Raw genomic sequence first — 56,678 nt, forward strand, 5'->3', positions numbered from 1 at the left:
GCTCAGCTCAAGACTCTTGGGACCAAGCTGCAGGCCGGTTCGTCCGAGATCGACAAGCAGAGGTCGCTGCTGACCAAGGTGCTCGAGGGCACCGACTGGAAGGGCCCGGACGCCGACAAGTTCCGCAGCGAATGGAACGGCCAGCACGTTGCCGCCCTGGCCAAGGTTTCCCAGGCGCTGCAGGAGGCCGGCAAGCAGGCCAGCCGCAACGCCACCGAGCAGGAAAGCGCTTCGCGCTAAGCCACGGTTCTTTCCCGCAGGGCCCGGACGCAGCAGCGTCCGGGCCCTGCCGGCTTAAGCCCTCCTTTTGGGCAGCCCCGCGCCCGGTAATCCGGACCGGACAATGTCGGCGATGTAAGGCAGGATAGGTCTGTGAGCACAGGGAACACTGCAGCAGAAGCCGACACTCAAACGCCCTCCGAGGCCGTGCGCGAAGAATACGAGGTCCTCGTCGAGGACGTCCGCAAGCACCGCTTCGCGTACTACCAGGAGGACGCGCCGATCATCTCCGACGCCGAGTTCGACGAACTCTACCGGCGGCTGGAGACGATCGAGGCCATGCATCCCGAGCTCGTGGCCAACGACTCCCCGACCCAGGAGGTGGGCGGCGAAGTATCCGCCGCCTTTGCCGCCGTCGAACATCTGCAGCGCATGTACAGCCTGGAGGACGTTTTCTCCCTCGAGGAACTGGAGGCGTGGGTCGCCAAGGCCGAAGCCAACATCACCAAACTCGGCAACGGCACACCCGCCTGGCTTACCGAACTCAAGATCGACGGCCTGGCCGTGAACCTGCTGTACCGCGACGGCGTCCTGGTCCGGGCCGCCACCCGCGGCGACGGCTACACCGGCGAGGACATCACCCACAATGTGCTGACCATCAAGGAGATCCCGCAGCAGCTGACCGGCGGAAACTATCCGGCCGAGATGGAGGTCCGTGGCGAGGTGTTCATTCCCTCCAAGGCCTTTGCCGAATTCAACGAGGCCCTGATCGAGGCCGGCAAGGCGCCCCTGGCCAACCCCCGCAACGCCGCCGCCGGCTCGCTGCGCCAGAAGGACCCCGCGGAAACCGCCAAGCGCCCGCTGAAGATGTACGTCCACGGCATCGGCGCCCGCGAGGGGCTCAGCACCGTCAGCCAGTCGGACACCTACCGCCAGCTCGCCGAGTGGGGCCTCCCCACCAGCCCGTACTTCGAGGTTCTCGGCAGCCTCAAGGAAGTGCTCGACTTCATCAAACGCTACGGCGACAAACGGCACAGCCTCACCCACGAGATCGACGGCATTGTGGTCAAAGTGGACGACTTCGCCACCCAGCGCGCACTCGGGTACACCTCGAGGGTGCCGCGCTGGGCTGTGGCCTACAAGTACCCGCCGGAGGAAGTGCACACCAAGCTGCTGGACATCGCAGTCAACGTGGGCCGCACCGGCCGGGTCACCCCCTTCGGCATCATGGAACCGGTCAAGGTGGCCGGCTCCACCGTAGGCATGGCCACCCTGCACAACCAGGACGTGGTCAAAGCCAAGGGCGTGAAAATCGGCGACATCGTGGTGCTCCGGAAAGCCGGGGACGTCATCCCGGAGATCGTGGGCCCGGTGCTTGCGCTCCGGGACCAGCAGGACCCGCCGGTGCGGGATTTTGTCATGCCCACTGAGTGCCCGTCCTGCGGGACTCCGCTCGCCCCGGGAAAAGAGGGGGACGTGGACATCCGCTGCCCCAATTCGCGGTCCTGCCCGGCCCAGCTGCGCGAACGCGTCTTCCACGTTGCCAGCCGCGGCGCTTTCGACATCGAGGCCCTGGGCTGGGAAGCCGCGATCGCCCTGACCCAGCCGGCCGAACCCGAAACCGCGCCGCTGACCACGGAGGCGAACCTGTTCCGGCTGACCCCCGAGGACCTCGCCGACGTCCGGATCCGGCGCGAAAAGCGGTCCAAGGGCGTGGCCACCGGCGAGTTCGAGCTGGTCCCGTACTTCTACAGCAAGGGCACCGCCAAGACGCCGTCCAAGCCCACTGCCACCACCGACAAGCTGTTCCGCGAACTGGAGAAAGCCAAGGCCCAGCCGCTCTGGCGCGTGCTCGTGGCACTGTCCATCCGGCATGTGGGCCCGCGGGCTTCCCGCGCGCTCGCGACGGCGTTCGGGAGCATGGACGGGATCCGGAAAGCCTCCGAAGAGCAACTCGCCCACGTCGACGGCGTCGGCCCTGTGATCGCGGCGGCCCTGACCGAATGGTTCACCGAGGACTGGCACCGCGAGATCGTGGACACCTGGGCGGCCGACGGCGTCCGGATGGAGGACGAACGCGACGAATCCATGCCGCGGACTCTGGAAGGACTGACCATCGTGGTGACCGGCAGCATGGAGGGCTTCAGCCGCGACGAGGCCAAGGAAGCCATCCTGATCCGCGGCGGCAAGGCGGCCGGTTCGGTCTCGAAGAACACCAGCTACGTGGTGGCCGGCGAGAACGCGGGCACCAAGCTGGACAAGGCCGAACAGCTCGGCGTGCCGGTCCTGGACGAGGACGGCTTCCGTGCGCTGCTGGCCAACGGCCCGGCGGACGCCGGCAGCGGCGGTTCTGAAGAACCGGGGGACTCAGAGTCCGGCGACGCGGGCGCCGGCGACGGCGCGCGGGAGGACTCCGAAGAGGACCACCGGGAAGCCGTGGCCGAATGAGCGCCGACGCCCCGGTCGGATCCGCCGGCTCCCTGCCGGCGGTGCTGCTGGACCTCGCGCAACGGGCGGCGGCAGCGGGCGCGGCAGTTCTGGCCGGCCGGAACACGGCCGAGCTGGACGTCAGCAACAAGGGGGATTCCGGTGACTGGGTCACAGCCTTCGACCTCGCCGCGGAAACCGCCGTCCGGGACGTCATCACCGGGGCGCGGCCGGACGACACCATCACCGGGGAGGAAGGCGGCACCGTCCTTCCCGCGTCGCCCAGCGGATACCGCTGGTCCATCGACCCGCTGGACGGCACCACCAACTTCATCCGCAACATCGTCTACTACGGCACCTCCGTGGCTGTGGCGGACCCCGACGGCGTCTGGCTGGCCGGCGTCGTCGACGCCCCGGCCCTGGGCCGGAGGTACTACGCCCTGCGCGGGCAAGGGGCGTGGCTCGAGGAGGGCGGCCGGCGGACGCAGCTCTTCGGACCCGTCGCCGGGCGCACCGGGCAGATCCTGGCCACCGGCTTCAGCTACGACCCGGACGTCCGGGCGGAACAGGCGGCCATTCTGGGCGGCCTTATGGACGGGTTCGCCGACGTCCGCCGCCTCGGCTCCGCCGCCCTGGACCTTTGCCTCGTGGCGGACGGAACCCATGACGCCTACGGTGAACGGGGACTCAACGAACACGACTTCGCCGCCGGAGCCCTGATCGCCGAGGAGGCCGGCTGCTGGGTCCGCCGTCCGCGGCTGACCAGCCCGCTGGCCGGCGGCCCCTCCGACGACGAACGGCTCGCGGCCTGGACCTGCGCCGGGACACTGGAGCTCTCCGGCAAGTTCCCACTCTGACCCCGATCCTGCCCCTGCCCCTGCCCCGGGCCTGTCAGGCCCGGACGGACCCTGCGAGGGCGCCCGAGTAACGGTTCAGGGGCCGTTCCAGTCCGTAGTGCTCGCGCAGCGTGTTCCCGGTATAGCCCGTGCGGAACAGCCCGCGGCGCCGGAGTACGGGCACCACCTGGTCCACGAAGGTTTCCAGGCCGGACGGAAGCACGGCCGGCATAATGTTGAAGCCGTCGGCTGCGCCGTTCTCGAACCACAACTGGATCGCGTCGGCCACCTGCTCCGGCGTTCCGGAGAAGGTCCGGTGCCCGCGGCCGCCGCCGAGCCGGCCGATCAGCTGCCGGACCGTCAACCGCTCCCGCCGGGCGAGTTCCACGATCAGCGTGTAACGGCTCTTGGCCCCTTCGATCGTGTCCTCGTCCGGAAGATCGGCCGGAAGCTGCCGGTCCAGCGGCAGATCTTCAGGCCTCACGCGCAAGGTCCGCGCGAGTTCGATCCGCGCATACTCCGGCTTGATGAGGTCATCCAGATCCTGTTCCAGGCGCTTGGCTTCCGCCTCCGTGGAGGCGATGACCGGGACAATGCCGGGCAGGATCTTGATCCCCTTCGGATCCCGTCCCGCGGCCGCGGTGCGCGCCTTCAGGTCCGCATAGAAGCGTTGTGCATCCTCCAGGGTCTGTTGGGCCGTGAAGACGGCCTCGGCGTAGCGGGCCGCGAGGTCTTTGCCGTCCTCGGAGGAGCCGGCCTGGACGATCAAAGGATAACCCTGCGGGGACCGGGGAACGTTGAGCGGGCCCTTGACCTTGAAATGCTTGCCCTCGTGCTCGATCGCCCGGACCCGGTCCGAATCGGCCCAGACCCCGGCGGCCTTGTCGGCCAGCACGGCATCGTCGTCCCAGCTGTCCCAGAGCTTGCCCGCGACATCCAGGAACTCCGCGGCGCGCTCGTAGCGGGAGGCGTGCGAGGGCTGGTCTTCGATCCCGAAATTCCGGGCGGCATCCGGACCTGCGGTGGTGACGACGTTCCAGCCGGCCCGGCCGCCGCTGACGAAGTCCACCGAGGCGAAACGGCGGGCGAGGTTGAACGGGTCGTTGTAGGTGGTGGAAGCCGTGGCGATCAGGCCGATCTTCTCCGTGGCCGCGGCGAGGGCCGTCAAAAGCACTGTCGGTTCCAGCTTGCCAACCGGGCGGCGTCCCACATTTCCGTAGATCACCGGGGAATCGGCGAAGAACACGGAGTCGAAGGTGCCCCGCTCCGCGATCCGGGCCAGATTCTGGTAGTGGCGGACGTCCGTGCTCGAGTGCGGGTTGCTTTCCGGCAGCCGCCAGGAGGCCTCATGGTGCCCGGTGCTCATCAGGAAGGCGTTCAGGTGGAGCGTGCGTTCGGAGTTGCTCATGGGGGTGTCCTTAATGTGTCGCGTTCGGCTGGGCGAGGGTGGCCGCGGCGGCCTTGTGGTGCTTGACGCCCAGGGCTTCCAATAGCTCCGAGTGGAGCTGGGCGAAGCCCGGGTCATACGGTGAGCGGTTGGATCCGGAGGCGACGCGGCGTTCCACCGCGACCTGTCCGCGGTCCAGGACAACGATGCGGTCCGCCAGTGCGATAGCTTCCTCCACGTCATGGGTGACCAGCAGGACGGCGGGCTGGTGGACGCTGACAAGTTCGGCCAGGAGGCTGTGCATCTTGAGCCTGGTCAGGGCGTCCAAGGCGCCGAAGGGCTCGTCGGCAAGGAGCAGTTCCGGGTCCCTGACGAGGGACCGTGCCAGTGCGACCCGCTGTTGCTCGCCGCCCGAGAGCTCGTGTGGCCAGGCTTTTTCGCGGCCGGCGAGTCCCACCTCGGCAAGGGCGCGGCGGCCGCGCTGTTCGGCGTCGTGATCCTTGAGCCCCAGCGTGACATTGCCGAGCACGGAGTCCCAGGGCAGCAGCCGGGAGTCCTGGAAGACGACAGAGACTTTTTCCGGCACTTCCACGGTGCCGCTGCCGCTGACGGCGTGGTCCAGTCCCGCCAGCGCCCGCAGCAGCGTGCTCTTCCCGCAGCCGCTGGGACCCAGCAATGCGACGAACTCGCCGGGGGCGATGTCCAGGTCGACGCCGTTCAGGACCCCCTTGGGCCCGTAACCCCGGACGAGTCCGCGGACCCGGACCGGACTCAGTCGGACAGTGTGCGTTGCCATGACAATGCCTTTCTCTGCAGGAGTTGGACTGCGCCGTCGGAGAGCAGCCCGAGGATGCCATAGACGGCGAGGCCGAGGACGATGATGTTCGTCTGGCCGTAGGTGCGCGCGAGCTCCATCATGTAGCCGATGCCGCTGGTTGAATTGATTTGTTCCACTACCACCAGGGAAACCCAGGCGCCGGTGACGGCGAAGCGCAGGCCGAGGAAGAATCCCGGGAGGGCGCCGGGCAGGACCACTTTGCGGATGAAGGTCAAGCGGCTGAGCCGGACGGTCTGGGCAAGCTCCACGTACTTGGTTTCGATGCTGCGCAGTCCGGCGTGCGTCTGGAGATAGATGGGGACGAAGACGCCCAGGGTGATGGTGAAGACCTTCATGGTTTCGTCGATGCCGAACCACAGGATCAGCAGCGGCAGGAGCGCCAGCGACGGGATGGCCCGTTTGATCTGGACGGGTCCGTCAATCAGGGCTTCACCGGCGCGGCTGAGCCCGGCCGCAAGCGCCAGCACCACACCGAGCACTATCCCGAATCCAAGGCCCAGCCCGGCCCGCTGGGCGGAAATCCCCAGGTGCTCCTGCAGCTTTCCCTCGGCCAGCAGGTCGCCCGCCGTGGCGACGACGGTCCACGGCTCGGACAGAACCCGGGTATCCAGCAGCCCGGTGGCGGAGGCAGCGAACCACGCCGCCAGCAGGAGAACCGGACCCAGCAGGGTGGCGAAGCGGCGGCGGGGACCCGGGCCGAGCCGCCGGGCACGCGGCCGGAGGTCCGGAGGCGGCGGTCCGGGCGGGGTGCCGGCGGACCCGCCGGACGTGCCGTCCGGTCCTTCGCCTGCTCCTGCTCCTGCCGCGAGCGTCCGCTGCGCGGCGAGAGTGGCCGCGCTCATGGCTTGGCCCCGGCCGTTGCGGCGGCCCCGGCTGTTGCGGCGGCCCCGGCGAAGGCGGTGCCGCCGATTGCCTCGAAGCGAAGATCGTAGAGGTTGCGGGCGTCCAGCTCGGGTTTCTTCTGCTCCCGGGAGAGCAGGTCGATGGTCTCCTGGTGGCGTGCGATCGCCTCGGTCCAGGACAGCGGGAGGTCCGCCTTGCCGTTGCTGTCGATCAGGTACTGGCCGTCGCCGGCGGCGAGGCCCTGGTCCTTGATGTAGTAGCCCTCAAGCCATTCCCTGGGGTGGTCCTCGATCCAGCGCTGCGCCACGCCCCAGTGCTGGACGTATTCACGCAGGGCAGCGGCCTTGGCCGGATCCTGGAGTACTTTCACCGGCGCGTAGAGATGGGAAGGGTCGTCGCGCAGCCCGTGTCGGAGGGTGGTCCCGCCGTCGGGGCCGTACTTGTTCTGGTACCGCTTGATGGACACCCCGCCGAGCGGGGCCGCGTCGACCTGTTTGGCCGCCAGCGCCGTTGGGTAGGCGTCGCCCGTGCTGGGCAGTTCGACCAGCTTGACGTCGCTTTGCTTGAGGCCGGCCTTCGCCAGGATCCGGAGCACCAGGGCGCCCTGGGCCTGGCCGGGACTGTAGGCGATCTTCTTGCCGCGGAGATCGGAGAGTTCCCTGATGCCGGCCCCGGGGGCGATGCCGAGCTCGTAGAGCGGGAAGTTCACGGCATCGACGCGGTACTTGCTGGCGACGATCTTCACGTCCAGGCCGGTCCAGGTGGCGTGGATCGGCGGGATGTCGGCGACTGCCCCGACGTCGAGGGCGTTGGCGCGGAACGCCTCGGTGGTCTGCGGACCGCCGGACAGGTTGGCGAACTTCACCGGGAACGTGAACTTGTCGATCTCACCGGACAGCTCCAGGGCCACTTTTGTGGCGGGATCGCCGACGACGAGCTCCGTTCCGGCCGGCACAGTGTCGGCTAGGGGCGCCGTCAACGGCGCGCTGTCCGCCCCTCCCGCAGCGTTGGCCTGGCCGCTGCAGGCACTGACCGCGAGCAGCAGCGGGATGGCGAACGCAGCGGCCCAGCCGGTGCGGGCGGCGGGACTTCGTCGGTTCTGCGGGCGGTGGGAAGGCTGGGCATGCGGAGTCATAAGGGCCTTTCGCGTTTTGTCGGTGCCACAGCCCCGGATCCGGGCATGGCGGGGCAGGGGCATGGCGGGACGGGCATGGACCGGGTCAGGCTGGCGGGGGAGTGCTGCGGAATGCGCGCACGTCCTGGGGGCTTGTCAGCGACAGATGGCGCTGGCGTGCCGCATGAGGAACAGGGACGTCGCAAGGGACGGCCGGGAGCGGATGACGGGCCAGGCTGTGATGTCAAGTGGCAGGATCTGCGTCATGTTTCCTCCTTGGCGTCGCGGTGGATTGCTCGGTGAAGACAATCAACCACAGCCCGACGGGGCCGCGCCAGCATTCCGGACGTCCGGAGCAACGGCAGGAAACGACGGGCAACATCGGGCCATGTGGCGCCATCGGGCGCCACATTGGGGCAACGATTCGCAACGGGGGGTCAAGGGCGCCGTTCTGATAGTTCAGTCACGGAAACGCCCGTTCCGGGGCCGGGCCGCCGCGCCCGCCCGTAACATGGACAGGTGCATCCGCAGATCCTCATTCGCCCCGCCGTTCCGGCTGACTTCGACTCCATCGCGCGCATCACCCGGGACGCCTACCTGGCCGCGGGCTACTTTGCGAGCGCCGACCACCCGTACATGCGGCAGATCCAGGACGTGGCCCGCCGGGCAGCCAACGCCACCATCTGGGTGGCCGAACGCGAGGGCCGGATCGTCGGCTCCGTGACCCTGGCCGTGGCCGGCGAACCCTATGCGGACATCGCGCAGGGCGATGAGCTGGAATTCCGGATGCTCGTAGTGGACCCCGACGTCCAGCGCAGCGGTGCCGGGAAGGCCATGGTGCACGCCATCCTGGACCATGCCCGGTCGTTGCCCGGGATCAGCGCCGTGGCATTGACCACGGGCCTGACCTGGGAAAGCGCCCACGGGCTCTACCGGAAGACCGGTTTCCAGCGGGCCCCGGAACGCGACTGGGTCGTGCCGGACACGGACATCAAACTCCTGGTGTACCGCCAGGAGCTCTAACACCGGGCTCCAGCCGCGCTAAGGCAGCACCCGCGGGAACGTACCCGTGGCCGTGTAGGGTTTTGGTCAATCGAAGCGCTTTTGGCGAAGGCATTCTGGAGGATCCATGGCACCGCAAATCCCGGCCTCAATCGACGGTAAACTCCTCGGCTTGTACCTCTCCGACCACCTGACCGGCGCCACCGCCGGCGTCTCCCGGATCCAGCGGATGGCCGAGGCTTTCGCCGACACCCCGGTGTCCGCCGAACTCTCCAGGGTCAGCGCGGAAGTCACCAGGGAACGGGACATACTCCTCGGCCTCATCCACGATCTGGGCGTCCGGCAGCGCCCGCACCGCCAGGCCGCGGCCTGGCTGGCCGAGCACGCCGGGCGGCTCAAGCTCAACGGCCGCATCATCCGCCGGTCCCCGATGACCATGGTGCTGGAGTCCGAACTGATGCGCGCCGCGATCCTGGGAAAGCTCGGCGGCTGGCAGACCCTGGAGGAGCTGGCCCCTGAACTGGGACTCGACCCGGCCACCTTCGCCGCCCTCGGCGAGGACGCCCGGTCCCAGATCGAGGCCCTCACCCGCGTCCACGAGCACGCCCGCAGCAACGCCTTTCGCAAGAACCGGGACATCGGCGGCTGACCGTCAAAACCCTCGTCCTCTGACGTGCAGGGACCGTCCGAGGGCACTTTGGGCGCCATTTTCGACGTCGGCGCTGTAGTTGACGGTGTGTCCGCGCCAATGTGCCCCCGGAGCGCAGCGGCCCCCAAAGTGGAGAGCCTGCGGCGGGCGCGCAGCCCGGCAATAACCCGGCCCGCCCGACACATTTCCGCCGGTTTACCGGCCGCAGCTCCTGCCGCCCTAAAGTGGTGCCGACTCCCACGCCACACTGCGAAAGGCACTTCCATGCGCAAGACATTCGGCACCGGTTCCGTCTGGGAACAGAAGGTCGGCTACTCCCGGGCGGTCCAGGTGGACAACACGCTATACATCTCCGCCACCGCCGCCAGCGGCGAGGACGGCATCGTGGGTGCGGACTTCTACACCCAGACCCGCTTCATCCTGGACAAGCTTGGCACCGTCCTGGCCGACGCCGGCTTCGGCTACGCGGACGTCGTGCAGTCCAAGCTGTACCTGACGGACATCAGCCAGTGGGAGGAAGCCGGACGCGCCCACGGCGAAGTCTTCGGCGAGATCCGCCCCACCCTGGCACTGGTCCACGTGCTCCCGTTCCTGGATCCCAAGATGCTGGTCGAGATCGAGCTCGTCGCCCAGAAGAGCGCCAGCTAACACCAACGCGGGGTCACTTACGGTCCGTCCCGGGGCCCCGGATGGGCCGGAAGTGACCCTGCGTTGCTTGTACTAGCGGTCAGACGCCGGCGGACGCCGGCAGCCCGTAGCGGTGCTCGGGCCGCCCGGTGGTGCCGTAGCGCAGCTGGATGTCGACGGCGCCGTCGTCGGCCAGCGCTGAGAGGTACCGCTGGGCGGTGGCCCGGGAAACGCCCACGCGGGTGGCCACCTCGGCCGCGGAATACTGCTCGCCCGGTTCCAGCGATTCCAGCACCGCGGCCTCTGTGGCGGACCGGGGCTTGGCCGAGGCGATGACATCCCCTGGGATGAGCGCTCGCTTGGCCCGCTCCACCGTCTCCTGGGTGACGTTCCCCGGCTGGGCCAGGATCCGCCGGTAGCGCGCATAGGAGCGCAGCAGCTGGGACAGCGACTCGGCCGTGAACGGCTTCAGCAGGTAGCCCAGCGCGCCGCGCCGGAACGCGAGCCGGAGGGAGGCCGTGTCCGCGGCGGCGCTCAGGATCATCGTGTCCACGTCCAGCTGGTGCAGCAGGTCCAGGCCCGACGCGTCCGGCAGGTAGACATCCAGCAGCACCAGGTCCGGGCGCAGGCTGTGGATGGCCTGGAGCGCCAGCGAGGCCGATCCTGCCGGGGGCAGCGCCAGGAAGCCCGCCACCGAGTCCACATAGGCCGCGTGCAGCTTGGCCACGTGGAAATCGTCATCGACAATCAACACACGGAGGTCCTCAGACATCGTTGTCCCTTTCAGTGGGCTTCGTTTCTCTGGACTCCGGGCCATAGGCCGCCGTCGTCCCCGGCAGGGTCGCCATGAACACCGCGCCCGGGCCCCCGGGGGAGCCCGGGTCCAGCACCCGCACGTCCCCTCCGCGGCGGCGCGCCAGCTGGCGTGCCAGCGCCAGTCCCAGGCCGTGGCCGGCTCCCGCCCGGACCGGGCGTTCCGAGGTGGTGAAGCCTTCCTCGAACACCACGTCGGCGTCACTGCCCGCGTCAGCGGCCGGCAGTCCGTCGCCGGAATCCCCGACGACGATATGCAGCGTGCCGCCGTCGGCTCCGGTGCCAGGCCCGTCGAGCACCTCCACCTCGACCCAGCGGTCCGGCGCGGAACCCGCGACGGCGGCGTTCACGGCGTTGTCGATCAGGTTGCCGAGGACAGTGGTGACTTCCTGCGGTTCGGTGACCTGGCCGCGGACCAGGGTTTCCGGGCCCAGCCGCAGCGTCACGCCGCGTTCGTCCGCTTCCACGCCCTTGGCGCCGAGGAAGGCCTGCAGGTACGGGTCCTGGAGCAGCTCGGCCTGGTCCACCGGGAACTTCAGCGGCCCGGTGGCTGCGAGCCGTGCCAGGTAGTCGCGGGCCTGCTGGTGCTGGCCGATGCTCATAAAGCCGGCGATGGTGTGGAGCTGGTTGGCGAACTCGTGCCGCTGGGCCCGGAGCGCGGTGGACATGGTCCCCACGGCATCGAGTTGGCGGGTCAGCTGCTGGAGTTCGGTCCGGTCCCGCAGCATCACCACCCAGCCGAGGTCCTCGCGGCCGTGCAGGGCCTTGCGGGCGCTCGCCACCAGCACGCGGCCGCCGGCGACGAGTTCCACCGCGTCGCCTTCCGCGGCGTCGGCCCGGGTGAGGGCGAGCAGTTGCGCCGGAACCGGCGCGTCAGCCCATGGTGTTCCGGTGAGGTCGGGTTGGTCCAGCAGCCGTTGCGCGGCGGCGTTGAACACGCTGATCCTGCCGTCAGCGGCGACGCCGACCACGCCGTCGTCGACGCCCTGCAGGACCGCCACCTGGTCGTGGACCAGGGTGCTGATTTCCTCCGGCTCCAGCCCCAGCGTCAGCCGCTGGAGCCGCCGCCGGAGCAGGAAGGAGGCGAACACGCCCACCAGCAGGGCGCCGGCGGCGGTCACGACGATCGGAACGACGTCCCGGGCCAGGCTCTGGCCGATGGTCTCGGTGGAGTAGCCCACGCTGACCTCGCCCACCACGGTGTCCGCGCCCGGGGCGAACACCGGGACCTTGGCGCCGGCAGACGGGCCGAGGGTTCCGGTGTTCCGGGTGGTGACTTCCTTGCCGGCCAGGGCCTCGGACGGGTCCGTGCTGACCCGCTCGCCCAGCCGTTCGGCGTCGGGGTGGGCCAGGCGCAGGCCGGTCTCGTCGGTGATAACCACAAAGAGGGCGCCGGTGCGGGTGCGGGCGCCCTCGGCGGCAGACATCAGCGGCCCGCCCAGCAGTTCGGCGGCCGGGGGAGTGCCGGGCAGGGCGCTGATCTGCTGGACTTCAGCCCGTACGTTGGGGTCCGAGGCCACCGTCCGGGCCAGCGTCAGGGCCTGGTTCTCCGCCTCGCGGCCCAGCCGGTCGTAAGTGAGCCAGACGTGGACAGCGCTCGTCAGGAGCACCACCAGCGCCACGACCCCCAGCTGGAGCAGCACGGTCTGGGTGGAGAAGCGCAGAGGAGCCCGTCCGGCTAAGCGCTGGCCGGTCAACCGTGCCACGGCGGTCCTCCTTCGGTTGTGAGCAGAATGCGCAAAATGCGTCCAATAAGCAGTATGCCAATCAAATGAGGCAAAGACCCAGCCGTGACGCGCGCCACTCTAACGTCTGTAGTACGCATCACACCGGGGTGGTGCGATTCAATGAAGAAGGAGCCGGCCGTGCTGGTATTACTAGGATTCGCCATGATCGCGGTATTCATGGTGCTGATCATGACCAAGAAGCTGACGCCAGTGCTGGCGCTCATCATCGTCCCCACAGTCTTCGGACTCTTCGCCGGCGCAGGCCTCGGCATCGGCCCCATGGTCATGGACTCCATGAAGTCGATGACGTCCACGGCGGCCCTGCTGATGTTCGCCATCATCTACTTCGGCCTGATGATCGACGTCGGGCTCTTTGACCCCCTGGTCCGGTTCATCCTGCGCAAACTCGGCAACGACCCCGCCAAGGTGGTCCTCGGCACGGCCATCCTCGCCGCCGCCGTCTCGCTCGACGGCGACGGCTCCACCACCTTCATCCTCACCACCGCGGCCATGCTGCCCGTCTACCTGCGCCTCAAGATGAGCCCCGTGGTCCTCACCTGCGTCGCCGGCCTGGCCAACGGCACCATGAACATCCTCCCCTGGGGCGGCCCCACCGCCCGTGCCGCAACGGCGCTCAAGCTCGACGTCAACGATGTCTTTGTCCCCATGATCCCGTCCCTCATTGCGGGCCTGGTCGTAGTGTTCGTCTTCTCCTGGCTCCTGGGCCTGCAGGAACGCAACCGGCTCCGCGCCGTGGCCCCGGAAATCTGGGCCGAAGGCGTTGAGTTCGACGGCGGCACCGGTGGCAGCAGCAAGAGCACCCGTCCCTCCGGCGGAACCCCCGCCGGCAACGGCTCGGTGGCTGTCCTGGAACGCACCGAAGTGCTCGTCGATGACCGCGATTCCGCCATGGCAGACACCGCACTGGACCCCAACCGCGCCACGCTGCGTCCCAAGCTGTTCTGGTTCAACCTCGGCCTGACGGTTGCAGTCATGGTGACGCTCATCGCCAACATCATTCCGCTTCCGTTCGTCTTTATGGTCGGCGCCGCCATCGCCCTGCTGGTCAACTTCCCCAACGTCAAGGACCAGGGCGCCCAGCTGATCGCCCACGCACCGTCGATCGTCGCCGTCGTCAGCATGGTCATGGCCGCCGCCGTCCTCACCGGCGTCCTGAACGGCACCGGCATGGTCAAGGCCATGTCCGAATGGCTCGTCGCGATCATCCCCTCCGACATGGGTCCGTTCATGGCAGTCATTACCGGCGTGCTCAGCATCCCGATGACGTTCTTTATGAGCAACGACGCCTTCTACTTCGGTGTCCTCCCGGTGCTCAGCGAGACGGCCGGCCACTACGGCATCAGCGCAGTGGACATGGCCCGCGCCTCGATCACCGGCCAGCCCTTCCACCTGCAGAGCCCGCTGGTCCCGGCGATCCTGCTCCTGGTGTCCCTCGCCAAGGTGGACCTGGGCGACCACCACAAAAAGGTCCTCTGGCGCACCGCCGTCATCTCCCTGGTCATGCTGGGAGTAGGCGTCCTGACCGGAGCCATCGGCATCGGCTGACCAACCAACAGCACCACAAGAACAAACATCGAGACTGTTGGGTTCGGAGTTTTCCGGACCCGACAGTCTCGTCGTTTGTGGTGGTGAAGTCCGCGGCCGCCGAAGGTGAGCAAGGCACATCGGCGACGGGACGGACATCCGGAAGCGTGCGTCTAAGCGAGGGACGAGCGAGCACGCGGAGGATCGTCCGGCCTGGCGCCGAAAAGGCAACCACAGCCGGCGATCAGCCGGGAAGTAACAGCAGCTCAACCCACGTAGACTGGGACGGAAAATAATCCGAACTTGCAGGGGAGATCCATGGCTGCGATCAACCGCGACGACGTCGCGCATCTCGCGCGTCTCGCGCACATCGAGATGAGTGCTGAAGAGCTGGACCGGATGGCCGGCGAACTCGCCGTCATCGTCGATTCAGTGAAGTCCGTCAGTGAAGCCGCCGGTGATGACGTCCCGGCCACGTCCCACCCGATTCCGCTGACGAATGTGTTCCGCGAGGACGTTGTGGGCCACACTTTCACGGCCGAGCAGGCACTCTCCGGCGCCCCCGATGCGTACGAAGGCCGCTTCAAGGTCCCGGCAATCCTGGATGAGGGCTAAGAACATGACTGAAAACAACGAACTGATCCGCTCCTCCGCCGCAGCGCTCGCCGGCAAGCTCGCCGCCCGCGAGGTCACCGCCGTCGAGGTCACCCAGGCGCACCTGGACCGCATCGCCGCCGTCGACGGCAAGGTCAACGCCTTCCTGCATGTCAACACGGAAGAGGCGCTCGCCGTCGCCGCCGAGGTGGACGCGATCCGCGCCGCCGGCGGCGCCGCTGCCGAGGAGCTGCATGCCCTCGCCGGTGTGCCGATCGCCGTCAAGGACCTGATCGTCACCGTCGGCCAGCCCACCACGGCCGGCTCGAAGATCCTCGAAGGCTGGCACAGCCCCTACGACGCCACCGTGGTCAAGCGCCTCCGCGCCGCGAAGATGCCGATCCTGGGCAAGACCAACCTGGACGAATTCGCGATGGGCTCCTCCACCGAGCACTCCGCCTTCGGCCCCACCCACAACCCCTGGGACCTGGACCGCATCCCCGGCGGCTCCGGCGGCGGTTCCGCCGCCGCCGTCGCGGCCTTCGAAGCCCCGCTGGCCCTCGGCACCGACACCGGCGGCTCCATCCGTCAGCCCGGCGCCGTCACCGGCACTGTCGGCGTCAAGCCCACCTACGGCGGCGTCTCCCGCTACGGCGCCATCGCCATGGCCTCCTCGCTGGACCAGATCGGCCCGGTCTCCCGCACCGTGCTGGACTCCGCCCTGCTGCACCAGGTCATCGGCGGGCACGATCCCCACGACTCCACGTCGCTGCCGGACCCGCTGGAGGACCTCGTGGCCGCCGCGTCGATCGGCAACGTGCACGGCATGAAGATCGGCATCATCAAGGAACTCCACGGCGAGGGCTACCAGGCCGGCGTCGAGAACCGCTTCAACGAATCCCTCGAGCTGCTCAAGGACGCCGGCGCCGAAATCGTCGAGGTTTCCTGCCCCAACTTCAAGTACGCCCTGGGCGCCTACTACCTGATCATGCCGTCCGAGGCCTCCTCCAACCTGGCCAAGTTCGACGGCGTCCGGTTCGGCCTGCGGGTCCTGCCCGAAGACGGCCCGATGACGATTGAACGCGTCATGGCCGCCACTCGCGCCGCCGGCTTCGGCGACGAGGTCAAGCGCCGCATCATCCTGGGCACCTACGCGCTGAGCGCCGGCTACTACGACGCCTACTACGGCTCGGCCCAGAAGGTGCGCACCCTGATCCAGCGCGACTTCGACGCCGCGTTCGCCAAGGCCGACGTGCTGATCTCCCCGACGGCGCCCACGACGGCGTTCAAGCTCGGCGAGAAGCTTAACGACCCGCTGGCGATGTACCTCAACGACGTCGCCACCATCCCCGCCAACATGGCCGGCGTCCCGGGGCTGTCCCTGCCCGGCGGCCTGGCCGACGAGGACGGGCTGCCGGTCGGCGTCCAGCTGCTGGCCCCGGCCCGCCAGGACGCCCGGCTGTACCGGGTCGGTGCGGTGCTCGAATCCCTGCTCGAGGCGCAGTGGGGCGGCCCCCTGCTCGACAAGGCCCCCTCGTTGACGGGCTCATCCCTTACTGACGCTGCCGCTTCGAGCCACGGAGGTTCCCACTAATGACTGACGCAACCCTCAGCTTCGAAGAGGCGATGGAGAAGTACGATCCCGTCCTGGGCTTTGAGGTCCACGTGGAGCTCAACACCAAGACCAAGATGTTCTCCTCCGCGCCGAACGTGTTCGGCGACGAGCCCAACACCAACGTCAACGAGGTGGACCTCGGCATGCCCGGCGTCCTGCCCGTGGTGAACAAGACCGCGATCGAGTCCTCGATCAAGATCGGCCTGGCGCTCAACTGCAAGATCGCCGAGACCTGCCGCTTCGCCCGGAAGAACTACTTCTACCCGGACACCCCGAAGAACTTCCAGACCTCGCAGTACGACGAGCCCATCGCGTACGACGGTTACCTCGACATCGAGCTCTCCGACGGCACGGTGTTCCGCGTCGAAATCGAACGCGCCCACATGGAGGAGGACGCCGGCAAGCTGACCCACATGGGCGGCGCCGCCGGTCGCATCCAGGGTGCGGACTACTCTCTCGTGGACTACAACCGCTCCGGTGTACCGCTGGTCGAGATCGTCACCAAGCCGATCGAGGGCGCCGGCAGCCGCGCGCCGGAGCTCGCGAAGGCCTACGTGGCCGCAGTCCGCGAGATCGTCAAGAACCTCGGCGTCTCGGACGCCAAGATGGAACGCGGCAACGTGCGCTGCGACGCCAACGTTTCGCTCCGCCCGCACGGCCGCGAACGCTTCGGCATCCGCTCCGAGACGAAGAACGTCAACTCGCTGCGCGCCGTCGAGCACGCCGTCCACTACGAGATCCGGCGGCACGCCGCCGTGCTCGAATCCGGCGAGCCGGTCATCCAGGAAACCCGCCACTGGCACGAGGACACCCGCTCCACGACGTCGGGCCGGCCCAAGTCCGACGCCGACGACTACCGCTACTTCCCGGAGCCGGACTTGGTGCCGATCACCGCGTCCCGAGAGTGGGTCGAGGAACTCCGCGCCACGCTGCCTGAGCCGCCGGCCGCCCGCCGCAAGCGCCTGCAGGCCGACTGGGGCTACTCCGACCTGGAATTCCGCGACGTCGTCAACGCCGGCGTCATGGACGAGATCGAGGAAACCATCGCCGCCGGCGCCACCGCAACGGTGGCCCGCAAATGGTGGATGGGCGAGATCGTCGGACGCGCCAAGAACGCCGACGTCGACCCCGGCCAGCTCGGCGTCGCCCCGGCCACCATCGTGGAGCTGAACAAGATGGTCGAGGACGGCAAGATCAACAACAAGATGGCCACCGGGGTCCTCGACGGCGTCCTCGCCGGCGAAGGCACGCCGGCGGAAATCGTGGCGAAGCGCGGCCTTGCCGTGGTCTCCGACGACGGCCCCCTGCTCGAAGCCATCGACGCGGCCCTCGCCGCGCAGCCCGGTGTGGCCGACAAGATCCGTGCCGGCAAGCTCCAGGCCATCGGCGCGATCGTCGGCGCTGTCATGAAGGCCACCCGCGGCCAGGCCGACGCCGGCCGCGTCAAGGAACTGATCCTGGAGCGCCTCGGCGTCGAAGGTTAGGTCGAAGGCTAACGCCCAGCCCAAACTGGCCCGCAGCAGGGCCGTTTTGAACCCTCAAAACGGCCCTGTTGCGGGCTGCGTGGGTTAACGGTCCGGATCAGGTGACCAGTTCCGTCATGATGGTCTGCAGCGCGTCGCAGACCATCATGACCGAGGTGCGTTTGAGGTTCTCTGGACGGGCCAGGACGTCGATCCGGCGCCGGGTGCTGATGCCTTCGAGCGGCCTCAGCACAATGTCCGGGTTCAGGACCGGCCGCGCCGTGTACCGCGGCAGCAGCCCGATTACGCTCCCCGTCGCCACCAGCGCGGCCACCGTGGAGTAGTCGTTGATCCGGTGCACGATGTTCAGTTCCCGGCTGGAGACGGCCGCCACGGCGGAGAGCACGTCCGCGGGGGAGTACCCGGTGCGGCTGGTCACCCAGGGTTCGCCGACGACGTCGTCAGCCGTCACCGCCCGCTGGCCCGCCAGCCGGTGCCCCGCCGGCAGCGCGACGTCCAGCGGCTCGTGCGCAAGCGGGATCACCGCGACGCGTTCCTCCGGCCAGCGCGGGCTGTGGTCCATCCGGTGCGCCAGCACCAGGTCATACCGGGCCGTCAGCGCCGGAAAGTCCTGCTGCGCCACGTCCTCGTCGGAGAGCAGGATCCGCGGCTGCCCGGGACCGGCCAGGAGCCGCGCGAGCGGCGCGAACAAGGCCTGCCCCGCGCTGTGGAAGCCGCTCAGCGTCACCGGCGCCACCGGGGAGCCGTGGTACGCGCCGATCGCCGTCCGGGCGTCCGCCATGGCGGACACGACGGCGGCCCCGGCATCCGCGAGCACCTGGCCGGCCTCCGTCAGGACGAGGTTGCGGCCCTCCTTGCGGGTCAGCGGGACCTCCACCGACTTCTGCAGCGCGGCCAGCTGCTGCGACACCGCCGACGGCGTGACCAGCAGGGTTTCGGCGACGGCCTTGACGCTGCCGAGGGCCCCCAGTTCGCGGAGCATCTCAAGCTGATGGATTTCCATGCCGCCCAGTCTATGCGCAAGGAAAAGCTAAATCGTCGATTGAGAAAAATACGGTTGTGCTAACGCTTTCCGTACGGGTCTAATGGGTGAGTTGTCCCACACCATCTGCCTCCACGGCAGAGTGTCCCAGAAGTTAGGAAGGCCCATGAAGGCTCTCTACAAGGCCGGTGCCCACGCAGGATTCGAACTCGTCGACCGCCCGGAGCCTGAAACCGGCGCCGGCGACGTCAAGATCCGCGTCATGACCACCGGCATCTGCGGCACCGACCTGCACATCCAGTCCTGGGACGCCTGGGCGCAGGGCATCATCAACGCCCCGCTGATCGCCGGGCACGAGTTCTACGGCGAGGTGGTCGAGGTCGGCGAGGATGTCCTCGACGTCAAGATCGGGGACCGCGTCTCCGGCGAAGGCCACATCGTCTGCGGCATCTGCCGCAACTGCCGCGCCGGGCGCAAGCAGATGTGCATCAACACCGTCAGCGTCGGGGTCCAGCGCGACGGCGCCTTCGCCGAGTTCGTGGTGATCCCCGAAACCAACGTCTGGGTCCACACCGACGCCTCGGTCACCCCGGAACTCGGTGCCATCTTCGACCCCTTCGGCAATGCCGTGCACACCGCGCTCAGCTTCCCGCTCGTCGGCGAGGACGTGCTGATCACCGGCGCCGGGCCCATCGGGCTGATGGCGATCGCCGTCGCCCGCCACGCCGGCGCCCGCAAGATCGCCATCACCGACGTCTCCGCCCCGCGGCTGGAACTGGCCCGGAAGCTCGGCGTCGACCTCGCCATCGACGTCTCGAAGATGCGCGTCAAGGACGCCCAGCGCGAACTGGGCATGCGCGAGGGCTTTGACATCGGCATGGAAATGTCGGGACACCCCACGGCACTGCCTGAGATGATCGACAACATGAACCACGGCGGCCGGATCGCGATGCTGGGACTGCCCAGCCAGTCCATCGACATCGACTGGGGCAAGGTGGTCACGCACATGCTGACCATGAAGGGCATCTACGGCCGCGAAATGTTCGAAACCTGGTACGCCATGAGCGCCATGCTGTCCTCCAACCCGGTACTGCACGCCAACATCTCCGCGGTCGTGACGGACACCCTTCCCGCCACCGACTGGGAGAAGGGCTTCGAGATTGCCCGCGCCGGTGTCGGCGGCAAGGTGGTCCTCGACTGGACCTGCTTCTAACCGCCACCGTTTCGGCCCACCGACCCACCAGCTGAGGAGCACAACCCATGTATTCAGCCATCAAGGACCAGTTGCAGAACGAACTGGACGGGATCCGCAGCGCCGGCCTGTTCAAGACCGAGCGGCACATTGACTCGCCCCAGGCCAACCACATCAAAGCCGGCCAGATCGGCGAGTCCAGCGCGGACGTGTTGAACTTCTGCGCCAACAACTACCTGGGCCTCGCGGACCACCCGGAGATCATCGCCGCCGCCAAGGCCGCGATGGACGAGCGTGGCTTCGGCATGGCCAGTGTCCGTTTCATCTGCGGCACCCAGGACCTGCACCTGGCGCTCGAGGAACGCGTCTCCAAGTTCCTCGGCACCGAGGACACCATCCTGTTCTCCAGCTGCTTCGACGCCAACGGCGGCGTGTTCGAATCGCTCTTCGGCCCGGAAGATGCCGTCATCTCCGACGCGCTGAACCACGCCTCGATCATTGACGGCATCCGGCTCTGCAAGGCCCAGCGCTTCCGCTACGCCAACCAGGACATGGCGGACCTCGAAGCCAAGCTGATCGAGGCCACCACGCAGGAGAATCCGGCCCGCCGCAAGATCATCGTCACGGACGGCGTGTTCTCGATGGACGGCTTCCTGGCCCCGCTGGAAGCCATCTGCGACCTCGCGGAAAAGTACGACGCCATGGTCATGGTGGATGATTCCCACGCCGTCGGCTTCATGGGCGGCACCGGCGCGGGAACCCCGGAGCACGCCGGCGTCTCCGACCGCGTGGACATCTACACCGGCACCTTCGGCAAGGCCCTTGGCGGCGCATCCGGCGGCTACGTCTCCGGCCGCCGCGAAGTCGTGGCCATGCTCCGGCAGAAGGCCCGCCCTTACCTGTTCTCCAACTCGCTGGCCCCGGCCATCGTCGCGGCCACGCTCAAGGCCCTGGACCTCGTGGAGAACTCCGGCGAACTGCGCAGCAAGCTCTTCGCCAACGCAGAACTCTTCCGGAACCGCATGTCCGAGGAGGGCTTCGAGCTGCTTCCGGGCGAGCACGCGATCGTCCCGGTGATGTTCGGCGACGCCGTCATGGCCGCCAAGGTGGCGGACGCCATGCTGCACCACGGGGTCTTCGTGACCGCGTTCAGCTACCCGGTGGTCCCCAAGGGCGCGGCGCGGATCCGCGTCCAGCTCTCCGCCGCGCACAGCGCCGACGACGTCGAGTCCTGCGTGCAGGCTTTCGTGCGCAGCCGCGCCGCGGTGGCAGCAGCCTAGGACGGATCCCCGAGGCCGGACCCCAGCTCAGCACGGGGTCCGGCCTGGGCCGGCCTTGCTGGTTCATCCCGGGTTCCTCCTCTTGCTGGTCCGCGGGACATGCCCAGTCCTGGCAGCGAGGACTGGACATAGTGCCACTATGTCCAATGGCCGCGGCCAGGGAAGGGCATGTCCCGGTCCGGAACGCAGGGCGCCCGGGCGCACGCCTCGGCGTGGGCTGACGCGACATCTGCAAGGATGGAACCATGTCAGCCCATTACGATGTCGTGATTGTCGGCGGCGGTATCGCCGGCCTGTCCCTTGCCTCTGCCCTTGCCGGAAAGTGCAGCGTTGCGCTGGTGGAAGCCGAGCAGACACTGGCGTACCACACGTCTGCGCGCTCGGCCCGGCAGCTGATCCCCAGCTACGGGCCTCCGGTGGTCCAGGAGCTCACCCTCCGCACCCTGGAACTGATCGCGGGGCAGGACGCCGGCCGGCCGGAACCGGTGCTCTCACCGCGCAGCTTTATGCTGATCGGCGACGACGCCGCCGTCCAGGAGCAGGCCAGCGGCCACATGCGGCCCATCACCCACGCCGAGGCCCTGGAACTCTGCCCGGCCCTGGCCCCGGATTCCTTCTCCGCCGCCGGCCTGGACACCGGTTCCTTCGCCTGCAACGCCCCCGTGCTGCTGGAGGACCACCGCCGGCGTGCGCAGGAGGGCGGCGTGGACATCATCACCGGCGCCAGGGTCCACTCGGCCCAGCGCCTCGGCTCAGGCTGGGAACTCGGTGCCGGGCAGGAAGGCTTCCAGGCCGCCGTCGTGGTCAACGCCGCCGGTGCCTGGGCCGACGAACTCGCCGTGCTCAGCGGCGTAGAGAAAGTCCAGCTGCAGCCGTACCGGCGCACCGCGGCGATTGTCGACGTCGAGCATCCCCTTCCGCAAAACAGCCCAATGGTGGCCGCCGCCGATGACAGCTTCTATTTCCGGCGAGACGGCGAACAGGTCCTCATCTCGCCGTCGGAGCATGAACCGAGCGGGCCCGAGGATGCGCAGCCGCACCCGGGCGACATCGAGGCGCTGATCGCCCGGCTCAACACCCTCACCACCCTCGGCATCCGCGGCGTCCGCCAGGCCTGGACCGGGCTGCGGACGGAAGCGGCCGACGGTATCCCGGTGGTGGGGTTCGACGCCGAAGCCCCCGGATTCTTCTGGCTCGCCGGCCAGGGTGGCTACGGCTTCCAGACGTCCTCCGGCATCGCCGAACTGGCCGCGGAACTCGTCCTCGCAGGCCAGGGAGCCTCTGCGGTTCCGGGCGGGGCCCAAGCAGCCGGTCCGGCATCCCGGACAGTGGAAGCGCTGGCGGCGACACGCTGGTCCATCCGACGCTGAAGAATGGACTCATGAGCACCCTCATTACCAACATTGCCGAGCTGATGACCCAGGACGCGGACCACCGGGTCCTGAAGAACGCGGCGGTGGTCATCGAGGGCGAACGGATCTCGTGGCTTGGCTCCGCGGCGGACGCGCCGGCCGCCGACGACGCCGTCGACGCCGGGGGCCGGGCCCTGCTGCCGGGCTGGGTCGACTCGCACACCCACCTGATCTTCGCCGGCGACCGGACCGGCGAGTTCGAGGCCCGGATGGCGGGGGAGAGCTACAGCGCCGGCGGAATCGCCGTGACCACCGGCGCCACCCGGAGCACCAGCGACTTCGACCTCACCCGGCTCGCGATGGGCCGGGTCGCGGAAGCCGTCTCGCAGGGCACCACCTACCTCGAAACCAAGACCGGGTACGGCCTGGATGTGGAGAACGAGGCCCGCAGCGCCCGGATCGCCTCCACCGTGGCGGACGAGGTCACCTACCTCGGCGCGCACCTCGTGCCCGCCGGGATGGACGCCGAGGAATACACGGACCTGGTCTGCGGCCCCATGCTCTCGGCCGTCCGGCCGTTCGTGCACTGGGCCGACGTCTTCTGCGAGCGGGGCGCCTTCGATGAGGACCAGTCCCGGCGCGTGCTCCAGGCCTGCCGCGACGCCGGGCTGGGCCTGCGCGTGCACGGCAACCAGCTCGGCGAAGGCCCCGGCGTGCGGCTCGCCGTGGAATTCGGTGCCGCGAGCGTGGACCACGTGAACTACCTGTCCGTCGCCGACGTCGACGCCCTCGCCGCCAGCTGGTCCGGCTGGGACGCCGCGTCCGGTGACGGGCGCGGCACCGTGGCGACGTGCCTGCCGGCATGTGACCTGTCCACCCGCCAGCCGCTGGCGCCGGGCCGGGAACTGCTCGACGCCGGCGTGCAGCTTGCCCTGGCCTCCAACTGCAACCCGGGTACCTCCTACACCAGCTCGATGGCCTTCTGCGTCACCACCGCCGTGCTCCAGATGCGCCTGAGCGTCCACGAGGCGGTGCGCGCCGCGACCTACGGCGGCGCGCTGGCGCTCGGCCGGGAGTCAGGGAACGACGCCGACGGGGAACGCGCCGTCGGCTCGATCGCCGTCGGACACCGCGCGGACCTGCACCTGCTCAACGCGCCCTCGGCCACGCACCTGGCCTACCGGCCCGGCATTCCGCTGACCCACGCCGTCTGGCGCGCGGGGGTCCGCGCCCGCTGACCCACCCAACTGACTCGCAGCAGGGGCTGTTTTGGACGCTCAAAACAGCCCCTGCTGCGAGTCAGTTTCGTTAGTTAGAAATACATCGGCGGGGCGTCGAGCACCGTTTCGTCGACGCGGCGCTCCACCCACTGGCTGAAGGGTTTGTCCAGCTCATACTTGCCCAGCTCGGTCCGCAGGAGGCTCCGGACCTCGGCATTGTCCGGGTTGTTGAGGGACTCGAAGTACTCCACGGACCAGTGGAACCAGCGCATGCAGAACAGCCGCATGGTGAGCCCGTGGGTGACGAACAGCGCGTTGGGGGCGTAGTCCGGCCTGGACCAGTGGCGGTACAGGGTTTCCATAAATGAGGAGACCCGGTCGTAGACGTCCGAGCCGGATTCGCCCTCCCGGAAGCGGTAGAAGAAGTGGCCGTAGGCGTTGCGGAGCTCCTTCTGGTCCTCGATCTCGCCGGCGATCTGGAAATTCGCCCAGTCCTGCTCCCGCAGCCGCGGCTCCTCGATGACCCGCTCGATCAGCGGACCGAGGTTGAGGGCCTCCAGGGTCTGGTAGGCCCGAAGGTAAGGGGAGACATACACGCAGGCCTGCTGGCCGTCCAGCAGCCGCCGGACCTGTTCACCGGCTGCCCGGGCCTGTTCCACACCGAGTTCGGTCAGCGGAATCCGGTAATCGGGCACCCGGTTGTAGATGGAAGTGTCGGCGTTGGCGGCGGACTGGCCATGCCGGATCAGAATGATTTTCCCGGGCGCACTCATAAACCCCAAGCATAGGGCCCGGCAGCGTCGCGGCCCCGATTCAGGCAACTACCGGCAACTGCAGGCAAGATGTAACCATGTTGGTTCCCTCCCGCCGCCGGCTGCGGCTTGAAATGTGGATTGTCCTGGGCTTGTCCCTGGGACAGTCGGCCGTGTATTCGGTGGTGCAGCTGCTGGACAAGATGACCAGGGCGCCGCTCGCCGAGGGGACCTCCACGCTGAACCGCTCGCAAAGCAGCCGCGAGTACTTCGACCTCACCTACCAGCTGCTGGACATCATCTTCGCCCTGGTCCCCGTGGTCCTCGTGATCTATTTCCTGACGGAAAACCGGCCGTCCGGCCACGGCATCACGGCCTTCCAGAGACTGGGCCTCAACTTCAACCGGCCCGGCAGGGACCTGCTGCAGGGCTTCGGCCTGGCGGCGCTGATCGGCATCCCGTCGCTGGGCCTCTACGCCGCCGGCCGCGCGCTCGGCATCACGACGGCGATCATTCCCAGCGCGCTGGACGCCTACTGGTGGACGGTGCCGGTGCTGGTCCTCTCCGCGATCCGGCACGGGATCGTGGAGGAAGTGATCGTGGTGGGCTACCTGCTGGACCGGCTCGGGAAGCTCGGCTGGTCCGTGCCTGCGGCCATCTTCGCCAGCGCCATGCTGCGGGGCAGCTACCACCTGTACCAGGGGTTCGGCCCGTTCATCGGCAATGCCATCATGGGCGTCATCTTCGCCGTGGTCTACACCAAAACCCGCCGGCTGATGCCGCTCGTGATCGCCCACGCCGTCCTGGACATCGTGGCATTCGTCGGCTTCAGCCTCTTTGGCAAGGCCATCGGCCTGGGCTGAGTGCGCACCAACACAAAGCAACGCGGAGTCACTTCGAGCCCATCCGGAGGCACTGGACGGGCGCGAAGTGACCCCGCGTCGCCTTTCAGAGCCGGCCGGGCCGCCGGTGCGCCGTTTCTGTATTGGCGTTAAAGTATTTCGGCCGTCATCGGTGGGTGACGTCATTGGCACCCGCTGATGGCGGCCGAAGTGTGGGGCGGTGAAACGTCAGATCGTGACGGCTCCGGAGGCCGTCTCGAACGTGACGGACAGGATGCCGGGGGTTCCGCGGGGAGCGATCCAGTTCACGGCCACGTCTTCCAGCGGCTTTTCCACCGGAACACCCAGCCATTCGGTGACGCGCTCGGCGGAGCCGGCAATCGTGAGGGCGGACATCTTGACCTGGCTCTCGTAGGCCTTCGACGGGTGGAGTTCCGGGTCGCCTTCCCACCTGAGCATGTACGGGACCTGGGGATCGGCGATGAGCCCGAGGATGCCGATCTGCTTCCAGACCAGTTCGCGGCCGTCCGGGAACTTGCGGTTGCCGTTGACGGCGGCGCGGCCGAGCCGCTCCTCGAACGGGGCCAGGTCGTCAACCTCGACGCACCAGCCCATCCAGCCGCCGCCTGCTTCGGAGCGGGCACGGACGGCCTGGCCGAAGGGGGCCTTGTCGGAGGCCGGGTGGTTCAGGACCTCCACGACCTCCAGGTACTTGTGTCCCGCGAGCGGGATGATCATGTTGCGGGTCCCGAATCGGGGGTGTACTCCGCCCTTCACGGCTTCGACGCCGAGGGCAGACGCAATTCGTTCGGTGGTGGCAGCGAGGCCATCTTGTTCACAGGCGTAAGAGACGTGATCCATGCGCATGACCTCATCTTGGCACTTTGTGATGCGGCTCTCAGCTTAGGCTCGCCTAACCGAGATGGGATGTCATTTTCGGGGTGCCCCCGAAGTGCTCTTTTCCGCGTCATTGCGCGGAACCAGGGGGCCCGGCCGGGCCAGCCGGCCGCCCGGCTTCATCTTCGTCACAAAGCTATCCAGAGCCCGGAACCCGTTCCTAGACTGGGGTCAGGTCATGAGTGCCAGCGCACAGCCCCGGCTTGCTGGCCGGCAACCCTCGTATCGCGGTGGGGTGCCCCGGGTGAAGACCTGGCCGTCCGGCGCCCGCCGGAAGGCAAGCGCGGCGCCAGAGTTGACCCGGGCCAAGGAGCTCCGGGCAGTCTGTGCCCAGTCCCCAAAGGAGTCTCCGATGTCCAACGCCTGGTCCTTCGAAACCCGCCAGATCCACGCCGGCCAGGAGCCGGACAGCGCCACCGGTGCCCGGTCGCTTCCGATCTACCAGACGACGTCGTTCGTCTTCCCCAGCGCTGAAAGCGCCGCCAACCGGTTCGCCCTCGCCGAACTGGCTCCCATCTACACCCGGATCGGCAACCCCACCCAGGACGCCGTGGAACAGCGCGTGGCCAGCCTGGAAGGCGGGCTCGCGGCGCTCTTGCTGAGCTCCGGGCAGGCCGCGGAGACTTTCGCGATCCTGAACATCGCCGAGGCCGGAGACCATGTGGTGGCCAGCCCCAGCCTCTACGGCGGCACCTACAACCTCCTGGCGCACACCCTGAAGAAGTTCGGTATCTTCGTAACGTTTGTGGAGGACCCGGACAACCTGGCCCAGTGGCGCGACGCCGTGCAGCCCAACACCAAGCTGTTCTTCGGCGAAGTGGTCTCCAACCCGCGCCAGGACGTCCTGGACATCGAGGGCATCTCGCAGGTGGCCCATGAGGCCGGGGTGCCGCTGATCGTGGACAACACCCTTTCCACGCCGTACCTCATCCGGCCGATCGAATGGGGCGCGGACATCGTGGTCCACTCCGCCACCAAGTACCTCGGCGGCCACGGCGCCGCGATCGCCGGCGTGATCGTGGACTCCGGCAACTTCGACTTCGGCGCGGATCCGGAGCGGTACCCGGGATTCAACACCCCTGACCCCACCTACAACGGCCTGGTCTACGCCCGGGACCTCGGCAAGGACGGCGCCCTCGGCGCCAACCTCTCCTACATCCTCAAGGCACGCGTCCAGCTGCTGCGCGACCTCGGCTCGGCGGTATCCCCGTTCAACGCCTTCCTCATCGCCCAGGGCATCGAGACCCTGAGCCTGCGCGTGGAGCGGCACGTCGCCAACGCCACCGCTGTCGCCGAATGGCTCGAGGCCAGGGACGACGTCGAATCGGTCGCCTATGCCGGGCTGCCGTCGAGCCCCTGGTACGAGCGCGGCCGCAAGTACGGGCCCAGGGGGACCGGCGCCGTCGTGGCCTTCAACATCGCCGGGGGAGCGGAGGCCGGCAAGCGGTTCGTCGACGCCCTGGAGCTGCACTCGCACGTCGCGAACATCGGTGACGTGCGCTCGCTGGTCATCCACCCGGCGTCGACCACGCACAGCCAGCTCTCCCCGGAGCAGCAGGCCGTTGCCGGCGTCAACCCCGGTCTGGTGCGCCTGTCCGTGGGCCTGGAGCACATCGACGACATCCTCGCGGACCTCGAAGCCGGCTTCCGGGCGGCCAAGGACGCCTAAGCGAGGTCAACGCCGAGTTTCCCCACCTTTGCGGGCATGAGGCCGGGAGTCGCCGACACTCCGGGGCGACCCGCCGCCCACGGCCTTCAAAAGTGGGGAAACTGCGGTGCTGACGCATGTGGCTGTCACACGGGCGTCACAATCTTCGCCACAACGCCGCCGCATTTCGTAAGCTCAGTGCAGGTCATGAGTGCCAGCGACAGCCCCGGCTTGCTGGCCGGCAACCCTCCTTTCGCGGCGGGGTGCCCCGGGTGAAGACCTGGCCTGCCGGTCAGCTGACGGTGGGCAAGCGCGAAGTTAGGTCCTCACATGACGATTGCCGTCACCCGCCAGGGTGCACCCGTAAACACGACCGCCCACGTCCAGGCCCCGGTTCCGGGTGATGCAGCCCTGGATGGAACGGTCCGGTACCTCCGGATTGGCGACCTGGACCTCGAATCCGGCGCCCGGCTGCCGGATGTCACCCTTGGCTATGAGACCTGGGGAACCCTCAATCCGGACGGCTCCAATGCGGTGCTGATCGAACACGCCCTGACGGGGGACACCCACGTCACGCGGGGTGCCGGCGAGGAACCGGGGTGGTGGGAGCAGCTTGCCGGACCCGGCGCCCCCGTGGACACGGACAAGTACTTCGTCGTCTCTATCAACATCCTTGGCGGCTGCTACGGCTCGACGGGACCCTCGACGCCGGCGCCGGACGGCCGGCCCTGGGGGTCCCGCTTCCCGCTGGTCACCCTGCGGGACACGACGGCGGCCGAAGCCAGGCTGGCGGACGCCCTGGGCATCCGCAGCTGGTACGCCGTGCTGGGCGGTTCACTGGGCGGGGCGCGGGCACTCGAGTGGGCCGTCAGCTACCCGGACCGGGTCCGGCGCTGCGGCGTGTTTTCGGTGGGCGCCAGCAGCACCGCCGAACAGATTGCCTTCGCCCAGGCCCAGACCCTGGCCATCAGGCAGGACCCCAACTTCAACGGCGGGGACTACTACGGCGGTCAGCAGCCGGAAGCAGGCCTGGCACTGGCCCGGCGGATCGCCCACATCACCTACCGCTCGGCCGCGGAGCTGGATGGACGGTTCGGCCGGAATGCCCAGGAACAAGAGGCCCCGCTGGAAGCAGGCTCGCTGGCCGGCCGCGGCCGCTACCAGGTGGAGAGCTACCTCGACCACCAGGGCAACAAGCTGGTCCGCCGCTTCGATGCGAACAGCTACATCGCCATCACCGAAGCGCTCATGAGCCATGACATCAGCCGCGGCCGCGGCGCCCTCACGGAGGCCCTGGCCCCGGCCACGGCGGAATTCCTGGTGGCAGCCGTCGACTCGGACCGGCTGTACTTCCCGGCCCAGTCCCGGGCGCTCGCCGCCGCCCTGCCGGGGGACGTGGCCGTCCACACCATCGAGGCGCCGATCGGACACGACGGTTTCCTGACCGAGATCGGCCAGCTCAGCACCCAGCTTCGGCAGAACTTCTTCGGCTAGGCGTACTTCGGCACTCTGCCGGACGGGCCGCGCCGGTCCGGCAGAACGACGTCGGGCCCGGACTGGCGCCGGAGGAAGGACCGGCAACCGCCCTGGGAATTTGCCTCGGCCGCCGGGAACTCCGCCGGCGAGCTCCGCACCCGCTGGCAGGACGCCGCTGTGCGCTCGCGCACCCTCGTGGGCGAGGCCCTCGCCGACGGCGGGACGGACTCGCTGGCACGCCGTGCATGGCCCGACGGCGGGGCGCCCAGCCTGCGGTGGATCCTTTGCCACATGATCGAGGAGTACGCCCGGCACAACGGCCACGCCGATTTGCTGCGCGAATCCGTGGACGGAAGCACCGGAGAATGAGGCCAGTTGTGCATTTTTGCAGATGCGCTCTGCACTAATGGCCGTTGAGGACCGGGGCTTGAGCGTCCATACTCGTTGAGAATGATGCCCGTGTCACAAATCACAGGTATCCATTGCCCAGAGGTCCATAGGGTGTCGACGGAGACGCCAAAGGAGTCGAAATGAGTACGCAAAACGCTGCCGCCAGGCGGCCGGAAGAGGAAGACGTCAAATCGTCCGGCCTCAAGAAAGTTGTAACGGCCTCCATGGCCGGCACCGTAGTCGAATGGTATGAGTTCTTCCTCTACGCCTCCGCGGCGACCCTCGTCTTCGGCAAGATCTTCTTCCCGAACTCCGGCACGGAACTTGACGGCATCATCGCCGCCTTCCTGACCTACGCCGTCGGCTTCGTTGCCCGCCCCATCGGCGGCATCGTCTTCGGCCACTTCGGCGACAAGTTCGGCCGCAAGCAGCTGCTCCAGCTCAGCATCATCCTGGTGGGCGTCTCCACCTTCCTGATGGGCTGCCTGCCCACCTTCCAGCAGATCGGCTACTGGGCTCCGGCACTCCTCGTCTTCCTGCGCTTCGCCCAGGGCTTCGCTGTTGGCGGTGAATGGGGCGGTGCAGTCCTGCTCGTTGCCGAGCACAGCCCCAGCAAGTCCCGCGGCTTCTGGTCCTCCTGGCCGCAGTCCGCCGTTCCGCTGGGCAACCTGCTCGCCACCGGTGTGCTGTTCGCGCTGTCCGCCACGCTGTCTTCCGCTGACTTCCTCAGCTGGGGCTGGCGCGTGGCCTTCTGGCTCTCCGCCGTGATCGTGCTGGTCGGCTACTACATCCGGACCAAGGTCACTGACGCCCCCATCTTCCTGGAGGCCCAGAAGGAAGTCGCGGAAGAGAAGAAGGGCTACGGCGTCGGCGAAGTGTTCCGCCGCTACCCCCGCGGCGTTTTCACCGCCATGGGCCTGCGCTTCGCGGAGAACATCCTCTACTACCTCGTGGTCACGTTCTCCATCACCTACCTGAAGGTCATCGTCCAGACGGACACCTCCCGGATCCTGCTCCTGCTGCTCGTGGCGCACGCAATCCACTTCGCCGTGATCCCCATGGTCGGCAAGCTCTCCGACAGCCTCGGCCGCAAGAAGGTCTACATGGCGGGCGCCATTCTGGGCGGCACCTGGGGCTTCTTCGCCTTCCCGATGATGGACACCAAGAACGACCTCATCATCCTCGCGGCGATCACCATCGGCCTGCTGTTCCACTCGCTCATGTACGCCGGCCAGCCGGCCATCATGGCCGAAATGTTCCCGACCCGGATGCGCTACTCCGGCGTTTCGCTGGGCTACCAGGTCACCTCGATCGTGGCCGGCTCAATGGCGCCGATCATCGCCGTCGCCCTGCTCAGCCAGTTCAAGTCCTCGACGCCGGTGGCCATCTACCTGCTCGGCGCCTGCGTGGTCACGATGGTGGCCGTGTTCTTCCTCAAGGAAACCCGCGGTATCTCCCTGCACGACGTCGACGCCGCGGATGCCCAGGGCACCGCGGACCTGCTCGCCGCTGCCAAGAAGTAGGCAAGCAGAACCGACAGCAACAACGAAGCAACGGCAACAGCCCGGGCCCCGCACTGCGGGACCCGGGCTGTTGCCGTCTGCGCCGCCGATTCAACAGGCCGCTCCTGCGGCAGCGATCCACCACTGCGCTAGGCTCCGGTTATGCCACTCCTCAACAGTTCGCTCCACGCTGCGAACCAGCGGGTGACCCACAACTGGTCCATGGCCGTGCCTGCGGAGCGCGTCTGGTGGGGGCTCACCAGCCCTGAGGCTTTGCCGCACTGGCTGGGGAAACTGATCTCGGGGAGGTTCCTCGTCGGCAACGCCATCACGATTAAGCATGCCAAAGGCTATGTCTGCACCAGCCGTATTCAAGAGTGTGAAGCGGCGCAGATTCTTGGCATGACGTGGGAGTTCCCAGACGAACCTCTCTCGCAAGTGAGGATTGTGCTCACTTCAGGCGGCAGGTCGACACGCTTGGCGTTGCAGCACGACGGGCTCGGAAACCACGCCGCGGACTACCTGCCCGGCTGGCACACACACCTTCTTTACCTTGAAGCGCTGCTCCTGGGTCAACCGCTCTCGCTGGCCGACTTCTGGTCCACCTACAACGGAATCGCCGACTCCTGAATCTGCCGGATCGGGGCCCCGCACCGCGTCAGCTGGCCGGCTCAGCCCGCCAACACGTCCTGGCGCGCGGAAATCTCGGTCCGGATCGCCTCCAGCACGGCCTGCACCGGCGCCGAACGCAGGGACTCGGCCCGTGCCACCGCCCAGATGGGGAGCTGCCGCTGGAAGTCGTCCGGCAGCACGGGTAGGAACGTGGGGTCGCCCACCACCAGGAAGTTGGGCAGCAGGCCGATCCCGGCACCCCGCCGGACGGCTTCCAGCTGGGCGAAGATGCTGGTGGCCTGGAAGCTGGACCGCGGGACGGGCAGCTGGGTGGAACGGTGGCCCAGTTCTGCGACCTGCAGTGCCGACTCCACGTACGAGACAAAGCCGTGCTGCCGGACGTCGTCGAGCGTCACCGGCAGACCGTGCTCTCCGGCGTACTGCGGGCTCGCATAGAGCCGGAGGAAGTAGTTGGACAGGAAGATGGTCTGCGCATTGCTGACGTCCAGGTTGCCCACCACCACCTCGAGGTCCACTCCGGACCGGTTCTGGCTGACCTTTCGGGTGGCGCTGAGCATTTCGACGTTGAGCAGCGGGTGCGCCCCCTGCAGCCGCACCAGGGCGGGCGCCACGAAGCCGGCGCCGAAGCCGTCCGGGGTGCTGATCCGGACCAGGCCAGAGAGGACGTCTTCGGACTGCGCGATCCGGTTGGTGAGCGCCCCGAGCGTTTCCTCGATCGCCTCCGCAGCGGCCACCGCCTCATTGCCGAGGTCTGTCAGTTCCCAGCCGTGCGGGCTCCGCTCCAGCGTGCGCCCGCCGAGCTGCTTGTCCAGGGCCAGGATCCGGCGGGAGATGGTGGTGTGGGTGGTACCGAGCGTTTCCGCCACCGCATTGAACCTGCCCAGCCGGGCAACGGTCAGCAGGATCAGCAGATCGTCGGGACTCGGAAGCCGCCTTAAGTCCACCAGAACTCCTTCGGATCAAGGTATGTGCATCCATGCACATACCGTCTGTAGTTTTTCCCCTTGATTGCACTGTAACAGGGTGTGATGCTGGACACGGAACTTCCGGTGAACGGCCGGAACGCGCGCACGGCGCGTATCAGCAGCACCGGCAAGACCTGCGGCAACGACGCGCAGGAACACGCAAAGCAAAGGAGCTTATGCCATGGCAGTAATCGCTTGGATCGGACTGGGGAACATGGGCGGGTCCATGTCGGTAAATCTCGCCAAGGCCGGCCACGACGTCCGCGGCTTCGACCTGAACGCCGAGGCCGTGGCCGCCGCAGAGGCGGGCGGCGTCAAGCCCGCCGGGAGCATCGCCGACGCCGTCGACGGCGCCGACGTCGTCTTCACCATGCTTCCCAAGGGCGAGCACGCCCGCGCCGTCTACCTCGGTGAAGGCGGTGTCCTGGCCCATGCGGACACCCGCACGCTGCTGGTGGATTCCTCCACGATCGACATCGCCTCCGCCCAGGCCCTGCACGACGCCGCCGCTGCCGCCGGCTTCCGCTTCGTCGACGCACCGGTGTCCGGCGGCATGAGCGGCGCGAAGGCCGCCACCCTGACCTTCATGATCGGCGGCGAGGCCGGGGCCGTGGCCGAGGCCACCGAGTACATCAGGCCGATGGCCGCCAACATCATCCCGACCGGCGGGGCCACCACCGGCCAGGCCGCCAAGATCTGCAACAACCTCATGCTTTTCATCAACCTGGCCTCCACGGCCGAAGGCGCTGTCCTGGCCGACCGGCTCGGGCTGGACAAGCAGGTCTTCTGGGACATCGCATCCGTCTCCTCCGGCGACAGCTGGGCGCTGCGCACGTGGTACCCGGTGGCCGGCGTGGTCCCCACCGCGGCCTCCAACAACGACTTCGCCCCGACCTTCACCACTGAGCTGGCCAACAAGGACATCGGACTCGCCATCAGCGCGGCCCGGGACACCGGCACCCCGCTGGAAATCGGCGAGCACGTCCAGCAGCTCTTCCAGCGCCTGATCGACGCCGGCCAGTCCGGCACCGACTGCTCCGCAATCGTCAAGCTGGTCGACGGCTCCCTCGACGCCGCCAACTAGCCTCCACATTTTTTAGAAAGAGAACCACCATGGAACGCATTCCGCACTTCATCAACGGCGCCCTGATTTCCGACGCCGAGCGCTACGGCCCGGTCTTCAACCCGGCCACCGGCGAGCAGGAGAAAGAGGTCGCCCTGGCCTCCGCCGCCCGCGTCGAGGAGGCCATCGCGGCCGCCCGCGCCGCCCTGCCCGGCTGGCGCGCCACCAGCCTCGCCAAGCGCACCACCATCTTCTTCAAGGTCCGCGAACTGCTCATGCAGCGCCGGCCGGAACTGGCCGCCCTCCTGACCAGCGAACACGGCAAGGTCCTCTCCGACGCCGAGGGCGAGATCACCCGCGGCCTGGAGAACATCGAATTCGCCACCGGGCTGTCCCACGCGCTCAAGGGCGAGCGCTCCGAGCAGGTGGCCGGCGGCGTCGACGTCCACTCCGTGCGCCAGCCGGTCGGCGTCGTCGCCTGCATCACCCCGTTCAACTTCCCGGCCATGGTGCCGCTGTGGATGATCGGCAGCGCCCTGGCCTGCGGCAACACCGTGCTCCTCAAGCCCAGCGAGAAGGACCCGTCCTCCGCTAACTTCATCGCGCAGGTCTTTGCCGAGGCCGGCCTGCCCGCCGGTGTGCTCAACGTCGTGCACGGCGACAAGGAAGCCGTCGACGTCCTGCTCGAACACCCGGACGTCAAGGCCATCAGCTTCGTCGGCTCGACGCCGATCGCCCAGTCCATCTACAAGCGCGCCGCCGACCACGGCAAGCGTGTCCAGGCCCTGGGCGGCGCCAAGAACCACATGGTGGTCCTGCCCGACGCGGACCTGAACATGGCCGCCGACGCCGCCGTCTCGGCCGCCTACGGTTCCGCCGGGGAACGCTGCATGGCGGTCAGTGTGCTGGTCGCCGTCGGGAACATTGCCGATGAGCTCGTCGATGCGATCACCACCCGGATGGCCACGCTCAAGATCGGCCCCGGCACGGACCCGGCATCACAGATGGGCCCGCTCATCACCGCCGAGCACCGCGACAAGGTCGCCTCCTACGTCGCCGGCGCGGCCGAGGAAGGCGCCACCGTGGTGGTGGACGGCCGGGACCAGCAGTTCGACTCCAACGGCTTCTTCATCGGCGTCAGCCTGGTTGACCACGTCAAGCCCGGCATGAAGGTCTACGACGACGAGATCTTCGGCCCGGTCCTGTCCGTGGTCCGCGTCGAGAGCTACGCCGACGCCGTCCAGCTCGTCAACGACAACGAGTTCGGCAACGGCACGGCGATCTTCACCCGCGACGGCGGCGCCGCGCGGCAGTTCGAGTTCGACGTCGAGGCCGGCATGGTGGGCGTCAACGTGCCCATCCCAGTTCCGGTGGGCACCTTCTCCTTCGGCGGCTGGAAGAGCTCGCTCTTCGGCGACACCCACATGTACGGCCCTGAAAGCATCCGGTTCTACACCCGCGGCAAGGTAGTGACCACCCGCTGGCCGGATCCGTCCACCTCGGTCATCGACCTCGGCTTCCCGCAGGTCGACTAGCCCCCCCCACGCCAAAGCAACGCGGGGTCACTCCCAGCCCATCCACGACTGGATTTTGGGCCGTAAGTGACTCCGCGATGCTTGGGTTTTGGGGATTAGAGTGGGCTGGCAGGATCACCCAGGACCCAGGAGGCATTGTGACCACGCTCATCAACCGCCCCAATACGGCTTTGCTCGTCGTCGACATGCAGCTCGGCGTCGTCGCGGATGCCTATCGCCGCGACGACGTCATCGCGACCATCGCCGCCCTCGTGGAGAAGGCTCGCGGCGCCGGCGTCGACGTCGTCTGGGTCCAGCACAGCAGCGAGGAGCTCCCGCGGGGCAGCGACGCGTGGTCGTACGTGCCGGAGCTCGCCCGGCGCGAGTCGGAGCCCCTCCTGCCGAAAGAGTACAGCGACGCGTTCGAGGCGACCGGCCTTGAGTCTGTGCTTGCCGATCGCGGCATCGGCCGGTTCTTCCTGGCCGGAGCGCAGACCGACGAGTGCATCCGTTCGACCCTCCACGGCGGTATCACCCGCGGCTACGATGTCACGCTGGTCGCGGACGCCCACACCACCGAGGACCTGAGCGAATTTGGCGCGCCGCCGCCGGAGCTGGTGGTGGCGCACACCAATTTGTACTGGCAATATCACAAGGCCCCGGGGAGGACGGCGGGAACGGTCAACGCGGCCGACGTCGACTTCGCTAGCCCTTCATGATCTCCGCACGCTGGGCCATGTAGTCCTCCATGGTGAGATCGCCGTCGCTGTAGCGCTGGTCCAGTTCCGCGAGCTTGCGAGCCCGGAATCCCTGCGGCGCTGCCGCGGACGGCGGCGGGGGCACGGCGGGCCCGGAAGGCGGGGGAGCGCTGGACTGCTGGGTACCGAACTGCGGGGCACCGAACTGCCCGGCGTCCTGCTGCGGGAAGGGCCGTGGCTGGTTGCCGGGGTAGTCCGGGCTGTCCTCATAGGGGACGGGGTACTGGCCGGGGTACTGCTGGTTTGGGTACTGGCCGGGGACCTGTCCGCCCGGGTACTGCTGGTTTGGGTACGGCTGGTTTGCCGGCGGCATGGGCTGCCGCGGTGCGCCGAGCTCGCCGAACGCCCCGAAATAGTCCCGTTGGGTCATGCCGTCGCGCGGCTGCTTGTTCTGCTGCCCCGGATAGGGGCCGGGACCGAAACCGGATTGGCCGCCGGGGAACTGCCCGAACTGGTCCGGGCCGCCGGGCATGCCTTGGTTCTGGTTCCTGCCCCGCATGGACCTCTTGTAGTAGCGCATCGCCATCGGGATCAGGAATGACAAAATGATGATCCAAAAGAACAGACTGTTCACGGTACCGGGCCTCTCAGGAAGTGTACTTCCAGCTTAACGCCCGCACTCTGTCTGACGTGCCCCACGGTGCCCGGCCGCCCGGGGGCAGCGGCGTGGTCATGCGGCACGGACGGCCGGCAGCCCCAGGAACCTGCCGTACGACGCCACTGCCAGGTTGATGGCGGATTCCGTTTCGGGATCCGGCCTGATCCGCAGCCGGATATCCAGTTCGCAGCGGCCGCGGACCAAGCGGTGCCGCCACACCCCGGCCAGCCGGCCGTCCCGCAAAACCAGATGGGCCGGTTCGCCCGCTACCGGAGCAAACGGCGCCGCGCCGCCCAGATAATGCCGCGACGCCGAGTACCCCATGACGTATTCGTCGTAGCACTGGACCAGATCGATCCGGGGCGGGACGCTGGCGGCCGCCGTGACGGCAGCCTCCGGCGCAACATGGAAGTCGACGCCGTCGATCCGTACTGTCTCCAGCGACCCGGGCGTGCTGTCCTGCAGGAGCCGCAGCCCTGCCCGGACGTCCGCCAGGGTCAGTCCGGACCAGTCCGCGCAGTCCCTGTCCGTCGCCGGGCCGCGGCTGGCGAAGTACCGCCGGACGAGTTCGGCCAGGGCTGCCGGCCTTTCCAGCAGCGAGGCCGGGGCGGCGGGAACGCGCTCCTCAAAGAGCGCGTAGCTCTGCTTCAGCGCGCCTCCCGCGCTCCGCACCGGGGCCCCGCTGGCAAGCACCCCGCTGGCCTCCGCGTGCATGATCCGGTAGGCCAGCCCGAGGCCCTCGGCGGCCAGGCCGGCTGTCCGGAGCACTTCGGCGAGCTGCTCCCTGGTCTTGTGCTTGCCGCCGTCCACGGCTGCGGCCAGCACCCGGTTGCTCTGCGCGGCCTCAGCGGCATCTAGCCCGGTCCGGCGATACATCCCCGCGTTCCCCTTGTGAATCCGCGGCGCGGAGAGCGCCAGCAGCCAGCGCAGATCGTCCCGGTGCACAAAATGCCACGTGGGCCTCAGAATGTGGGTGCGCAGGATGGTCCCGTCGGACACGGCCTGCTCCACCGCGGCTGCTGTGGTTCCCGCGCTGCGCTGGGCCAGCGTCCAGCGGGCGTAGGCGAACTCCTGGGACTGCACCGCCAGCAGGTTCTTCAACGCGTCCTCCGCCGTGGGCGCGAAAGGTTCGCGCAGCCGCTGATGGCGCAGCCGCAGCCGCACGACGTCGTCGGGGTCCATCACATCATTCCGGCCGCTGCGCTGCGGCGGTCAGGAGCGCACGGGCTCTTCGGCACCGGGCGGGCCTTCGCCCGAGCCGAGCGGCATTCCGGGGCCGAAGACCGGGCCGGGGAGGGGGCGCTTGGCCGTAATGCCGTCGCCGGAGGACCGGTGCCGAAGCCGGCGGACCACCCACGGCACAAAGTGTTCGCGCGCCCACACCAGATCCCCGGAGCGTGCCTGCCGCCAGCTGCGGGGCGGCAGGGGCTTGGGGGAGAGCGGTTCCAGGGTGTGCTCGACGTTCAGGGAATCCAGGACCATGGCCGCAATGGTGTGGTGGCCCAGCGGCGAGAAGTGCAGGCGGTCCGCATCCCACATTTGCGGATCGTTCAGCTGCCGCAGGGACCACATGTCCGCGATGATCGCATCGTGGCGGGCCGCAATGGTGCGGAGGTTCTCGTTGTAGATGGCCACTTTGCTGCGCACCCGGCCCAGCACGGTCGAACCGGTGTCGGGGCCGTTGAAGAGGACCACCGTGGCGCCGGCCAGGCTGAGGATCTGCACCACCGAGTCCAGCTTCTCGGCCAGGGCATCCGGATCCCCGCCGGGGCGGATCAGGTCGTTCCCGCCGGCGGACAACGTCACAAGATCGGGCCGGAGGGACAGGCAGTGGGCCAACTGCTGGTCCACGATCTGCTGCAGGAGCCGGCCCCGAACGGCCAGGTTGGCGTAGGCAAAACCCTCGTGGCCGCGGCTGAGCTCCTCGGCCACGCGGTCCGCCCAGCCCCGGTGGCCGCCCGGACTCGCCGGTTCGGGATCACCGATGCCTTCCGTGAAGGAATCCCCCATGGCCACATAGCGGGTCCAGGGGTGGGTAACGGCGTTGTCTGGAGAGTTCTCCATGGCTTCGGTTTCGCTCACCTTCATATCGTGCACTGTTCCTGCAAAGCTACGCCACCGTAGGTTGTTACCTTCGGGTAACTGTAAGAATGGACCCATGACTTCCGCCGCTGCCTTCCCCGCCCCCGTTGTCCTCTGGTCCAAGCCCGCGGAGGAGCGGGCCGGAAAGCCGCTCCTGGTTCTGCTGCACGGCTACGGGGCCAACGAAGAGGACCTCCTGAGCCTGGCGGACATGCTGCCGCAGGAATTCGTGGTGGCCTCGGTGCGCGCCCCGCTGGTGTCCGGTGCGGGTTTTACCTGGTTCCCGCTGACTGCATCGATCGACTACACCCTGGAAGCGGTCAAGGATGCCGCCTCGTACGTAGAGGACTGGCTTGACTCGGTCCGGCCGGACCACCCGTCCGTGACGCTGCTGGGCTTTTCGATGGGGATGGCGCTGGCCACCACCCTGCTCCGGCGGCGGCCCGCGGACTACGCCGCCGTCGTCGGGCTGTCCGGGTTTGCGGTCGACGCCGACGGCGACCCCAGCTTCCGCGACGCCGAACTGGACGGGACGGTGCCGGTGTTCTGGGGCCGCGACCAGCAGGATCCGGTCATCACGCCGGACAAGATCGAGTTCACCATGGGCTGGGTGCGCAAGCACGTGAAGCTCACCAAGGTGCTCTACAGCGGCATGTGGCACGGCATCAACCAGCAGGAAATCGGGCACGTCTCCGAGTTCCTCACGCACGGCGTGCTGGCCAAGTAGCCCCACGGCGCAACTCGCCCCACGACGGCCGGCGGCTTCCGCCCGGCGTCGTGCGTCCGCGTCGAATGCCGGGGGCTAGGCTCCGGCGGGGGTGCTGATCCGCACGGTCTGGCCGTTCACGGTCACGGTGTCGCCGTGACGGAGCTGGCGGCCGCGGCGTTCGTCGATCTCACCGTTGACCTTGACGAGCCCGGCCTTGATCAGCTCAGCCGCCTCCACACCGTCCTCGACCAGGCTGGCGAGCTTCAGCAGCTGGCCGAGCCGGATCATGTCGTCGCGGATGGGGATCTCTTCGATTTCCGGGTTGCTCATACAAGCAATGATGCCTGACGTAAGGTGGCAGGAATGACCCATACTCCCCGGCTTCCGTTCCTCGCCGGGCTGCCCCTCGCAGTGGCGGCGGGGCTGCTTATGCCTGTCCAGGGCAGGATCAACGGCGCCCTCGGTGCGGCGCTCGCGGACGGGATCGCCGCCGCCGTCGTGAGTTTCACCACCGGACTGGCCCTGATGACTGTGATATCGCTCGCACTGCCGCGCGGCAGGGCCGGGCTCCGGCAGATCCTGCCGGCTGTCCGGGAGCGTAAATTCCCGCCCTACTATCTCCTGGCCGGCTGCATCGGCGGGTTCTTCGTCTTCGCGCAGTCGTTCACCGTGGGCCTGCTGGGCGTCGCCCTGTTCACCGTTGCCACCGTGACCGGACAGACCCTGAGCGGACTGCTTGTGGACCGGATGGGGATCGGCCCGGCCGGCAAGAGGTCCATCACCGGGATCCGGGTGATCGGCAGCATCCTGACCGTCGCCGCCGTCGCCTGGGCCGTCTCGCCGCGCTTCGCCGGCACGGGTCCCGGGCCGGGGGAGCTGCTGGTGCCGGTGCTCCTGCCCGTGCTGGCCGGGTTCCTGATGAGCTTCCAGCAGGCCATGAACGGCACCGCCGCCATGCACTACGGCACGCCCATTGCCGCGACACTCATGAATTTCATCGCCGGGTCGGTCATGCTGTGGGCCGCCTGGCTGGTCAAGACCGCCGTCACGGGACCGGGCAACGCGCTGCCGGGGGAATGGTGGTACTACCTTGGCGGACCCTTGGGCTGCGTCTTTATCGGCGTCGGAGCCCTGCTGGTCCGCAGCCTGGGCGTCCTGGTGACGGGACTCGGCATGATCGCGGGCCAGCTGCTGGGCTCCCTGGGGCTGGACCTCGTCTTCCCGGCGCCCGGCACCGTGGTGGCGCTTCCCACGGTACTCGGGACGCTGCTGACCCTCGCCGCGATCGTGCTGGCAAGCCTGCCGTGGCCGAAGGGCGCCCTGAAGCGTTGACCCTGAAGCGGTGACCCTGAAGCGGTGTCCCTGGTGTGACCCTGAAGCGGCGCCGGGTGCCGACGGGCCGGTAGGCTAGGAGGCGCCGCTTCCTGCACTGCCATCAGCCGGCCCGTGAACCCGGGCGCGTGGTTGTTGTGTGCGCAGTTTTGTGGCCAGTTCTTGCGTTTTGGTAGTGCCCCGTCCGGCAACCAGCCGGGGTTCCGGGGCTAAGACCGCGGACCGCACCCAGCGGCCCTGTAGAAAGTGGAGTTCCCATGGCAGCAAAATCCGTCCTCGACCAGATCATTTCCCTCGCCAAGCGCCGGGGTTTCGTATTCCAGGCCGGTGAGATCTATGGAGGCTCGCGTTCGGCCTGGGACTACGGGCCCCTGGGTGCCGAGCTCAAGGAAAACATCAAGCGCCAGTGGTGGCAGTCCGTCGTCCGCGGCCGCGAAGACGTCGTCGGCCTTGACTCCTCCGTCATCCTGCCCCGCCAGGTCTGGGAGGCGTCCGGCCACGTCGACGTGTTCTCCGACCCGCTGGTGGAATGCCTCTCCTGCCACAAGCGCTACCGCGCCGACCACCTCGAGGAAGAATACGAGGAGAAGAAGGGCCGTCCGGCCGAGAACGGGCTCAAGGACATCGCCTGCGCCAACTGCGGCACCCGCGGCGAATGGACCGAACCCCAGGAATTCTCCGGCCTGCTCAAGACCTACCTCGGCCCGGTAGCCAGCGAAGAGGGCCTGCACTACCTGCGCCCCGAAACGGCGCAGGGCATCTTCGTCAACTTCAGCAACGTCCTCACCACCTCCCGCAAGAAGCCCCCGTTCGGCATCGGCCAGATCGGCAAGTCCTTCCGCAACGAGATCACCCCGGGCAACTTCATTTTCCGCACCCGCGAGTTCGAGCAGATGGAGATGGAATTCTTCGTCGAGCCCGGCACCGACGAGCAGTGGCACCAGTACTGGATGAAGGAGCGGATGTCCTGGTACACCGGCCTCGGCATCCGGGAAGACAACCTGCGCTTCTTTGAGCACCCGCTGGAAAAGCTCAGCCACTACTCCAAGGGCACCACGGACATCGAATACCGCTTCGGGTTCCACGGCTCCGAGTGGGGCGAGCTCGAGGGCATCGCCAACCGCACGGACTTCGACCTGTCCACGCACGCCAAGGCCTCCGGCCAGGACCTGAGCTACTTCAACCAGGCCACCAATGAGCGCTACACCCCGTACGTGATCGAGCCCGCCGCCGGCCTCACCCGTTCCTTCATGGCCTTCATGATCGACGCGTACACCGAGGACGAGGCACCCAACGCCAAGGGCGGTGTCGACATCCGCACCGTGCTCAAGCTCGATCCGCGCCTGGCCCCGGTCAAGGCGGCCGTGCTGCCGCTGAGCCGCAACGAGGACCTGTCCCCGAAGGCCAAGGACCTCGCCGCGCAGCTGCGCAAGAGTTGGAACATCGAGTTCGACGACGCCGGCGCCATCGGCCGCCGCTACCGCCGCCAGGACGAAATCGGCACCCCGTTCTGCATCACCGTGGACTTCGAGACCCTCGACGACCAGGCCGTCACCATCCGCGAACGCGACACCATGAGCCAGGAACGCGTCTCCCTGGACAAGGTGGAGGGCTACCTGGCCGCACGGCTGATCGGCGCCTGACCGTGGCGATCCAATACCGTGAATGGCGCGACGGCGACGATCTCGCCCTGCTCGAAATCTGGGGCGGGCCCGAAACCGAACAGGCCCGGCAGTTCCGCGGCACCCTGGCGCCCTCGGGCAACGCGCCATGGCGGCGCTGCATCGTCGCCGAGGACGTCGTCGACGGCGTGGCTATCCCGGTCGCTGCGGGCGTTGTCCACGAGGCCTCCCTGCACCCGGAACGGCTCTGGGCCTACATCGAGGTCGACCGGCTCCACCGGCGCACCGGCGTCGGCTCCACCCTGCTGACCATGCTGCGACACGAAGCCGCCCAGTCGCCGTCGGGCGTTTCCCGACTGCGCACGAAGGTGGAGCCGGGCACCCCCGGCGCTGCCTTCGCCGAGGCGGCGGGCCTGGCCCCGATCCAGCGTTCCCGGCTCGTCGTCGTGGAGCCGGGGGCGCTCAGGCTGCCCGTCTTCGGCGACGGCTCCGAGGCTGCCGCATCCGAGCAGGTCGAGGACCTGGCCACCGGTTCGGTGGAGCTCAGCGGCGTCGTGGGCCGCTACTACACGGCCGTGCACACCTGGGACAGCCCCGGGGAGCTCGGCATCGGCACGGTCCAGCGGCTGTTCCTGGACGAGCTCAGCGGCGCACACGGCGCGATCGTGCTGCGCGCCCCGAAGGCCAGCGCCTTCGGCCAGGGTGTGCCGGCCAGCCGGAAGGGCCGGCTCGAGGCGTTTGCGATCAGCTACGCGGAGCTTGCCGCCGGGGACAACGCGGAGGGTGCGGCCGCGTCCGGCCAGCCCACCGACGTGTTCCTGGGCCACGAGCCTGAACTCGCGGCGGAGGAGGCCCAGGCCGCTGTCCGGGACCTGCTGGCGCTGATTGCGTTCCAGCACCCCGTGGTGCTGGAACTGGACGATTCGATGGAGGCGCTGCGCGCCGTCGTCGAACCCCTGCTGGAGACCGGCAAGGCCCGCGTCCAGGGCGCCGAAACGCTCATTGTCTCGGATCCCGCCTAGGACTTAACCCAACTGACCCGCAGCTGTGGCCGTTAAAAAAGGCCACAGCTGCGGGTCAGTTGCGTTGCAGGCTACTTGGCCGGCGGCATCACCGGCGGAACGAAGTCGAACGTCATCCCCAGCAGCCAGACGAGCAGCAGCACCACCGGCAGGTGGAACACGAACTGCAGGAACGTAAAGCCCACCAGGTCGCGGGCCCGCAGCCGCAGCACCGCCAGCAGGGGCAGCATAAAGAACGGGTTGATGAGGTTCGGCAGGGCCTCGGCGATGTTGTAGATCTGCACGGTCCAGCCGAGGTTCATCTGCACATCGGTGGCGGACTGCATCACATACGGCGCCTCCACCAGCCACTTGCCGCCGCCGGAGGGGACCAGCAGCCCCAGCAGGGCCGTGTAGAGCGCAATGACGACGGCGAAGCCGCCGCCGCTGCCGATCTCCGTAAAGAACTCAGCCAGGTGCGCGGAAACGGTCATGCCGCCGTGGCCGGTGGCCTTGGTCAGGATCGCGGCCATCGCGGCGTAGAGCGGGAACTGGACCAGGATGCCGGCGGTGGCCGGCACGGCCTTGGTGACGGCCTGCAGGAAGTTCCGCGGGGTGCCGTGCAGCACCAGGCCGAGGATCAGGAATACCAGCAGGTAGCCGTTGAGGCTGCTCACCACGGTCAGGAAGGGCTTGGTCAGGAACTGCGAGACCAGCCAGCCGAGCGTCAGGAGGCCGGCCAGGATCGGCAGGATCATGCTGTATTCGAGCCATTCGCCCGGGCGGGAGCGCGGCTCCGGTTCGCTGGGTTCGTCGTCAAGGTCGACGCCGAGATCCTCCGCGGTGCGGATGGCGCCGCCCTGGGGTGCCGAGAAGTGCGCGATCACCGTGGTGAGCGCCATCAGGATGGCCAGGGTGAGCAGCGACTGCCAGGTGAAGATGGTGGTGCCGAAGTCCAGAATGCCGGTGATCTTCAGCAGGGCCGGCGGCAGCGAGGCAGCCGTGGCCTGCAGCTGCGCCGCGGAGGAGGACAGGCCGAGTGCCCAGACGGCGCCGAGGCCCATGAACGCTGCTGCGCCAAGGGCCCGGTAGTCCACGGTCAGGTCCTTGCGGCGGGCGATGGCCCGGGCCAGGAGGCCGCCAAAGATCAGGCTGAGGCCCCAGTTGAGGAAGGATACCGACATCGACATCATCGCCACGAAGCTCACGGCGGTGCGGGCGGTGGCGGGAATGAGGGCCAGCCGGTTGATCAGCTTCGCCACGGGCGGGGAGGTCGCCACGACGTAGCCGGTCAGCACCACCATGGCCATCTGCAAGGTGAAGGCGGTCAGGTCCCAAAATCCGTTGCCGAAGGAATCGGCGATCGACTGGGGTGAGGCGCCGATGGCCAGGGCGGCCAGGGCGATGATGATGACGCCGGCGAGGGCGAAGATGTAGGCGTCCGGGAACCACTTCTCGGTCCACGCCGCCATCCGTTGGGCTATTCGGGCGAGACCGCGTTCTTCGCCGATTCCGCTTTTCGTCAGGACTGTGTTTGCCACAGAGTGGGACCTCTCCATTGAGTGCGATTTTGTACCCGATGGAGTTTAGTCAAGACGATCGCGGTAACCGGGCTTATCGGCGCCGGCCGCCTGCGCGCCGCGGGCCCTCGGCCTCGTCCAGCCGCCGCCGTTCCGCTTCGCTGGGGGCCGCGCCGCCCAGTTCCGCCGGCATCCACCACGCTCCCGGAGCCGGTTGCAACGGGAAGTCCGCGATGCAGGCGTCGATCCCGGACTGGAGGACCGTGCGCAGCGCTTCGGTCGCCGCCGCGGCGTCCCGGGACGGGATAACGGTCACCGGTTCGCCCACGTGGATCCGCACCGGGGCGCGCCAGGCGCGGGCCGGGGAGAAGCCGTGGCGGCGGGTCATCAGCCGGTGGGCGCCCCAGACGGAGACCGGGATGACCGGCACGCCGGCTTCGGCGGCCATCCGCACGGCGCCGGTCTTGCATTCGCGCACCCGGAAACTGCGGCTGACCCCGGCTTCCGGCAGGATCGCGACGTATTCACCCGCGCGGAGCTTCTGCACGGCGGCGTCGTAGGCGTGCGCTCCCGTGTCATAGCCGACGACGACGTGCCCGGCGGCGCTGATGGCGGGTCCGGCGAACCAGTGGTCGGCAGCGCCCTGGGTGACCAGGAAGCGCATCTGGACCCTGGCGTGCCGCCACAGCAGCAGTTCGGCGAACGCGAAGTCGAGGTAGCCGAAGTGCGTGATCGCGACGACGGCGCCTGTGCCCGGGACAGCGTTGCGGGATGAGCGGTGCGGCGGGCGGTGCGAGGCATCGCTGGTTGGTTGACTGCTTGGTTGGCTGCCCAGTTCGCCGAGGGTCTCGCTGCCAGGTTCCGGGAGGTGCTCCTGCCCGGTGACGATGACTCGGATCCGGAACAGCCGGCGCAGCGCCAGCCCGGTGCGGACAATGACGCGGTAGAAGCGGTCGCTGGGCTGGGGGCGCCAGGGCATCTCAGCGGCCGCCCGGCTGCTGCTTGCCTTGCTGGTGCTTGCCATGCTGGTGCCCGGCGCTGCGGGGCCGGCGCGGAGGCAACGGCAGGAACCCCGAGGTGGATTCCACGTATTCCTTGTAGCCGGGGCGGGCGGACATGGCCTTTTCGGTCAGCGGCTTGCCTGACTTGCCGGCGAGCAGCCAGATCATCAGCACGGGGGACAGGACGGTGAGCACGCCCGGCCACGAATCGGCGGCGACGAGGAAGATTCCGGTCCAGACGGCGGCGTCGCCGAAGTAGTTCGGGTGGCGGGTGTAGCGCCAGAGCCCGGTGTCGAGAACGGTGCCGCGCCGCGAGGGGTCGTTCTTGAACTGTGCCAGCTGCCAGTCGCCGACCGTCTCGAAGACGAAGCCGACCGCCCAGAACATGACGCCCAGCCAGGCCAGCCAGCCGAGGCCCCCGGTGCTGAACATCCCCACCTGGACGGTAAGCGAGACGAAGAACAGGATCACGCCCTGCGGCAGGTAGACCTTGCGCAGCGCGTAGATGTTGCGGGACCCGGGGGCGGAGGAGAGCATGTCCACGTACCGGGGATCCTCGTGGCCGCCGCGGGCCCGGAGGCCGATGTGGAGGGCAAGGCGGATGCCCCAGACCGCCACGAGCGCCAGCAGCAGCAGGCGACGGCCGCCGTCGCCGTGTCCGGCCGAGAGGAACCAGGAGATGGAGGCCGCAACGACGAAGCCGAGGCCCCAGACGGTGTCGATGACCGAGTGGCGGCTCTGGCGGACGGCCACGGCGTAGGTGACGGCCAGCAGCACAACAAGCCCCGTGGCCACCCACGGGAGGCTGGCCAGGAAGGCGTTCAGCGGAAAGTCCGGCATCACAGCACCACCGGGAGGCTGGCGCCGGCCGCGGGAAGGAGGCTGCGGAACGTGTCGGCGCGGCCCTGGATGTTGCGGCCTGAACTGCCGGCGAAGGCGTCGAGGATGAAGCCGGTCGCGAGTGAGTTCCACAGGCTGATCCGGCGGAACATGAAGTGTCCCGCCCCCTTGAGGGCGACGTAGTCCACGGACTCCGCGACGCCGTCGGCCCGGCGTGCGTAAGCGAGCGAGTTCGCGGGGCTGGTCCAGCGGTCGTCGGTGCCGTGGACGATCAGGATGCGGCGCCCGGCCACGCGGTTCACCGGGGTTTCGCCGTTGAGCCAGGGCGCGAGGGCGACGACGGCTTCCACTTGCGGGTGGTCGGCGACGCAGAGCGCGGTCAGGCCGCCCATCGAGTGGCCGAGGAGATAGACGGGAACTCCCGGATGTTCGCGGCTGATGCGGGAGAGGGCCCAGCGGGCATCCTGCACAGGGGACATGTCCTTCCCGTTCCAGCCCCGGTACCGGTTCCGGAGCGTCCAGACGGCCAGCCCATCGCGTCGGCCGGCACGCCGGAGGGCCCGGGCGAAGGGAAGCATCCGGGCGGGGCTGAGGTGCGTTCCGCGGACGGATTCGTAGCTGTCCGCGCGGCCGCCGTGCAGGACCAGGGCGACGCCTCGGGTTTCCCCGATGGCTCCGGCAATGCTCAACACGGCCCTGGCATCCGCCCCGGCTCCCGCCGCCGCAGGTTCACGGTCGTCCATCTTGCGTCTGGCCACGCTGTGTCCTCCACATCTCATCCGACAATTCCAACCATAGGGCGCGGTGCCCGCGGTTCAAGCTTTCCCCCCCCGAAGGGGCGGGCACTTTCCCCCGTTTCGCGGGGGACATGTCCACAGGACATTCGGAGCTGTGCCCGAGAAAGATGGGGCGGGAAAGCGTTCCGGGCCTGCGTTCCGCGAGCCGGACCGACCGGGCGCAGGTCCGGACCTCTTGACGGGCCTCGGGCGGAGGAGTAAGCCTTGTGCTCGTAAACCTCCGGGCGTCATGCCGGCTGGGAGCACAAACCACCGTCCGGGTCGGAAATCACGACGAATCGACGGCACAGAAAATGAATGGAACCAACTTCGATAGCCTGCGCGAGCAGGTCCGCGGGCAGGTCATCACGTCCGGCGATGCGGACTATGACGAGGCGCGGGCAGTGCAGAACGGCATGATCGACAAAAGGCCGGCAGCAGTGGTCCGGGTGTCCCAGGTGGCAGACGTGATTGCGGGCGTCAACTTCGCCCGGGACAACGGCCTGGCCCTGGCCGTCCGCGGCGGCGGCCACAGCGGGCCGGGTTTTGGCACGGCGGATGAGGCCCTGGTCATCGACTTTGCCCACACCCGTGGGGTCCGGGTCGATCCGGCCGGCAAAACAGCCAGGACCGAGGCCGGCGCAACGTGGGCGGACTTCAACCACGCCACACATGCCTTCGGGCTCGCGACCACAGGCGGCATCGTCGGCTCGACCGGGGTTTCCGGGCTAACCCTCGGCGGCGGCATCGGCTACCTTGACCGCAAGTACGGACTCAGCTGCGACAACCTCCTCTCGGCCGATGTGGTCACCGCCGAGGGCAAGTTTCTGACGGCCAGTGAGAGCGAGAACGAGGATCTCTTCTGGGCGCTGCGCGGCGGCGGCGGGAACTTCGGCGTCGTGACTTCGCTGGAATTCCGCCTGCACCCGGTGGATATGGTCCACGCCGGCATTGTCATCTACCCCGCGGAGCACGCCGAAACGGTCGCGAAGTTCTATCGTGACCACATGGCGGCAGCGCCTGAAGAGTTCGGCGCGTTCCTCGCCTTCCACCAGGGGCCTCCGGTCCCGTTCCTCCCGGAGCAATGGCACGGGAAGCCCGTCTGCATTGTGGTCGGCATGTGGACGGGCGACCCGGCAGAGGGGCCGGCCCGCTGGCAACCATTCCTCGACGCTGCTCCGCTGGCTGGGTCCATGGTGGGGCCGATGCCCTATCCGGCCTTGAACTCGGCCTTCGACGGGATGTATCCCAAGGGGCTCTTGGCCTACTGGAAAGCGGCCTTCCTGACCGAACTCAACGACGGAGCCATCAGCGCCCATCTGGACTTCGGCCGCCGGGTGCCCACCGTCCAGACCGCCGTGCATATCTATCCGATCGACGGGGCCGTGCACCGGGTGGGGGCCACGGACACAGCGTTCCCCAACAGGAACGCCAGGTTCTCCCCGGTCATAGCGTGCCATTGGGAGGATGCAGGCGACACCGAGGCGAATATCGCCTGGGTCCGGGATTACGCGGCCGCGTTGCAGCCGTACTCAGAGACAGCGGGTTACATCAATTTCATGGACGGCGACGACCAGCCCCGGGTCGCGGAAAACTACGGACCGAACTACAAGCGGTTGAGGGAGGTCAAGGCCAAGTACGATCCGCAGAACCTCTTCCACGTGAACCAGAACATCCTGCCGGCGTAGCCTCGCGGGGTCCCGCCCCGTCATGGGTCCGGACGGAGCCGCGGAACCCCGTAAAGTCTTCGGCATGAGGTTGAACTGCTGATGGGCGCCGGACATTCACACGCTCCGCTTGGGCACACGGACCCGACGCCCCGGGCGCTCGCCGCACGGAAGAAAGCCAACCTCATCCTGGCCGCCGTCCTGATCCCGCTGACGCTGCTCACGCTCGTGGCGATGGCACTGCTGTGGCCCTCGGGCAGCAAGGAAGGCATCACACTGGCCAGCCCCTATGCGGCCGCGCCGGGGGTCACATTCGATACCGGAAAGATCCAGCGCGTTGTCACCGGCAGCTGCATGGACGTCCAGCAGGGACAGGCCGGGGCCGACGCTGCAGCGCAGCAGGGGTCGCAGTGCACTTTTGCGTTCACTGACCCGGACAAGGGCGGCAATCCCGTCAAGGTGGTCATCAACCCCGACGTCGCCAAATCCCACGGTGTGAAGGCCGGCGATAACATCCGCTACCTGAACCTTTCCAAGGTCCAGGGCTCCGAAGCCCAGGGAACCCCCGCCTACGTCTTTGTGGACTTCGTCCGGACCCTGCCGATCATCTTCCTGGCTGTGCTCTACGCCGTCGTTGTGATCGCCGTGGCGCGCTGGCGCGGGCTGCGGGCCCTGATCGGGCTCGTTGGGGCCTACGGCGTGCTGGTGTCCTTCATGCTGCCGGGACTGGTAGAGGGCAAGCCGCCGCTGCTGCTGGCGCTGGTGGGATCCACGGTGATCATGATCGGGGTGCTCTACTTCGCCCACGGATTCTCCGCCCGGACCTCGACGGCGCTGCTGGGCACCATGTTCGGCCTTGCCATTACCGCACTGCTGGCGGCCTGGGCCACCGACGCGGCCAACCTCGCCGGCGTCGGCAGCCACGACTCCGCCGCCCTCGCGAACGTCTCGGACAACATCTCCATCTCCGGCATCATCCTGTGCGGCCTCATCATCTCCGGCCTGGGCGTCCTCAACGACGTCACCATCACCCAGTCCTCCGCAGTGTGGGAACTCTGGGAACTGGCCCCGGAAACGACCGCCCGCCAGCTCTTCACCTCCGCCATGCGGATCGGCCGGGACCACATCGCCTCCACCGTCTACACCATCGCGTTCGCCTACGCCGGCGCGGCCCTTCCCGTGCTGATCCTGGTGATGCTCTACGAGCGGCCGCTCGGCGATGCCCTGACCAGCGCCGAACTCTCGGAGGAAGTGATCCGCACGCTCGTCGGCTCCGTCGGGCTGGTCCTGGCGATCCCGGTCACCACGCTGATCGCCGTGCTCGTCGTGAAGGCGACCGGGATCAAGGCACTGGGCGGCGTGGCCGGCGGCCGCAGGAACGCCGGGAGCGGGGACGACGTCGTCGGCAACACCGGCCGCCAGGCTGCCGGCGCCGGCGCCGCCCGTGCTGCTGCGGACGACGGCGGCCGCTGGCTCGATGACGACGCCGACCGCCGGCGGGACGACGTCGTCGCGCCCGCCGACGCCTTCGAATCGGCGCCGGCGGGACGCCGCGGACGCCGCGCCGCCCCGCGGGACTAATGCCGGATTTCCACATGGCTGGCGCGGATCCGGCCGATTTGCCCGGATTTGAGACAATGAACGGGTGACTGTTGTAGCTACCCCTCCTGCCCCCAAGCTGGAACTCCCGCCCCTGAAGCTGGGCCCGATCACGGTGGACACCCCCGTGATCCTGGCTCCTATGGCGGGCATCACCAACTCCGCGTTCCGCAGGCTCTGCCGTGAATACGGCGGCGGCCTGTACGTCGCGGAGATGGTCACCTCCCGTGCCCTCGTGGAGCGCACCCCGGAATCGTTGCGGATCATTTCCCACGACGACGACGAAAAGGTCCGGTCCGTCCAGCTCTACGGCGTGGACCCCGTCACCGTGGGCCAGGCCGTCCGCATGCTCGTCGAGGAAGACCGCGCGGACCACATCGACCTCAACTTCGGCTGCCCCGTGCCCAAGGTGACCAGGCGCGGCGGCGGGTCCGCCCTGCCCTGGAAGATCGACCTGTTCACCTCGATCGTGCAGACCGCGGTCAAAGAAGCCTCCAAGGGCAACGTCCCGCTGACCATCAAGATGCGCAAGGGCATTGACGAGGACCACCTCACCTACCTCGACGCCGGCCGGATCGCCCGCGACTCCGGCGTCGCCGCCGTCGCCCTCCACGGCCGCACCGCCGCGCAGTTCTACTCCGGCCAGGCCGACTGGTCCGCGATCGCCCGGCTGCGTGAGGCGCTGCCGGACATTCCGGTGCTTGGCAACGGCGACATCTGGTCCGCCGAGGACGCCATCCGCATGGTCCGCGAGACCGGCGTCGACGGCGTTGTGGTGGGCCGCGGCTGCCAGGGCCGCCCGTGGCTTTTCGGTGACCTCATGGCCGCCTTCGAAGGCAGCGACGAGCGCCACAAACCGAGCCTGGGACAGGTGGCCGAAGGGGTGTACCGCCACGCCGAGCTGATGGTGGAGACCTTTGGCAACGATGAAGGCAAGGCGCTCCGGGAGATCCGCAAGCACATGGCCTGGTACTTCAAGGGCTACGTGGTCGGCAGCGAACTGCGGACCAAACTGGCGATGGTGACCAGCCTCGAAGTGCTCCGCGGGACGCTGGACCAGCTGGACCTTGACTCGCCGTACCCTGGCGTCGACGCCGAGGGCCCCCGCGGCCGGGCTGGCTCGCCCAAGAAACCCGCACTGCCCAAGGACTGGCTGCTGGACCGCAGCATGGACGCCGAGCAGTCGCGCGAGATCTGCCACGCGGAACTGGACGTGTCCGGTGGCTGAAACCAGGACCACCGCACCCGTGCTGGACGGCTACGTGGCCCGCGACTCCGCCCGCTGGGTGGAGGAACCGGCCAAGTCCACGTACCGCTCCGACTTCGAACGCGACCGCGCCCGGGTGCTGCATTCCTCGGCCCTGCGCCGGCTCGGCGCCAAAACCCAGGTCGTGGCCCCGGACACCGACGACTTCGTCCGGACCCGCCTGACCCACAGCCTCGAGGTGGCCCAGGTGGGCCGCGAACTGGGCCGCGCCCTGGGCTGCGACCCCGACGTCGTGGACACCGCCTGCCTCAGCCACGACCTCGGCCACCCGCCCTTCGGCCACAACGGCGAATCGGCCCTGAACGAGGTCGCGCACGCGATCGGCGGCTTCGAAGGCAACGCCCAGACGCTGCGTCTCCTGACGCGGCTGGAGCCCAAGGTCGTGACTGCCGACGGCCGGCCGGCCGGCCTGAACCTGACCCGGGCGAGCCTCGACGCTGCGGCGAAGTACCCGTGGTCGGCCGCGAACGCCCCCGTCATCCACGGCGAGCGGACCAGCAAGTTCGGCGCCTACGAGGACGACCTGCCGATCTTCGACTGGATCCGCGAGGACGCCCCGGAGCGCCGCTCCTGCCTGGAAGCGCAGGTCATGGACCTCGCCGACGACATCTCCTATTCCGTGCACGACGTCGAGGACGCGATCGTCGCCGGGCACTTCCAGCTCCGCTGGATGGACAACCCGGACCACCGCGCCCGCGTGGTCGGGTACGCCAAGCAGTGGTACCTGCCGCACAACGACCCCGCCGCGATTGATGCGGCCCTCGCCCGGCTCGAAGCCACCAGCGTCTGGGTGCGCGAGGCCGACGGCAGCCGCAAGTCGATGGCGGCGCTCAAGGACATGACCAGCCAGCTCATCGGCCGGTTCTGCCAGAGTGCGCTCGCGTCCACCCGCGCGGTCTACGGCCCGGAGAACCTGACCCGCTACAACGCGGAGCTGATCGTGCCGGACGAGACCGTGATGGAAATCGCCGTGATGAAGGGCCTGGCCACCACTTTCGTGATGACCACCGAACACCGGCAGCCCATCTACGAACGCCAGCGCGAGGTCCTGCACGCCCTCGTGACGGCCCTGAGCGCCACCGGCGACCGCCATCTGGAGCCGATGTTCGCGGCCGACTGGCGCGACGCCCCGGACGACGGCGCGCGGCTGCGCGTCGTGATCGACCAGGTCGCGTCGCTGACCGACGGCTCCGCGCTGGCCATGTACGAGCGGCTCGTGGGCAGCCTGCCGTCGCTGTGGTGACAGGCGCCATAACCGGCCCGGCGGCGTCGTACCCGGGTACTAGGATGGCACTGTGGCCGGCCTGATCAAACGCGAAGACATCGACGAAGTACGCCAGCGGACGGACATCAAGGAAGTCGTTGACGGCTACGTGACGCTCAAGGGCGCCGGGCTGGGCTCCTACAAGGGCCTGTGCCCGTTCCACGACGAGCGCTCGCCCTCGTTCACCGTCCGTCCCCAGGTAGGCAGGTACCACTGCTTCGGCTGCGGCGAGGACGGCGATGTCATCTCCTTCGTGCAGAAACTTGACCACACATCGTTCCACGAGGCCGTCGAAAAACTGGCCGCCCGCATCGGCTTCGAGCTCCGCTACGAGGACGGCGGCTCCGGCCCGAACCGCGAGGACGTGGGCCGGCGGCAGCGCCTGCTCGATGCCCACAAGCTCGCGGATGAGTTCTTCCGCGCCCAGCTGCTGACCCCGGGGGCCACCGAGGGCCGCAACTTCCTGCACGAACGCGGCTTCGACCGCGCGGCAGCCGACCAGTTCGGCGTCGGCTACGCCCCGCAGGGCTGGGACTCCCTGCTCAAGCACCTCCGCGGGAAGGGCTACACCGATCCCGAACTCAAGCTGACGGGCATGTTCTCCGAAGGCGGCCGGGGTATCTACGACCGGTTCCGCGGCCGGCTGATCTGGCCCATCCGGGACATCGCGGGGGACACGATCGGCTTCGGTGCCCGCAAGCTCTACGAGGACGACCAGGGTCCGAAGTACCTGAACACGCCGGAGACCGCGCTTTACAAGAAGTCGCAGGTTCTCTACGGGATCGACCTCGCCAAGCGCAACATCGCCAAGGACCGCCAGCTCGTGGTGGTGGAGGGCTACACCGACGTGATGGCCTGCCACCTCGCCGGGATCCCGACGGCGGTCGCCACCTGCGGCACGGCGTTCGGCACCGAGCACATCAAGATTGCCCGCCGCCTGCTCTCGGACGACGGCAGCGGCGGCGAGGTCATCTTCACGTTCGACGGCGACGCCGCCGGCCAGAAGGCGGCCCTGCGGGCCTTCGAAGAGGACCAGCGCTTCGTCGCGCAGACCTACGTGGCCGTGGAGCCCACTGGCGCGGACCCCTGCGAGCTGCGTCAGTCAAAGGGCGACGCCGCCGTCCGGGACCTGATCGGCTCCCGGCGTCCCTTGTTCGAATTCGCCATCCGGGCCTCCCTGAAGCGGCACAACCTGGACACGGTCGAGGGCCGCGTCGCCGCCCTGCGGGAGTCCGCCCCCGTGGTGGCCCAGATCCGCGACGCCGGGATCCGTCCTGCCTACGCCCGGGAACTGTCCGGCTGGCTGGGCATGCCCGTCGAGGAGGTCAGCCGGGCGGTGGGGGCGGCCGCCAAGCGTGCCGCCCAGCCGCCGTCGGGCAACGGCGGTTCCGGCCACTACCAGGGTCCGGGCAACGGCCAGGGCCGCAGCCAAGGGTCGGGGTACGGCGGGGGATCCGCGCCGGGGGTTGCGCCCTTGCCGCCGTCGCCCGTGCTGCCGTCCTTCAACCGGCCCGATCCGCGGGACCCTGTGGCAGCGATGGAACGGCAGGCCCTGGAGGTTGCCCTGCAACAGCCCGGGATGCTGGAAGGTGAGACGTGGCAGCGGTTCTCCGAGGCGAGGTTCTCGACGCCGGCGTACCTGGCTATCCATGAGGCCATCCGGGCCAACGGCCTGGCGCTCACGGGTGACCCCGTGCGCTGGGTGGAACAACTGCTGCAGGAGGTTCCCGAGCCGCTGCGTCCGCTCGTGTCCGAGCTGTCCGTGGTGCCGCTCCCGGCCAGCACCGCCGACGGCGTCCTGCGCTACTGCCGGGATATCCTGGCCCGCCTGTTCGAGCTGCAGATCACCAGGGTCAAGGCTGAAAAGATGGGACAGCTGCAGCGCCTGGATGCGTCTTCCGACCCGGAGGAGTTCCAGCGGCTGAACCGCGAGCTCATGGAGCTCGAGATGCAACGGCGGTCCCTGCGCTCGGAGGCCTGACAGTCCTGCGCTGGTGTCCTGCACTGGTGTCCCGTGTTGTCGAGTGTTGTCCCGCGCTGATGCCCCATGCTGTTGTCCCGAGTTGTTGTCCCGTGTGCTCCCGTCCGGGAGGCAATTTCACTTCCCGGCCGGGTGTTTGCTAGGCTTATATCCGCTTCATTCCTCCTTAGCTCAATTGGCAGAGCATTCGACTGTTAATCGAAGGGTTGCTGGTTCAAGTCCAGCAGGAGGAGCGCGCAGTCCCCGTTCCGGGTTACCGGGACGGGGACTTTTTTATACCCGGAGGGGGTATCTCCGGGATCCGGCCTGGAGGAAACGGGGCCGATTTCCTAAGCGGCAAAACCTTTGCTAATGTCATACCTGCTTCATTCCTCCTTAGCTCAATTGGCAGAGCATTCGACTGTTAATCGAAGGGTTGCTGGTTCAAGTCCAGCAGGAGGAGCGGACAGGTCCCGCAGCCGGCGAAAACCGGCTGCGGGACCTTTTTTATGCCCTCTTACGGCGTTTCAGGTTCGTTCTCAGACGAAGTACATCTCCACCTGCAGAAACCGCTCGGCCTCCGCCACGGCACCCTGGAAGGCTTCGAGCTCGGTGGGGGACTTCCGGGGCTCGCGGGGGTGCCACTCGTGCGGGGCGGAGTGGATCTGGGTGAAGCCGCCGCCGGCCGGGGCGTAGAAGATGCCGAAGCGCTGCACAGGCCACTCGGGGGAGGTCTCGGGGGCGACCAGAAGGGCCGAATCGAAGGCCGGGTTGTACCACTGGGCGATCGGGCGCCGCCGGTCCTCGGTAAACAATCCGGCCGCAAAGAGCGCCGCAGACTGCTGGCTGGTCTGACTGCACAAGCGATCCCACCACAGTGGCAGAATGCCGGCGTCGCACCGCTGCCACGTGGCGGGTAGGGGCGGATGATCCTGCCAGTGGGGCACATCAACAACTTTATCGCCCAGCGTGGGGCTGGAACAGGGCCGGGAAGCACCAGCGGCAGCACACCCCGGGGACATGCCCCACGCTGAGGAAGGCGCGTGGACATGGTCCCCATAGGCCCGCCCTTGGCCGCGAGGACTGGACATGTCCTCCCGGGGGAGTCGCGCCGAGCCTTGCCTGGGCCTGCTGGAGGGGACATGCCCTATGGTGAGGCAGGCGCTTGGACATGGTCCCCATATGCCGCCCGTGGCCGCGACCACTGGACATGTCCTCCCGGAGAGTCTCAGCACACCTTGCCTGGGCCTGCCT

At 68.3% G+C, this 56,678-nt stretch carries 51 protein-coding genes, 2 tRNA genes and 2 riboswitches; of the genes, 34 read left to right on the plus strand and 19 right to left on the minus strand.

The genetic code is table 11. The features are described from left to right. From AC1DC5_RS09725 to AC1DC5_RS09735, 3 genes are all read left to right on the plus strand, one after another. Positions 1 to 240 (plus strand): hypothetical protein (locus AC1DC5_RS09725; protein WP_441405599.1); only part of this gene is annotated, 240 nt, incomplete at its 5' end. Positions 241 to 372: 132 nt separating this feature from the next. Next, on the plus strand, positions 373 to 2,667 hold the full coding sequence (gene ligA, locus AC1DC5_RS09730; RefSeq protein WP_476865004.1) for an NAD-dependent DNA ligase LigA: 2,295 nt from the start codon (positions 373 to 375) through the stop codon (positions 2,665 to 2,667). Next, entirely contained in the window at positions 2,664 to 3,503 is an 840-nt protein-coding gene (locus AC1DC5_RS09735) for an inositol monophosphatase family protein (RefSeq protein ID WP_476865005.1), read from the plus strand. Before ligA ends, AC1DC5_RS09735 begins: the two co-directional genes overlap by 4 nt. Positions 3,504 to 3,537: 34 nt before the next feature. Here the strand turns inward: AC1DC5_RS09735 and AC1DC5_RS09740 are convergent, their stop codons facing one another. From AC1DC5_RS09740 to AC1DC5_RS09755, 4 genes are read right to left on the minus strand one after another with little or no spacing between them, the layout of a single operon-like run. Continuing rightward, positions 3,538 to 4,890 carry an LLM class flavin-dependent oxidoreductase gene (locus AC1DC5_RS09740; protein ID WP_476865006.1) on the minus strand — a complete coding sequence of 451 codons (1,353 nt, stop codon included), beginning with the start codon at positions 4,888 to 4,890 and terminating at the stop codon, positions 3,538 to 3,540. Positions 4,891 to 4,900: 10 nt separating this feature from the next. Next, a complete protein-coding gene (locus tag AC1DC5_RS09745) occupies positions 4,901 to 5,665 on the minus strand; it encodes an ABC transporter ATP-binding protein (protein WP_476865007.1) in 765 nt (254 codons plus the stop codon). Continuing rightward, complete coding sequence (locus tag AC1DC5_RS09750; protein ID WP_476865008.1) at positions 5,641 to 6,549, minus strand: ABC transporter permease; 909 nt, start codon at positions 6,547 to 6,549, stop codon at positions 5,641 to 5,643. The genes AC1DC5_RS09745 and AC1DC5_RS09750 overlap by 25 nt, the downstream gene beginning before the upstream one ends. Next, a complete protein-coding gene (locus tag AC1DC5_RS09755; protein WP_476865009.1) occupies positions 6,546 to 7,685 on the minus strand; it encodes an ABC transporter substrate-binding protein in 1,140 nt (379 codons plus the stop codon). The genes AC1DC5_RS09750 and AC1DC5_RS09755 overlap by 4 nt, the downstream gene beginning before the upstream one ends. A gap of 498 nt (positions 7,686 to 8,183) precedes the next feature. Here AC1DC5_RS09755 and AC1DC5_RS09760 point away from each other — a divergent pair, with 498 nt between their 5' ends. The 3 genes from AC1DC5_RS09760 to AC1DC5_RS09770 all read left to right on the plus strand — a co-directional run bounded on the left by AC1DC5_RS09760 (position 8,184) and on the right by AC1DC5_RS09770 (position 9,963). Next, complete coding sequence (locus tag AC1DC5_RS09760; RefSeq protein WP_476865010.1) at positions 8,184 to 8,687, plus strand: GNAT family N-acetyltransferase; 504 nt, start codon at positions 8,184 to 8,186, stop codon at positions 8,685 to 8,687. A 106-nt stretch (positions 8,688 to 8,793) separates the two neighbouring features. Then, on the plus strand, positions 8,794 to 9,315 hold the full coding sequence (locus AC1DC5_RS09765) for a hypothetical protein (RefSeq protein WP_476865011.1): 522 nt from the start codon (positions 8,794 to 8,796) through the stop codon (positions 9,313 to 9,315). A 264-nt stretch (positions 9,316 to 9,579) separates the two neighbouring features. After that, positions 9,580 to 9,963 (plus strand): RidA family protein, encoded by a 384-nt coding sequence (locus AC1DC5_RS09770; RefSeq protein WP_441405590.1) that lies wholly within the window; start codon positions 9,580 to 9,582, stop codon positions 9,961 to 9,963. Positions 9,964 to 10,042: 79 nt separating this feature from the next. Here the strand turns inward: AC1DC5_RS09770 and AC1DC5_RS09775 are convergent, their stop codons facing one another. Continuing rightward, entirely contained in the window at positions 10,043 to 10,714 is a 672-nt protein-coding gene (locus tag AC1DC5_RS09775) for a response regulator (protein WP_441405589.1), read from the minus strand. Then, a complete protein-coding gene (locus tag AC1DC5_RS09780) occupies positions 10,707 to 12,461 on the minus strand; it encodes a sensor histidine kinase (protein ID WP_476865012.1) in 1,755 nt (584 codons plus the stop codon). Before AC1DC5_RS09780 ends, AC1DC5_RS09775 begins: the two co-directional genes overlap by 8 nt. Before the next feature lie 159 nt (positions 12,462 to 12,620). Between AC1DC5_RS09780 and AC1DC5_RS09785 the strand changes: the two genes are divergently transcribed. From AC1DC5_RS09785 to gatB, 4 genes are all read left to right on the plus strand, one after another. Next, entirely contained in the window at positions 12,621 to 14,048 is a 1,428-nt protein-coding gene (locus tag AC1DC5_RS09785; protein ID WP_476865013.1) for a CitMHS family transporter, read from the plus strand. Positions 14,049 to 14,345: 297 nt separating this feature from the next. Further along, positions 14,346 to 14,642 carry an Asp-tRNA(Asn)/Glu-tRNA(Gln) amidotransferase subunit GatC gene (gene gatC / locus AC1DC5_RS09790; RefSeq protein ID WP_056432749.1) on the plus strand — a complete coding sequence of 99 codons (297 nt, stop codon included), beginning with the start codon at positions 14,346 to 14,348 and terminating at the stop codon, positions 14,640 to 14,642. Between the two features lie 4 nt (positions 14,643 to 14,646). Further along, the gene (gene gatA / locus AC1DC5_RS09795; RefSeq protein WP_476865014.1) at positions 14,647 to 16,215 is read left to right on the plus strand and encodes an Asp-tRNA(Asn)/Glu-tRNA(Gln) amidotransferase subunit GatA; all 1,569 of its coding nucleotides are present in this window, start codon (positions 14,647 to 14,649) and stop codon (positions 16,213 to 16,215) included. Then, positions 16,215 to 17,720 carry an Asp-tRNA(Asn)/Glu-tRNA(Gln) amidotransferase subunit GatB gene (gene gatB, locus AC1DC5_RS09800; protein WP_476865015.1) on the plus strand — a complete coding sequence of 502 codons (1,506 nt, stop codon included), beginning with the start codon at positions 16,215 to 16,217 and terminating at the stop codon, positions 17,718 to 17,720. Before gatA ends, gatB begins: the two co-directional genes overlap by 1 nt. 97 nt (positions 17,721 to 17,817) lie before the next feature. On the opposite strand, the gene AC1DC5_RS09805 is transcribed toward gatB, so the two are convergent. Then, positions 17,818 to 18,723 (minus strand): LysR family transcriptional regulator, encoded by a 906-nt coding sequence (locus tag AC1DC5_RS09805; protein ID WP_441405585.1) that lies wholly within the window; start codon positions 18,721 to 18,723, stop codon positions 17,818 to 17,820. Positions 18,724 to 18,868: 145 nt separating this feature from the next. Between AC1DC5_RS09805 and tdh the strand changes: the two genes are divergently transcribed. From tdh to hutI, 4 genes are all read left to right on the plus strand, one after another. After that, entirely contained in the window at positions 18,869 to 19,915 is a 1,047-nt protein-coding gene (gene tdh, locus AC1DC5_RS09810; protein WP_441405584.1) for an L-threonine 3-dehydrogenase, read from the plus strand. Positions 19,916 to 19,962: 47 nt separating this feature from the next. Continuing rightward, positions 19,963 to 21,174, plus strand: coding sequence for a glycine C-acetyltransferase (locus AC1DC5_RS09815; RefSeq protein ID WP_476865016.1), 1,212 nt, complete (start codon positions 19,963 to 19,965; stop codon positions 21,172 to 21,174). A gap of 245 nt (positions 21,175 to 21,419) precedes the next feature. After that, positions 21,420 to 22,544 (plus strand): NAD(P)/FAD-dependent oxidoreductase, encoded by a 1,125-nt coding sequence (locus AC1DC5_RS09820; RefSeq protein WP_441405582.1) that lies wholly within the window; start codon positions 21,420 to 21,422, stop codon positions 22,542 to 22,544. An 11-nt stretch (positions 22,545 to 22,555) separates the two neighbouring features. After that, a complete protein-coding gene (gene hutI, locus AC1DC5_RS09825; RefSeq protein WP_441405581.1) occupies positions 22,556 to 23,764 on the plus strand; it encodes an imidazolonepropionase in 1,209 nt (402 codons plus the stop codon). Positions 23,765 to 23,838: 74 nt separating this feature from the next. On the opposite strand, the gene AC1DC5_RS09830 is transcribed toward hutI, so the two are convergent. Further along, positions 23,839 to 24,519: a histidine phosphatase family protein gene (locus AC1DC5_RS09830; protein ID WP_441405580.1), complete on the minus strand. Its 681-nt coding sequence runs from the start codon at positions 24,517 to 24,519 to the stop codon at positions 23,839 to 23,841. Positions 24,520 to 24,596: 77 nt separating this feature from the next. Here AC1DC5_RS09830 and AC1DC5_RS09835 point away from each other — a divergent pair, with 77 nt between their 5' ends. Then, positions 24,597 to 25,361, plus strand: a complete 765-nt coding sequence (locus tag AC1DC5_RS09835) for a CPBP family intramembrane glutamic endopeptidase (protein WP_441405579.1) — start codon at positions 24,597 to 24,599, stop codon at positions 25,359 to 25,361. Positions 25,362 to 25,568: 207 nt separating this feature from the next. Here AC1DC5_RS09835 and AC1DC5_RS09840 read toward each other — a convergent pair whose 3' ends face one another. Then, entirely contained in the window at positions 25,569 to 26,207 is a 639-nt protein-coding gene (locus tag AC1DC5_RS09840; RefSeq protein WP_441405578.1) for a VOC family protein, read from the minus strand. A gap of 204 nt (positions 26,208 to 26,411) precedes the next feature. Beyond that, positions 26,412 to 26,527, plus strand: a riboswitch (SAM riboswitch). Between the two features lie 5 nt (positions 26,528 to 26,532). On the opposite strand from AC1DC5_RS09840, the gene AC1DC5_RS09845 reads away from it, so the two are divergent. From AC1DC5_RS09845 to AC1DC5_RS09865, 5 genes are all read left to right on the plus strand, one after another. After that, on the plus strand, positions 26,533 to 27,906 hold the full coding sequence (locus tag AC1DC5_RS09845) for a bifunctional o-acetylhomoserine/o-acetylserine sulfhydrylase (protein ID WP_441405577.1): 1,374 nt from the start codon (positions 26,533 to 26,535) through the stop codon (positions 27,904 to 27,906). 182 nt (positions 27,907 to 28,088) lie between these two features. Then, a riboswitch (SAM riboswitch) is annotated at positions 28,089 to 28,204 on the plus strand. An 11-nt stretch (positions 28,205 to 28,215) separates the two neighbouring features. Then, on the plus strand, positions 28,216 to 29,379 hold the full coding sequence (gene metX, locus AC1DC5_RS09850; protein ID WP_441405576.1) for a homoserine O-acetyltransferase MetX: 1,164 nt from the start codon (positions 28,216 to 28,218) through the stop codon (positions 29,377 to 29,379). 15 nt (positions 29,380 to 29,394) lie between these two features. Next, positions 29,395 to 29,730 carry a mycothiol transferase gene (locus tag AC1DC5_RS09855; RefSeq protein WP_441405607.1) on the plus strand — a complete coding sequence of 112 codons (336 nt, stop codon included), beginning with the start codon at positions 29,395 to 29,397 and terminating at the stop codon, positions 29,728 to 29,730. Positions 29,731 to 29,891: 161 nt separating this feature from the next. Then, on the plus strand, positions 29,892 to 31,274 hold the full coding sequence (locus AC1DC5_RS09860) for an MFS transporter (RefSeq protein ID WP_441405575.1): 1,383 nt from the start codon (positions 29,892 to 29,894) through the stop codon (positions 31,272 to 31,274). A gap of 141 nt (positions 31,275 to 31,415) precedes the next feature. After that, complete coding sequence (locus AC1DC5_RS09865; protein WP_476865017.1) at positions 31,416 to 31,883, plus strand: SRPBCC domain-containing protein; 468 nt, start codon at positions 31,416 to 31,418, stop codon at positions 31,881 to 31,883. Between the two features lie 41 nt (positions 31,884 to 31,924). Here AC1DC5_RS09865 and AC1DC5_RS09870 read toward each other — a convergent pair whose 3' ends face one another. Beyond that, positions 31,925 to 32,830 carry a LysR family transcriptional regulator gene (locus tag AC1DC5_RS09870; protein WP_476865018.1) on the minus strand — a complete coding sequence of 302 codons (906 nt, stop codon included), beginning with the start codon at positions 32,828 to 32,830 and terminating at the stop codon, positions 31,925 to 31,927. Positions 32,831 to 33,032: 202 nt separating this feature from the next. Between AC1DC5_RS09870 and mmsB the strand changes: the two genes are divergently transcribed. The 3 genes from mmsB (at position 33,033) to AC1DC5_RS09885 (ending at position 36,147) form a co-directional block, all read left to right on the plus strand. Then, complete coding sequence (mmsB, locus tag AC1DC5_RS09875) at positions 33,033 to 33,935, plus strand: 3-hydroxyisobutyrate dehydrogenase (protein ID WP_476865019.1); 903 nt, start codon at positions 33,033 to 33,035, stop codon at positions 33,933 to 33,935. Between the two features lie 29 nt (positions 33,936 to 33,964). Further along, positions 33,965 to 35,449, plus strand: a complete 1,485-nt coding sequence (locus AC1DC5_RS09880; RefSeq protein WP_476865020.1) for a CoA-acylating methylmalonate-semialdehyde dehydrogenase — start codon at positions 33,965 to 33,967, stop codon at positions 35,447 to 35,449. Between the two features lie 137 nt (positions 35,450 to 35,586). After that, entirely contained in the window at positions 35,587 to 36,147 is a 561-nt protein-coding gene (locus tag AC1DC5_RS09885) for an isochorismatase family protein (protein ID WP_476865021.1), read from the plus strand. On the opposite strand, the gene AC1DC5_RS09890 is transcribed toward AC1DC5_RS09885, so the two are convergent. The 3 genes from AC1DC5_RS09890 to AC1DC5_RS09900 form a co-directional block, all read right to left on the minus strand. Continuing rightward, on the minus strand, positions 36,134 to 36,760 hold the full coding sequence (locus AC1DC5_RS09890) for a hypothetical protein (protein WP_476865022.1): 627 nt from the start codon (positions 36,758 to 36,760) through the stop codon (positions 36,134 to 36,136). The genes AC1DC5_RS09885 and AC1DC5_RS09890 overlap by 14 nt on opposite strands. A 96-nt stretch (positions 36,761 to 36,856) precedes the next feature. Then, positions 36,857 to 37,966 (minus strand): winged helix DNA-binding domain-containing protein, encoded by a 1,110-nt coding sequence (locus AC1DC5_RS09895; RefSeq protein ID WP_476865023.1) that lies wholly within the window; start codon positions 37,964 to 37,966, stop codon positions 36,857 to 36,859. A gap of 30 nt (positions 37,967 to 37,996) precedes the next feature. Further along, the gene (locus AC1DC5_RS09900; RefSeq protein ID WP_441405568.1) at positions 37,997 to 38,872 is read right to left on the minus strand and encodes an SGNH/GDSL hydrolase family protein; all 876 of its coding nucleotides are present in this window, start codon (positions 38,870 to 38,872) and stop codon (positions 37,997 to 37,999) included. Positions 38,873 to 38,942: 70 nt separating this feature from the next. Between AC1DC5_RS09900 and AC1DC5_RS09905 the strand changes: the two genes are divergently transcribed. Further along, complete coding sequence (locus AC1DC5_RS09905; protein ID WP_476865024.1) at positions 38,943 to 39,593, plus strand: alpha/beta hydrolase; 651 nt, start codon at positions 38,943 to 38,945, stop codon at positions 39,591 to 39,593. A 75-nt stretch (positions 39,594 to 39,668) separates the two neighbouring features. On the opposite strand, the gene AC1DC5_RS09910 is transcribed toward AC1DC5_RS09905, so the two are convergent. Then, positions 39,669 to 39,905 carry an RNA-binding S4 domain-containing protein gene (locus tag AC1DC5_RS09910; RefSeq protein ID WP_441405566.1) on the minus strand — a complete coding sequence of 79 codons (237 nt, stop codon included), beginning with the start codon at positions 39,903 to 39,905 and terminating at the stop codon, positions 39,669 to 39,671. Positions 39,906 to 39,938: 33 nt separating this feature from the next. On the opposite strand from AC1DC5_RS09910, the gene AC1DC5_RS09915 reads away from it, so the two are divergent. The 3 genes from AC1DC5_RS09915 to AC1DC5_RS09925 all read left to right on the plus strand — a co-directional run bounded on the left by AC1DC5_RS09915 (position 39,939) and on the right by AC1DC5_RS09925 (position 43,551). Beyond that, positions 39,939 to 40,907 (plus strand): DMT family transporter, encoded by a 969-nt coding sequence (locus tag AC1DC5_RS09915; protein ID WP_476865025.1) that lies wholly within the window; start codon positions 39,939 to 39,941, stop codon positions 40,905 to 40,907. A gap of 257 nt (positions 40,908 to 41,164) precedes the next feature. Continuing rightward, positions 41,165 to 42,550 carry a glycine--tRNA ligase gene (locus AC1DC5_RS09920; RefSeq protein WP_056432683.1) on the plus strand — a complete coding sequence of 462 codons (1,386 nt, stop codon included), beginning with the start codon at positions 41,165 to 41,167 and terminating at the stop codon, positions 42,548 to 42,550. 2 nt (positions 42,551 to 42,552) lie between these two features. Further along, the gene (locus AC1DC5_RS09925; RefSeq protein ID WP_476865026.1) at positions 42,553 to 43,551 is read left to right on the plus strand and encodes a GNAT family N-acetyltransferase; all 999 of its coding nucleotides are present in this window, start codon (positions 42,553 to 42,555) and stop codon (positions 43,549 to 43,551) included. Positions 43,552 to 43,622: 71 nt separating this feature from the next. On the opposite strand, the gene AC1DC5_RS09930 is transcribed toward AC1DC5_RS09925, so the two are convergent. From AC1DC5_RS09930 to AC1DC5_RS09945, 4 genes are all read right to left on the minus strand, one after another. After that, on the minus strand, positions 43,623 to 45,071 hold the full coding sequence (locus AC1DC5_RS09930) for a short-chain fatty acid transporter (RefSeq protein WP_476865027.1): 1,449 nt from the start codon (positions 45,069 to 45,071) through the stop codon (positions 43,623 to 43,625). A 73-nt stretch (positions 45,072 to 45,144) separates the two neighbouring features. Beyond that, entirely contained in the window at positions 45,145 to 46,029 is an 885-nt protein-coding gene (locus tag AC1DC5_RS09935; protein WP_476865121.1) for a lysophospholipid acyltransferase family protein, read from the minus strand. A gap of 1 nt (position 46,030) precedes the next feature. After that, on the minus strand, positions 46,031 to 46,891 hold the full coding sequence (locus AC1DC5_RS09940; RefSeq protein ID WP_476865028.1) for a DUF1295 domain-containing protein: 861 nt from the start codon (positions 46,889 to 46,891) through the stop codon (positions 46,031 to 46,033). Then, a complete protein-coding gene (locus AC1DC5_RS09945; protein WP_476865122.1) occupies positions 46,891 to 47,634 on the minus strand; it encodes an alpha/beta hydrolase in 744 nt (247 codons plus the stop codon). Before AC1DC5_RS09945 ends, AC1DC5_RS09940 begins: the two co-directional genes overlap by 1 nt. A gap of 347 nt (positions 47,635 to 47,981) precedes the next feature. On the opposite strand from AC1DC5_RS09945, the gene AC1DC5_RS09950 reads away from it, so the two are divergent. The 7 genes from AC1DC5_RS09950 to AC1DC5_RS09980 all read left to right on the plus strand — a co-directional run bounded on the left by AC1DC5_RS09950 (position 47,982) and on the right by AC1DC5_RS09980 (position 55,887). Further along, on the plus strand, positions 47,982 to 49,355 hold the full coding sequence (locus AC1DC5_RS09950) for an FAD-binding oxidoreductase (RefSeq protein WP_476865029.1): 1,374 nt from the start codon (positions 47,982 to 47,984) through the stop codon (positions 49,353 to 49,355). Positions 49,356 to 49,436: 81 nt separating this feature from the next. Continuing rightward, the gene (locus AC1DC5_RS09955; RefSeq protein WP_476865030.1) at positions 49,437 to 50,915 is read left to right on the plus strand and encodes a YibE/F family protein; all 1,479 of its coding nucleotides are present in this window, start codon (positions 49,437 to 49,439) and stop codon (positions 50,913 to 50,915) included. A 64-nt stretch (positions 50,916 to 50,979) separates the two neighbouring features. Beyond that, complete coding sequence (dusB, locus tag AC1DC5_RS09960; protein ID WP_476865031.1) at positions 50,980 to 52,161, plus strand: tRNA dihydrouridine synthase DusB; 1,182 nt, start codon at positions 50,980 to 50,982, stop codon at positions 52,159 to 52,161. Continuing rightward, entirely contained in the window at positions 52,154 to 53,443 is a 1,290-nt protein-coding gene (locus tag AC1DC5_RS09965; protein WP_441405556.1) for a deoxyguanosinetriphosphate triphosphohydrolase, read from the plus strand. Before dusB ends, AC1DC5_RS09965 begins: the two co-directional genes overlap by 8 nt. 52 nt (positions 53,444 to 53,495) lie before the next feature. Then, a complete protein-coding gene (gene dnaG / locus AC1DC5_RS09970; protein WP_441405555.1) occupies positions 53,496 to 55,445 on the plus strand; it encodes a DNA primase in 1,950 nt (649 codons plus the stop codon). 160 nt (positions 55,446 to 55,605) lie between these two features. Then, positions 55,606 to 55,678, plus strand: a tRNA-Asn gene (locus AC1DC5_RS09975). A 136-nt stretch (positions 55,679 to 55,814) separates the two neighbouring features. After that, positions 55,815 to 55,887, plus strand: a tRNA-Asn gene (locus AC1DC5_RS09980). Positions 55,888 to 55,963: 76 nt separating this feature from the next. On the opposite strand, the gene AC1DC5_RS09985 is transcribed toward AC1DC5_RS09980, so the two are convergent. Next, entirely contained in the window at positions 55,964 to 56,371 is a 408-nt protein-coding gene (locus AC1DC5_RS09985) for a hypothetical protein (protein ID WP_441405554.1), read from the minus strand. Between the last annotated feature and the right edge of the window lie 307 nt (positions 56,372 to 56,678).

The organism is Arthrobacter sp. 10L424 (assembly GCF_056395325.1).

Bases quoted from the DNA above. Each gene is read 5' to 3' on its own strand.
- AC1DC5_RS09735 (WP_476865005.1), top strand. From the start codon at position 2,664: ATGAGCGCCGACGCCCCGGTCGGATCCGCCGGCTCCCTGCCGGCGGTG.
- AC1DC5_RS09740 (WP_476865006.1), bottom strand. From the start codon at position 4,890: ATGAGCAACTCCGAACGCACGCTCCACCTGAACGCCTTCCTGATGAGC.
- AC1DC5_RS09745 (WP_476865007.1), bottom strand. From the start codon at position 5,665: ATGGCAACGCACACTGTCCGACTGAGTCCGGTCCGGGTCCGCGGACTC.
- AC1DC5_RS09750 (WP_476865008.1), bottom strand. From the start codon at position 6,549: ATGAGCGCGGCCACTCTCGCCGCGCAGCGGACGCTCGCGGCAGGAGCA.
- AC1DC5_RS09755 (WP_476865009.1), bottom strand. From the start codon at position 7,685: ATGACTCCGCATGCCCAGCCTTCCCACCGCCCGCAGAACCGACGAAGT.
- AC1DC5_RS09765 (WP_476865011.1), top strand. From the start codon at position 8,794: ATGGCACCGCAAATCCCGGCCTCAATCGACGGTAAACTCCTCGGCTTG.
- AC1DC5_RS09770 (WP_441405590.1), top strand. From the start codon at position 9,580: ATGCGCAAGACATTCGGCACCGGTTCCGTCTGGGAACAGAAGGTCGGC.
- AC1DC5_RS09775 (WP_441405589.1), bottom strand. From the start codon at position 10,714: ATGTCTGAGGACCTCCGTGTGTTGATTGTCGATGACGATTTCCACGTG.
- gatC (WP_056432749.1), top strand. From the start codon at position 14,346: ATGGCTGCGATCAACCGCGACGACGTCGCGCATCTCGCGCGTCTCGCG.
- gatA (WP_476865014.1), top strand. From the start codon at position 14,647: ATGACTGAAAACAACGAACTGATCCGCTCCTCCGCCGCAGCGCTCGCC.
- gatB (WP_476865015.1), top strand. From the start codon at position 16,215: ATGACTGACGCAACCCTCAGCTTCGAAGAGGCGATGGAGAAGTACGAT.
- AC1DC5_RS09805 (WP_441405585.1), bottom strand. From the start codon at position 18,723: ATGGAAATCCATCAGCTTGAGATGCTCCGCGAACTGGGGGCCCTCGGC.
- tdh (WP_441405584.1), top strand. From the start codon at position 18,869: ATGAAGGCTCTCTACAAGGCCGGTGCCCACGCAGGATTCGAACTCGTC.
- AC1DC5_RS09815 (WP_476865016.1), top strand. From the start codon at position 19,963: ATGTATTCAGCCATCAAGGACCAGTTGCAGAACGAACTGGACGGGATC.
- AC1DC5_RS09820 (WP_441405582.1), top strand. From the start codon at position 21,420: ATGTCAGCCCATTACGATGTCGTGATTGTCGGCGGCGGTATCGCCGGC.
- hutI (WP_441405581.1), top strand. From the start codon at position 22,556: ATGAGCACCCTCATTACCAACATTGCCGAGCTGATGACCCAGGACGCG.
- AC1DC5_RS09830 (WP_441405580.1), bottom strand. From the start codon at position 24,519: ATGAGTGCGCCCGGGAAAATCATTCTGATCCGGCATGGCCAGTCCGCC.
- AC1DC5_RS09835 (WP_441405579.1), top strand. From the start codon at position 24,597: ATGTTGGTTCCCTCCCGCCGCCGGCTGCGGCTTGAAATGTGGATTGTC.
- AC1DC5_RS09840 (WP_441405578.1), bottom strand. From the start codon at position 26,207: ATGCGCATGGATCACGTCTCTTACGCCTGTGAACAAGATGGCCTCGCT.
- metX (WP_441405576.1), top strand. From the start codon at position 28,216: ATGACGATTGCCGTCACCCGCCAGGGTGCACCCGTAAACACGACCGCC.
- AC1DC5_RS09860 (WP_441405575.1), top strand. From the start codon at position 29,892: ATGAGTACGCAAAACGCTGCCGCCAGGCGGCCGGAAGAGGAAGACGTC.
- AC1DC5_RS09865 (WP_476865017.1), top strand. From the start codon at position 31,416: ATGCCACTCCTCAACAGTTCGCTCCACGCTGCGAACCAGCGGGTGACC.
- mmsB (WP_476865019.1), top strand. From the start codon at position 33,033: ATGGCAGTAATCGCTTGGATCGGACTGGGGAACATGGGCGGGTCCATG.
- AC1DC5_RS09880 (WP_476865020.1), top strand. From the start codon at position 33,965: ATGGAACGCATTCCGCACTTCATCAACGGCGCCCTGATTTCCGACGCC.
- AC1DC5_RS09895 (WP_476865023.1), bottom strand. From the start codon at position 37,966: ATGGACCCCGACGACGTCGTGCGGCTGCGGCTGCGCCATCAGCGGCTG.
- AC1DC5_RS09900 (WP_441405568.1), bottom strand. From the start codon at position 38,872: ATGAAGGTGAGCGAAACCGAAGCCATGGAGAACTCTCCAGACAACGCC.
- AC1DC5_RS09905 (WP_476865024.1), top strand. From the start codon at position 38,943: ATGACTTCCGCCGCTGCCTTCCCCGCCCCCGTTGTCCTCTGGTCCAAG.
- AC1DC5_RS09910 (WP_441405566.1), bottom strand. From the start codon at position 39,905: ATGAGCAACCCGGAAATCGAAGAGATCCCCATCCGCGACGACATGATC.
- AC1DC5_RS09915 (WP_476865025.1), top strand. From the start codon at position 39,939: ATGACCCATACTCCCCGGCTTCCGTTCCTCGCCGGGCTGCCCCTCGCA.
- AC1DC5_RS09920 (WP_056432683.1), top strand. From the start codon at position 41,165: ATGGCAGCAAAATCCGTCCTCGACCAGATCATTTCCCTCGCCAAGCGC.
- AC1DC5_RS09935 (WP_476865121.1), bottom strand. From the start codon at position 46,029: ATGCCCTGGCGCCCCCAGCCCAGCGACCGCTTCTACCGCGTCATTGTC.
- AC1DC5_RS09940 (WP_476865028.1), bottom strand. From the start codon at position 46,891: ATGCCGGACTTTCCGCTGAACGCCTTCCTGGCCAGCCTCCCGTGGGTG.
- AC1DC5_RS09945 (WP_476865122.1), bottom strand. From the start codon at position 47,634: ATGGACGACCGTGAACCTGCGGCGGCGGGAGCCGGGGCGGATGCCAGG.
- AC1DC5_RS09950 (WP_476865029.1), top strand. From the start codon at position 47,982: ATGAATGGAACCAACTTCGATAGCCTGCGCGAGCAGGTCCGCGGGCAG.
- AC1DC5_RS09955 (WP_476865030.1), top strand. From the start codon at position 49,437: ATGGGCGCCGGACATTCACACGCTCCGCTTGGGCACACGGACCCGACG.